Origin of the sequence: Streptomyces javensis (genome assembly GCF_039525925.1) — a bacterium.
In the GTDB taxonomy this organism is placed as follows: Bacteria; Actinomycetota; Actinomycetes; order Streptomycetales; family Streptomycetaceae; genus Streptomyces; species Streptomyces asiaticus.
In genome coordinates, this window is the sequence record NZ_BAAAIF010000062.1 from 1 (window position 1) to 57,671 (window position 57,671).

General features: G+C 71.5%; 37 protein-coding genes and 1 pseudogene (1 of these 38 running past the window's edge). 14 read left to right on the forward strand and 24 right to left on the reverse strand.

The window, feature by feature from the left end; translation table 11 throughout:
• Positions 1–14,351 (forward strand): SDR family NAD(P)-dependent oxidoreductase (locus ABD329_RS36670; protein ID WP_425574427.1); only part of this gene is annotated, 14,351 nt, incomplete at its 5' end.
• Positions 14,352–14,392: 41 nt separating this feature from the next.
• Positions 14,393–15,586, forward strand: a complete 1,194-nt coding sequence (locus ABD329_RS36675; protein ID WP_198278323.1) for a cytochrome P450 — start codon at positions 14,393–14,395, stop codon at positions 15,584–15,586.
• Between the two features lie 146 nt (positions 15,587–15,732).
• On the opposite strand, the gene ABD329_RS36680 is transcribed toward ABD329_RS36675, so the two are convergent.
• The 6 genes from ABD329_RS36680 to ABD329_RS36705 form a co-directional block, all read right to left on the reverse strand.
• Positions 15,733–16,164: a hypothetical protein gene (locus ABD329_RS36680; RefSeq protein WP_198278324.1), complete on the reverse strand. Its 432-nt coding sequence runs from the start codon at positions 16,162–16,164 to the stop codon at positions 15,733–15,735.
• Between the two features lie 77 nt (positions 16,165–16,241).
• Complete coding sequence (locus ABD329_RS36685; RefSeq protein WP_309142779.1) at positions 16,242–16,970, reverse strand: DUF1775 domain-containing protein; 729 nt, start codon at positions 16,968–16,970, stop codon at positions 16,242–16,244.
• Positions 16,971–17,154: 184 nt separating this feature from the next.
• Positions 17,155–17,664, reverse strand: coding sequence for a pyridoxamine 5'-phosphate oxidase family protein (locus ABD329_RS36690; RefSeq protein ID WP_198278325.1), 510 nt, complete (start codon positions 17,662–17,664; stop codon positions 17,155–17,157).
• Positions 17,665–17,711: 47 nt separating this feature from the next.
• Complete coding sequence (locus ABD329_RS36695; protein WP_198278326.1) at positions 17,712–19,196, reverse strand: MFS transporter; 1,485 nt, start codon at positions 19,194–19,196, stop codon at positions 17,712–17,714.
• A gap of 119 nt (positions 19,197–19,315) precedes the next feature.
• A complete protein-coding gene (locus ABD329_RS36700) occupies positions 19,316–19,804 on the reverse strand; it encodes a MarR family winged helix-turn-helix transcriptional regulator (RefSeq protein ID WP_198278327.1) in 489 nt (162 codons plus the stop codon).
• Between the two features lie 69 nt (positions 19,805–19,873).
• Positions 19,874–20,728, reverse strand: a complete 855-nt coding sequence (locus ABD329_RS36705; RefSeq protein ID WP_198278328.1) for a LysR family transcriptional regulator — start codon at positions 20,726–20,728, stop codon at positions 19,874–19,876.
• Between the two features lie 68 nt (positions 20,729–20,796).
• Between ABD329_RS36705 and ABD329_RS36710 the strand changes: the two genes are divergently transcribed.
• A complete protein-coding gene (locus ABD329_RS36710) occupies positions 20,797–21,780 on the forward strand; it encodes an EamA family transporter (protein ID WP_198278329.1) in 984 nt (327 codons plus the stop codon).
• Between the two features lie 75 nt (positions 21,781–21,855).
• Here ABD329_RS36710 and ABD329_RS36715 read toward each other — a convergent pair whose 3' ends face one another.
• The 6 genes from ABD329_RS36715 to ABD329_RS36740 form a co-directional block, all read right to left on the reverse strand.
• Positions 21,856–22,626 carry a nucleotidyltransferase domain-containing protein gene (locus ABD329_RS36715; protein WP_425574428.1) on the reverse strand — a complete coding sequence of 257 codons (771 nt, stop codon included), beginning with the start codon at positions 22,624–22,626 and terminating at the stop codon, positions 21,856–21,858.
• A 188-nt stretch (positions 22,627–22,814) separates the two neighbouring features.
• Positions 22,815–23,897 carry an SDR family oxidoreductase gene (locus ABD329_RS36720; protein ID WP_246618588.1) on the reverse strand — a complete coding sequence of 361 codons (1,083 nt, stop codon included), beginning with the start codon at positions 23,895–23,897 and terminating at the stop codon, positions 22,815–22,817.
• A gap of 32 nt (positions 23,898–23,929) precedes the next feature.
• Complete coding sequence (locus ABD329_RS36725; RefSeq protein WP_198278177.1) at positions 23,930–24,382, reverse strand: MerR family DNA-binding transcriptional regulator; 453 nt, start codon at positions 24,380–24,382, stop codon at positions 23,930–23,932.
• A 33-nt stretch (positions 24,383–24,415) separates the two neighbouring features.
• A complete protein-coding gene (locus tag ABD329_RS36730) occupies positions 24,416–25,909 on the reverse strand; it encodes an MFS transporter (RefSeq protein ID WP_198278176.1) in 1,494 nt (497 codons plus the stop codon).
• On the reverse strand, positions 25,906–26,547 hold the full coding sequence (locus ABD329_RS36735; protein ID WP_246618587.1) for a TetR/AcrR family transcriptional regulator: 642 nt from the start codon (positions 26,545–26,547) through the stop codon (positions 25,906–25,908). Before ABD329_RS36735 ends, ABD329_RS36730 begins: the two co-directional genes overlap by 4 nt.
• Positions 26,548–26,653: 106 nt before the next feature.
• Entirely contained in the window at positions 26,654–27,739 is a 1,086-nt protein-coding gene (locus ABD329_RS36740) for a LysR substrate-binding domain-containing protein (RefSeq protein WP_198278175.1), read from the reverse strand.
• On the opposite strand from ABD329_RS36740, the gene ABD329_RS36745 reads away from it, so the two are divergent.
• Positions 27,723–28,223, forward strand: a complete 501-nt coding sequence (locus ABD329_RS36745) for a hypothetical protein (protein ID WP_198278174.1) — start codon at positions 27,723–27,725, stop codon at positions 28,221–28,223. The two genes, ABD329_RS36740 and ABD329_RS36745, sit on opposite strands and share 17 nt — an antisense overlap.
• Positions 28,220–29,731: an FAD-dependent oxidoreductase gene (locus ABD329_RS36750; RefSeq protein WP_198278173.1), complete on the forward strand. Its 1,512-nt coding sequence runs from the start codon at positions 28,220–28,222 to the stop codon at positions 29,729–29,731. The genes ABD329_RS36745 and ABD329_RS36750 overlap by 4 nt, the downstream gene beginning before the upstream one ends.
• A gap of 50 nt (positions 29,732–29,781) precedes the next feature.
• Here the strand turns inward: ABD329_RS36750 and ABD329_RS36755 are convergent, their stop codons facing one another.
• Together ABD329_RS36755 and ABD329_RS36760 are read right to left on the reverse strand one after the other, a co-directional pair.
• Positions 29,782–30,237 carry a DUF6010 family protein gene (locus ABD329_RS36755; protein WP_309142770.1) on the reverse strand — a complete coding sequence of 152 codons (456 nt, stop codon included), beginning with the start codon at positions 30,235–30,237 and terminating at the stop codon, positions 29,782–29,784.
• Between the two features lie 162 nt (positions 30,238–30,399).
• Positions 30,400–32,799 (reverse strand): beta-L-arabinofuranosidase domain-containing protein, encoded by a 2,400-nt coding sequence (locus tag ABD329_RS36760; protein ID WP_198278172.1) that lies wholly within the window; start codon positions 32,797–32,799, stop codon positions 30,400–30,402.
• A 138-nt stretch (positions 32,800–32,937) separates the two neighbouring features.
• On the opposite strand from ABD329_RS36760, the gene ABD329_RS36765 reads away from it, so the two are divergent.
• Together ABD329_RS36765 and ABD329_RS36770 are read left to right on the forward strand one after the other, a co-directional pair.
• The gene (locus ABD329_RS36765; protein ID WP_198278171.1) at positions 32,938–33,675 is read left to right on the forward strand and encodes a class I SAM-dependent methyltransferase; all 738 of its coding nucleotides are present in this window, start codon (positions 32,938–32,940) and stop codon (positions 33,673–33,675) included.
• 97 nt (positions 33,676–33,772) lie between these two features.
• Positions 33,773–34,627: a hypothetical protein gene (locus ABD329_RS36770; protein ID WP_198278170.1), complete on the forward strand. Its 855-nt coding sequence runs from the start codon at positions 33,773–33,775 to the stop codon at positions 34,625–34,627.
• Positions 34,628–34,669: 42 nt separating this feature from the next.
• On the opposite strand, the gene ABD329_RS36775 is transcribed toward ABD329_RS36770, so the two are convergent.
• Both ABD329_RS36775 and ABD329_RS36780 read right to left on the reverse strand, forming a co-directional pair.
• Positions 34,670–35,065 carry a hypothetical protein gene (locus tag ABD329_RS36775; RefSeq protein ID WP_198278169.1) on the reverse strand — a complete coding sequence of 132 codons (396 nt, stop codon included), beginning with the start codon at positions 35,063–35,065 and terminating at the stop codon, positions 34,670–34,672.
• Positions 35,066–35,175: 110 nt separating this feature from the next.
• Positions 35,176–36,999: a glycoside hydrolase family 43 protein gene (locus tag ABD329_RS36780; protein WP_198278168.1), complete on the reverse strand. Its 1,824-nt coding sequence runs from the start codon at positions 36,997–36,999 to the stop codon at positions 35,176–35,178.
• A gap of 196 nt (positions 37,000–37,195) precedes the next feature.
• Here ABD329_RS36780 and ABD329_RS36785 point away from each other — a divergent pair.
• Positions 37,196–38,251 (forward strand): annotated as a pseudogene (locus ABD329_RS36785) (pectate lyase family protein); the annotation flags it as partial.
• 25 nt (positions 38,252–38,276) lie between these two features.
• Here ABD329_RS36785 and ABD329_RS36790 read toward each other — a convergent pair.
• Complete coding sequence (locus ABD329_RS36790) at positions 38,277–39,479, reverse strand: FAD-dependent monooxygenase (protein ID WP_198280364.1); 1,203 nt, start codon at positions 39,477–39,479, stop codon at positions 38,277–38,279.
• A 153-nt stretch (positions 39,480–39,632) separates the two neighbouring features.
• On the opposite strand from ABD329_RS36790, the gene ABD329_RS36795 reads away from it, so the two are divergent.
• The gene (locus ABD329_RS36795) at positions 39,633–40,148 is read left to right on the forward strand and encodes a MarR family winged helix-turn-helix transcriptional regulator (protein WP_246618921.1); all 516 of its coding nucleotides are present in this window, start codon (positions 39,633–39,635) and stop codon (positions 40,146–40,148) included.
• 52 nt (positions 40,149–40,200) lie between these two features.
• Here the strand turns inward: ABD329_RS36795 and ABD329_RS36800 are convergent, their stop codons facing one another.
• From ABD329_RS36800 to ABD329_RS36820, 5 genes are all read right to left on the reverse strand, one after another.
• Positions 40,201–40,674: an SRPBCC domain-containing protein gene (locus tag ABD329_RS36800; protein ID WP_198280360.1), complete on the reverse strand. Its 474-nt coding sequence runs from the start codon at positions 40,672–40,674 to the stop codon at positions 40,201–40,203.
• Positions 40,675–40,839: 165 nt separating this feature from the next.
• On the reverse strand, positions 40,840–41,586 hold the full coding sequence (locus ABD329_RS36805) for a succinate dehydrogenase/fumarate reductase iron-sulfur subunit (RefSeq protein WP_086886482.1): 747 nt from the start codon (positions 41,584–41,586) through the stop codon (positions 40,840–40,842).
• Entirely contained in the window at positions 41,583–43,550 is a 1,968-nt protein-coding gene (locus ABD329_RS36810; RefSeq protein WP_198280359.1) for a fumarate reductase/succinate dehydrogenase flavoprotein subunit, read from the reverse strand. Before ABD329_RS36810 ends, ABD329_RS36805 begins: the two co-directional genes overlap by 4 nt.
• 2 nt (positions 43,551–43,552) lie before the next feature.
• Positions 43,553–44,281, reverse strand: a complete 729-nt coding sequence (locus tag ABD329_RS36815; protein ID WP_246618920.1) for a succinate dehydrogenase — start codon at positions 44,279–44,281, stop codon at positions 43,553–43,555.
• Positions 44,282–44,416: 135 nt separating this feature from the next.
• The gene (locus ABD329_RS36820; RefSeq protein WP_198280358.1) at positions 44,417–44,998 is read right to left on the reverse strand and encodes a TetR/AcrR family transcriptional regulator; all 582 of its coding nucleotides are present in this window, start codon (positions 44,996–44,998) and stop codon (positions 44,417–44,419) included.
• 226 nt (positions 44,999–45,224) lie between these two features.
• On the opposite strand from ABD329_RS36820, the gene ABD329_RS36825 reads away from it, so the two are divergent.
• The 3 genes from ABD329_RS36825 (at position 45,225) to ABD329_RS36835 (ending at position 51,237) form a co-directional block, all read left to right on the forward strand.
• Entirely contained in the window at positions 45,225–47,057 is a 1,833-nt protein-coding gene (locus tag ABD329_RS36825; RefSeq protein WP_344317497.1) for a flavin-containing monooxygenase, read from the forward strand.
• Between the two features lie 35 nt (positions 47,058–47,092).
• Positions 47,093–48,700 carry an NHL repeat-containing protein gene (locus tag ABD329_RS36830; RefSeq protein ID WP_198280672.1) on the forward strand — a complete coding sequence of 536 codons (1,608 nt, stop codon included), beginning with the start codon at positions 47,093–47,095 and terminating at the stop codon, positions 48,698–48,700.
• Positions 48,701–48,831: 131 nt separating this feature from the next.
• On the forward strand, positions 48,832–51,237 hold the full coding sequence (locus ABD329_RS36835) for an Orn/Lys/Arg family decarboxylase (RefSeq protein ID WP_198280671.1): 2,406 nt from the start codon (positions 48,832–48,834) through the stop codon (positions 51,235–51,237).
• A gap of 61 nt (positions 51,238–51,298) precedes the next feature.
• On the opposite strand, the gene ABD329_RS36840 is transcribed toward ABD329_RS36835, so the two are convergent.
• Positions 51,299–52,261: a zinc-dependent alcohol dehydrogenase gene (locus ABD329_RS36840; protein ID WP_198280670.1), complete on the reverse strand. Its 963-nt coding sequence runs from the start codon at positions 52,259–52,261 to the stop codon at positions 51,299–51,301.
• Between the two features lie 233 nt (positions 52,262–52,494).
• Between ABD329_RS36840 and ABD329_RS36845 the strand changes: the two genes are divergently transcribed.
• A complete protein-coding gene (locus ABD329_RS36845; protein WP_198282505.1) occupies positions 52,495–53,124 on the forward strand; it encodes a malonic semialdehyde reductase in 630 nt (209 codons plus the stop codon).
• A gap of 604 nt (positions 53,125–53,728) precedes the next feature.
• Complete coding sequence (locus ABD329_RS36850) at positions 53,729–56,620, forward strand: helix-turn-helix transcriptional regulator (RefSeq protein ID WP_344317498.1); 2,892 nt, start codon at positions 53,729–53,731, stop codon at positions 56,618–56,620.
• Between the two features lie 17 nt (positions 56,621–56,637).
• Here ABD329_RS36850 and mhpA read toward each other — a convergent pair whose 3' ends face one another.
• Positions 56,638–57,671 carry the 3' portion of a bifunctional 3-(3-hydroxy-phenyl)propionate/3-hydroxycinnamic acid hydroxylase MhpA gene (mhpA, locus tag ABD329_RS36855; protein ID WP_309142869.1) on the reverse strand. It continues 517 nt past the right edge of the window, so the window shows 1,034 of its 1,551 coding nt (coding positions 518–1,551); its start codon lies beyond the right edge, outside the window; its stop codon occupies positions 56,638–56,640.

Sequence of the window (57,671 nt, forward strand, 5' to 3'; positions counted from 1 at the left end):
CGGAGCCTGAGGCTGAAGGTGTGGTGTTGCCTGCTGTGCCGTGGGTGGTGTCGGGTGCGGGTGAGGCGGCGGTGCGGGCGCAGGTGGAGCGGCTGCGCGAGTTTGTTGCGGAGGATCCTGGGTTGGATCCGGTGGATGTGGGGTGGTCTTTGGCGACTACTCGTTCTGCGTTGTCGCATCGTGCGGTGGTGGTGATTGCGGATGGTGAGGAGTCGCTGGGGGCTTTGGAGGGTGCTCCGGTGCCGGGTGGGTTGGGTGTGTTGTTTGCTGGTCAGGGGTCGCAGCGGTTGGGGATGGGGCGTGGGTTGTATGAGGCGTATCCGGTGTTCGCTGCGGTGTGGGATGAGGTGTGTGCCCAGCTGGATCGGCATGTGGATAGGCCGGTGGGTGAGGTGGTGTGGGGTGATGATGCCGGGCTGGTTGGGGAGACGGCGTATACGCAGGCGGGGTTGTTCGCGCTGGAGGTGGCGCTGTATCGGCTGGTCACTTCGTGGGGTGTGAGGCCGGATTACCTGTTGGGTCATTCGATTGGTGAGTTGGCTGCGGCGTATGTGGCGGGTGTGTGGTCGTTGGAGGATGCGGCCCGGGTGGTGGCTGCTCGGGGTCGTTTGATGCAGGCGTTGCCGTCGGGTGGCGCGATGGTCGCGGTGGCGGCGCCGGAGGAGGAAGTCCGGGCGCTGCTGGGCGACGGGGTCGCGGTTGCGGCGGTGAATGGCCCTGAGTCGGTGGTGATCTCAGGTGATGCGGATGCGGTGTACGCCGTCGAGGAGACGTTCGCCATGGGTGGGGTGCGGACGCGGCGGTTGCGGGTGAGTCATGCGTTTCATTCGGCTCGTATGGACGACATGCTCGCGGAGTTCGGCGAGGTGCTGAACGGTGTTGAGTTCCGCGCCCCGGGCGTGCCCGTCGTATCGAACGTCTCCGGTGCGGTGGCGGGCGAGGAGTTGTGCTCGCCGGAGTACTGGGTGCGGCATGTGCGGGAGACGGTCCGATTCGCCGATGGGCTGAACACCCTGCGCGAGCTGGGGGTGGCTTCGTTCCTGGAGCTGGGGCCGGATGGCACGTTGACCGCACTGGTCGACGGCGATGGTGTGCCTGTCTTGCGCCGGGACCGTCCGGAGCCCCTGACCGTCATGGCTGCTCTGGGCGGGCTGTATGTGCGGGGTATCGAGATCGACTGGGATGCGGTGTTTCCGGGTGGTCGGCGGGTCGATCTCCCCACCTACGCGTTCCAACGGCAGCGGTTCTGGTTGGAGTCGGCCTCGGACCAGCCCACGACCAGCGCCGTTGACGCGGCGTTCTGGGACGCGGTCGAGCGTGGGGATGCGCGGGCGCTGGGCATTGACGAGGAACAGCCGTTGAGTGCCGTACTGCCTGCCCTCTCGTCCTGGCGGAGGGCGCGGCAGGAGCAGTCGGATATCGATGGCTGGCGTTACCGGCTCGGCTGGACACCGATCCCGGCGATGTCCGGGGAGGCGGGCCTGACCGGCACGTGGCTGGTGGTGGGCGAGGGCGGAGACGACGTTGTCGCCGTGCTGCGTGCTGCGGGGGCCGATGCGCGAGTTGTGACGACGGTGGAGCTGGGTGTGGGGCCGGTTGCGGGTGTGGTGTCGTTGTTGTCGGTTGAGGCGACGGTGGCGTTGCTGCAAGCTCTTGTGGCGGTTGAGGTTGGTGCGCCGTTGTGGTGTGTCACTCGTGGTGCGGTCTCGGTGGTTGACGGTGACGTGGTGGATCCTGAGCAGGCGGGTGTCTGGGGTCTGGGCCGGGTGATCGGTCTGGAGCATCCGGACCGTTGGGGTGGGCTGATCGATCTGCCTGTCGAACTGGACGATGGCACGGGAAAGGCGCTGGTCGGCATCCTCGCCGGGGGCACCGGTGAGGATCAGGTCGCCGTCCGTGTCACTGGCACGTGGGGTGCCCGGTTGACGCGGGCGACGCCGATCGGCGGTGCGGATGGTGGGGCATCGGCCGGGTGGCGTGGGTGTGGTACGGCGTTGGTCACTGGTGGTACGGGTGCGTTGGGCCGTCAGGTGGCGCGCTGGCTGGTGGACAGCGGTGTGGAGCGGGTCGTGCTGACGAGCCGCCGGGGTGCCGAGGCGCCCGGTGCCGCGGAGCTGGTGGCCGAGTTGGGGAGCCGCGTGCACATCGTGGCCTGCGATGTCGGCGATCGTGAGGCGCTCGCGGCTGTTATGGCGACGGTTCCGGATGTGCGCACCATCGTGCATGCGGCGGGTGTCCTTGACGACGGGGTGCTCGAGTCGCTGTCCCCTGAGCGGATCCGTGCCGTGATGCGGGCCAAGGCCGACGGCACCCGCCATCTGCACGAGTTGACCCGTGACCTCGACCTTGACGCCTTTGTGTTGTTCTCGTCGGCCGCCGGGACTATGGGCAATGCGGGTCAGGGGAGTTATGCGGCGGCCAATGCGGTTCTGGACGGGTTGGCGTGGCGGCGTCGGGCTGAGGGTCTGGTGGCCACGTCGGTGGCCTGGGGCGCCTGGGCCGAATCCGGTATGGCCGCAGAGGTGGCGCGGTCGCAGGGCATGGATCCGAGGTCGGCGCTGGCCGCTCTGGGGCAGGTGCTGGCCGCTGGCGAGACCACGGTGATGGTGGCCGACATCGACTGGGCGACCTTCGGGGCCCGGTTCACCGCCTCACGGCCGAGCCCGCTGCTCAGCGAGTTGCTCAGCGGGTTGCTCAGCGACGGAACCGTGCCGACCGAGGCGGCTGACGGCGAACCGGCCGACGCGTTCGCCACCCGCCTGGAGGCCATGGCCGAGCGGGAACGGGCGGCCACCGTACTGGACCTCGTCCGTACACATGTGGCCGCTGTCCTGGGACACACGGCATCCGAGGCGATCGACCCGGCCCGGCCCTTCCAGGAGATCGGTTTCGACTCGCTCACCGCGGTGGAGCTGCGGAACCGGCTCACCGCGGCCACCGGGGTGCGACTCCCGGCTTCCGTGATCTACGACTACCCGACCCCGGCCGCGCTCGCCGAGCATGTGTGCCGGGAGGCGCTGGGCCTGGGCGGACGGACACCGGCCCCGGTGGTGGCACGCCCGGTGGACGACGAACCGATCGCCATCATCGGGATGAGCTGCCGTTTCCCCGGCGGGGTGAGCTCGCCGGAGGACCTGTGGCGGCTGCTGGCCGAGGGCCGTGACGCCGTGTCGGAGTTCCCGGCGGACCGTGGCTGGAACCTGGCCGAGCTGTACGACCCGGATCCCGACCACCCCGGCTCCTCGTACGTCCGGGCGGGCGGATTTCTCGATGACGCGGCCGCGTTCGACCCCGGCTTCTTCGGGATCTCGCCGCGTGAGGCGCTCGCGATGGACCCGCAGCAGCGGCTGCTGCTGGAGGTCGCCTGGGAGGCGTTCGAGCGCGCCCATATGTCCCCCGCCACCCTCAAGGGCAGCCGGACCGGGGTGTTCGTCGGGACCAACGGCCAGGACTACGCCGCTCTGGCGAGCGGGGCCCCGCAGAGCGCGCAAGGGTATCTGGGCACGGGCAGCGCCGCCAGTGTCGCCTCGGGCCGGCTGGCGTACACCTTCGGCCTCGAGGGCCCGGCGGTCACCGTGGACACCGCCTGCTCGTCATCGCTGGTCGCGCTGCACCTCGCCGCACAGGCCCTGCGCTCCGGCGAATGCTCCTTGGCCCTGGCCGGCGGTGCGACCGTCATGGCCACTCCGGCGGCCTTCCTGGAATTCTCCCGTCAGCGTGCGTTGGCTGCCGATGGGCGCTGCAAGGCGTTCGCGGCGGCGGCGGACGGCACCGGCTGGGGTGAGGGCGTCGGCATGCTCCTGGTGGAGCGGCTCTCCGACGCGGAGCGCAACGGCCATCGAGTGCTGGCGGTGATGCGTGGCTCCGCCGTCAATCAGGACGGCGCGTCCAACGGGCTCACGGCGCCGAACGGCCCGTCGCAGCAGCGAGTGATCCGTCAGGCACTGGCGAACGCCCGGCTGTCCGCCACGGACATCGATGTGGTGGAGGCGCACGGCACCGGCACCAGCCTCGGCGACCCGATCGAGGCGCAGGCACTGCTCGCCACGTACGGTCAGGACCGGCCTGAGAACAAGCCACTGTGGCTCGGCTCGGTGAAGTCCAACATCGGGCACACCCAGGCGGCCGCCGGTGTGGCCGGTGTGATCAAGATGGTCATGGCCATGCGACACGGTGTACTGCCGCGGACCCTGCATGTCGACTCGCCCACGCCCCATGTGGACTGGGCGGCGGGCCGGGTCGCGTTGCTCGTCGAGGGGAGGGAGTGGCCGCGGACCGGCGCTCCTCGCCGGGCGGGTGTGTCCTCGTTCGGGGTCAGTGGCACCAACGCCCATGTGATCGTTGAGCAGGGGCCGGTGGTGGCCCGGCCCGACCAGGCGCGCGGGTCCGACCTCGAACCGGATCGGGAGTCGGCGCACGAGGCATCACTGCCCGTGCCGTGGGTGCTGTCAGGCGCGGGAGAGGCCGGGCTGAGGGCCCAGGTCGAGCGGCTGGCGTCGTTCATCGACGCCCATCCGGGCCTGGATCCCGCCGATGTCGGGTGGACGCTGGCGGCCGGCCGTTCGCGTCAGTCGCACCGCGCCGTAGTGGTGGGTGCGGACCTCGCGGAGCTACGACGTGGACTGGAGGGCGTCTCGACCGGTGGCGCCGCCCGGTCCGGCCGCAAGGTGGTGTTCGTCTTCCCCGGCCAGGGGTCGCAGTGGGCCGGAATGGCGTTGGAACTGCTGGAGCACTCACCGCTGTTCGCGGAGCGGATGCGTGAATGCGCCGATGCGCTCGCCCCGTTCGTCGAGTGGTCCTTGTGGGACGTGCTGGGCGATGAGGTGGCGCTCGGCCGGGTTGATGTGGTGCAGCCGGTGTTGTGGGCGGTGATGGTGTCGCTGGCCGAGCTCTGGCGTTCGTACGGTGTGGAGCCGTCGGCGGTGGTGGGCCACTCGCAGGGTGAGATCGCGGCGGCCTGTGTGGCGGGTGGTCTGTCGCTGGAGGACGGTGCCCGTGTGGTGGCCTTGCGGAGCAGGGCGCTGCTCGCCCTGTCGGGCCGGGGCGGGATGGTGTCGGTTCCGGTGCCCGCCGATCGGCTGCGGGGTCGTGCGGGGCTGTCGGTGGCGGCGGTGAACGGTCCGGCGTCGACGGTGGTGTCCGGTGCGGTTGAGGAGCTGGAGACGGTGCTGGCGGAGTTCCCGGAGGCCAAACGGATTCCGGTGGATTACGCCTCGCACTCCCCGCAGGTGGCCGAGATCCAGCGGGAGCTGGCGGACGCGCTGGCGCCGGTCCGGCCGCGCGGCGGACAGGTCGCGTTCCACTCGACGGTGACCGGACGGCTCACCGACACCAGTGAACTCGACGCCGACTACTGGTACCGCAACCTCCGGCACACGGTGGAATTCCAGAGCACCGTCGAAGCCCTGATGAACCAGGGCCACACCGTGTTCGTCGAGGTGAGCCCGCACCCCGTGCTGACCATCGGCATCCAGGACACCGCCGAGAACCCAAGTACCCCCGACATCACGGACGCCCCCGACGCCACAGGCACCCCCGACGTCACTGGTACTCCCGACGCCCCCGGCGTCACCGGCGCCGACATCGTCGTCACCGGATCGCTGCGCCGCGACGACGGTGGCCCCGCCCGCTTCCTCACCGCCCTCGGCGACCTCCACACCCGGGGCGTGGACGTGGACTGGCGCCCGGTTTTCGCCGGAGCCCGGACGGTGGACCTTCCCACCTACGCCTTCCAACGGGAACGCTTCTGGCTGAAGCCAGTGCGGGCGGTGACCCAGGCGTCCGGGCTGGGCCTCGGCGATATCGAGCACCCGCTGCTGGGCGCGGTACTGCCCCTGCCCGGGGACGAGGGCGGTGTGCTGACCGGACTGCTCTCCCTGGACGGCCAGCCCTGGCTGGCCCATCACATGGTGCGGGACACGGTGGTCTTCCCCGGCACGGGATTCGTCGAACTCGCCCTACAGGCCGGTCAGCGCTTCGGCCACTCGGTGGTGGAGGAGCTGACCCTGGAGACCCCGCTGGTGGTGCCGGACCAGGGCGGGGTCCAGGTACAGGTGGCCGTCTCGGCGGCGGACGAACGCGGCCGGAGGCCGATCACGGTGCACTCGTGCCGTGCCGGGGAGTGGGTGCTGCACGCCTCGGGCACCCTCGGCGCCACGGGAGCCCTCGACGTCACCGAGCCGCGCCCCGCCGAGGTGGCCCGGCCCCTGGAGGTCTGGCCGCCCGAGGGCGCGCGGAGCCTCGATGTCTCGGGGATGTACGAGGCGATGGCGGAGCGCGGCTACGGGTACGGTCCCGCCTTCCAAGGGCTACGCGCCGCGTGGACACGGGACGACGAGATCTACGCCGAAGTGGCTCTGGAGCCGGAGGCACAGGACGTGGCGGCACGGTGCGGTGTGCATCCGGCCCTGCTCGACGCCGCGCTGCACGGAGTGGGGCTCGGCCGCTTCCTCACCGACCCCGGCCGGGCGTATCTCCCGTTCTCCTGGAGCGGGGTGGCGCTGCACGCGGTCGGCGCCTCCGCCATCCGCGTGGTGCTCTCCCCGGCAGGTGCGGACGCGGTGTCGCTGGAGGTGACAGACCCGACGGGAGCGCCGGTGCTGTCGGTGGCGTCGCTCTCGTTGCGTCCGCTGTCCAGCGGGCGGATCGCGGACACCCGGGGGGTGGACCAGGACTCGCTGTACCGCGTGGACTGGGTCGAGATACCGCTGCCGACCGCCCCAACTGCCCCGGCCCCGGTCGAATACGACGCCCTCGCCCCCGACGCCCCCGATGGCCCCGACGCCCCCCACGCCCCCGACGACACCCCCGTACCCGACATGGTGGTGCTGCCGTGTGAGTCGGCCGGTGACCCGGTGTCCACCGTCGTGTGCCGGGCGCTGGCGGCGGTACGGCGATGGCTCGCCGACGAGCGCTATGCCCGGTCGCGGCTGGCCGTGCTGACGCGTGGCGCGATGGCGACCGCTCCCGGCGAGAGCGTCGAAGACCTCGGTGCGGCGGCGGTCTGGGGCCTGCTCCGCAGCGCACAGGCCGAGCATCCGGACCGCTTCGTCCTCGTCGACCACGACGGTCACCAGGATTCCCGTACGGTGCTCGCCGCCGCGCTGGCCGCCGCGGCGGACGGTGGCCATGCGCATCTCGCGCTGCGCCGTGGCCGTGTCCTGACGCCTCAGCTCGCTCCGCTCACCCCGTCCGCGACCGCCCTGTCCACCACCACACCGCCCGCCACTACCCCCGACCCGGAGGCCGGGGCGCCGTGGCGGATTGACGTCACCCGTCAGGGCACGCTGGAGAATCTGGCCGCCGTCCCCTGCCCGGAGGCCGCCGATGTCCTCGGCGCCGGACAGGTGCGGGTGGCGATGCACGCGGCCGGGGTGAACTTCCGGGACGTCGTCGTCGCCCTCGGCATGATCCCCGACCAGGACGTCATCGGCAGCGAGGGCGCCGGAGTGGTGCTCGACATCGGCCCCGGTGTGTCCGGCCTGGCGCCCGGTGACCGGGTGATGGGTCTGTTCTCCGGGGCGTTCGGCCCCGTGGCGGTGACCGATCACCGGCTGTTGGCGCGGCTGCCCGAAGGCTGGTCGTTCGCCTATGCCGCGGCCACGCCGGTGGTGTTCCTGACCGCCATGTACGGGCTGATGGACCTGGCCGGTCTGCGACCCGGTGAATCGGTGCTGGTGCACTCGGCCGCGGGCGGGGTGGGCATGGCCGCGACACAGGTGGCCCGCTGGCTCGGCGCCGAGGTGTACGCCACCGCGAGCCCCGGGAAGTGGGACGCGCTGCGCGCCGCAGGAGTGGCGGACGACCGTATCGCCTCGTCCCGCTCCCTGGAGTTCGCCGACCGCTTCGGCCGGGTGGACGTGGTGCTGAACTCGCTGGCGGGCGAGTACGTGGACGCCTCGCTCGGCCTGCTCGCCGACGGCGGCCGTTTCCTGGAGATGGGCAAGACCGACATCCGCGACGGTGAGCGCGTGGCCGCGGAGCACGGGGTGCGGTACCAGGCGTTCGACCTCATGGACGCGGGGCCGGACCGGGTCGGGGAACTGCTCCGGGAGCTGGTGTCGCTCTTCGAGCGAGGGATCTTCACCGCGCTGCCGACCCGCGCCTGGGACGTCCGGCAGGCGGGGGACGCGCTGCGCTTCCTCTCGCAGGCACGCCACATCGGCAAGCTGGTGCTGTCCATCCCGCAGCCGTTGCGGGAGGGGGACACCGTGCTCATCACCGGCGGCACCGGCACACTGGGCGGGCTGGTCGCCCGTCACCTGGTCGAACGGCACGGAGTACGGGATGTCGTCCTGGCCGGCCGGCGGGGGCCGGACGCCCCGGACGCGGCCGCACTCGCCGCCGCCCTGCGCGAATGCGGCGCCCGGGTGCGGGTGGTGGCCTGTGACGTGGCCGACCGGGACCAGCTGGCACGGCTGCTGGACACCGTCTCCGGCCTGCGGATGGTGGTGCACACCGCGGGTGTGCTCGACGACGGGGTGATCGAGTCGCTCACCCCGGAGCGGGTGCGCGAGGTCCTGAGGCCGAAGGTGGACGCCGCCTGGCATCTGCACGAGCTGACGGCCGGTCGTGAGCTGGCGGAATTCGTGGTGTTCTCCTCGGCCGCGGGTGTTCTGGGAAGCCCCGGGCAGGGCGCCTACGCGGCGGCGAACGCCTGGCTGGACGCGCTGATGGCGCATCGCCGGGCCGCCGGGCTGCCGGGCCTCTCCGTGGCCTGGGGGCTGTGGGCCGAGCGCAGCGGGATGACCGGCCATCTGTCGGACCGGGATCTCGCCCGGATGGCCAGGGCCGGTGCCACGCCCCTCGCCACCGAGCAGGGCCTCCGGCTCCTGGACAGCGCCAGGGCGGCCACCGAGGCGCTCGTGCTGGCCACCCCGCTGAACGCCGCGGCGCTGCGGGCACAGGCCGACGCCGGGGCGCTGCCCGCGCTCTTCCGCGGTCTGGTCCGTGCGCCGATCCGCCGCGCGACCGGCGCGGACCCGGTGGAGGACGAGTCGTCGCTGCGGGGCAGGATGGCCGCGATGCCGGTCGTCGAGCGCGAACAGCTGGTGCTGGACCTGGTCCGTACGCAGGTGGCGACCGTGCTGGGGCACGGCACCCCCGCCGCGGTCGACGCGGCGCGTACGTTCGCGGAGACCGGCTTCGACTCACTCACGGCCGTCGAGCTGCGCAACCGGCTGCGCACCGCCACCGGCGTCAGGCTGTCGGCCACCGCGATCTTCGACTATCCGACACCGGCGGTCCTGGCCGGTCATCTCCTCCGGGAGCTGGACGGCACCGTCGGCGAGGCAGTGACACGGCCCGCCGCCCCGGCCGCCGCCACCGACCGGGACCCGATCGTGATCGTCGGAATGGCCTGCCGCTATCCGGGCGGAGTGACGTCGCCCGAGGAGCTGTGGGAGCTGCTCGCCACCGGGCGCGACGCGGTCGCGGAGCTGCCGGACGACCGGGGCTGGGACCTGGACGGGCTGTACAGCGCCGATCCGGACAGCTCGGGCACCTCGTACGTGCGCGCCGGTGGCTTCGTGTACGCCGCGGGCGAGTTCGACGCCGACTTCTTCGGCATCGCGCCGCGCGAGGCGTTGGCGATGGATCCGCAGCAGCGGCTGCTGCTGGAAGTGGCCTGGGAGACGGTGGAGCGGGCCGGTATCCCGGCGGCGTCGCTGAAGGGGAGCCAGACCGGGGTGTTCGTCGGTGCCGCCGCACAGGGCTACGGAACGGGGGCCGGGCAGGCGGCGGAGGGATCCGAGGGCTACTTCCTGACCGGTGGCGCGGGCAGCGTGGTCTCCGGCCGGCTCTCGTACACCTTCGGTCTGGAGGGGCCGGCGGTCACCGTGGACACCGCCTGCTCGTCGTCGCTGGTCGCGCTGCACCTGGCGGCGCAGGCCCTGCGGTCCGGCGAGTGCTCGCTGGCACTGGCCGGCGGGGTGACGGTGATGGCCACCCCGGGCATCTTCGTGGAGTTCTCCCGTCAGCGCGGACTGGCCGCCGACGGTCGCTGCAAGGCGTTCGCCGATGCGGCGGACGGCACCGGCTGGGGCGAGGGCGTCGGCATGCTGCTGCTGGAGCGGCTGTCCGACGCCCGCCGCAACGGCCACCGGGTCCTGGCGGTCGTACGGGGCTCCGCCGTCAACCAGGACGGCGCCTCGAACGGCCTGACGGCGCCGAACGGGCCCTCGCAGCAGCGGGTGATCCGGGCCGCGCTGGCGAACGCCGGGCTGGCCGCGTCGGACGTGGACGCGGTGGAGGCACACGGCACCGGCACCAGCCTGGGCGACCCGATCGAGGCACAGGCGCTGCTGGCCACCTACGGGCAGCAGCGCGAACGGCCGCTGCTGCTGGGCTCGATCAAGTCGAACATCGGGCACACCCAGTCGGCCGCGGGAGTGGCCGGTGTGATCAAGATGGTGCTGGCCATGCGGCACGGCGAGCTGCCCCGGACCCTGCACGTGGACGAGCCGTCGACCCATGTGGACTGGTCGGCCGGTGCGGTGGAGCTGCTGACCGAGCCCGCAGAGTGGCCGGGGGCCTCCCGGCCCCGCCGGGCCGGGGTGTCCTCGTTCGGGGTGAGCGGGACCAACGCCCATGTGATCCTCGAACAGCCACCCGCGGGGGCGGAGCCCGGGCCCGTCCCGGAGCCGGCACCCGGGTCCGCCCCGGCGGTGGTGCCATGGGTGCTCTCCGGCCAGGGCGAGCGCGGACTGCGGGCGCAGGCCGCCCGGTTGCGGTCCTTCCTGGCCGCGCGCCCCGAGTCCGGCCCGGCCGATGTGGGCTGGTCGCTGGCCGCCACCCGTTCCGCGCTCTCGCACCGGGCCGCGGTGGTCGGCGCGGACCGGGCGGAGCTGCTGGACGGACTGGCCGCGCTGGCGGCCGGCGAGCCCGCGCCCGGCGTGGTCCTGGGCACCGGGGACCCGGGCCGGGTGGGCGTGCTGTTCGCGGGCCAGGGTACGCAACGGGTCGGCATGGGGCGTGAGTTGTACCAGGCGTTCCCGGTCTTCGCGGCGGCGTGGGACGAGGTGTGCGCCGCGCTCGACCCGCATCTGGACCGTCCGCTCGGCGAGGTGGTGACCGACGCCACCGGCGCGCTGGACGCCACCACGTACACACAGGCGGGCCTGTTCGCCCTCGAAGTGTCGCTGTTCCGGCTGGTGTCCTCCTGGGGGGTGCGGCCGGACCATCTGCTGGGCCACTCCATCGGCGAGCTGGCGGCCGCGCATGTGGCCGGTCTGTGGTCGCTGGAGGACGCCGCCAAGGTGGTGGCGGCCCGGGGCCGACTCATGGGCGCGCTGCCGCCGGGCGGGGCGATGGTGGCCCTGGCCGCGCCGGAGGACCAGGTACGCCCGTTCCTGACCGACCGGGTCGCCCTCGCGGCCGTGAACGGGCCGTCCTCGGTCGTGGTGTCCGGGGACGAGGACGCGGTGTGCGGGGTGGCCGAGGCGTTCGCCGCCCGCGGGGTGAAGACGCGGCGGCTGAGGGTCGGCCACGCCTTCCACTCGCCGCTGATGGACGGGATGCTCAGCGCGTTCGCCGAGGTACTCGACACGGTGGACTTCCGCACTCCGCGGATACCGGTGGTGTCGAACCTCTCCGGTGCGGTGGCGGGGGAGGAGCTGTGCTCCCCCGCCTACTGGGTGCGGCAGGTGCGGGAGACGGTGCGGTTCGCCGCCGGGCTGGAGCGGCTGCGGGAGCTCGGCACGGGCACCTTCCTCGAACTCGGGCCGGACGGCACCCTCACCGCCTTGGCCCAGGCCCAGATCACCGGGGCGGACGCCGAGTTCATCCCCACTCTGCGCGCAGACCGGCCCGAGCCGGTCACGGTCACCACCGCCCTCGCCCAGTTGCACAGCCACGGTGTGGAGCCGGACTGGTCCGCGGTCTTCCCCGGCGCCCGCCGGGCGGAGCTGCCGACCTACGCCTTCCAGCGCTCCCGCTTCTGGCTGGAGCCCTCCCGCACACCCGGCGACGCGGCCGACTTCGGGCTCGGCGGGCTGGACCATCCGCTGGTCGGTGCGAGGGTGCCGCTGCCCGACGCGGACGGCGTCCTGCTCACCGGCCGCGTCTCCGCCGACGCCCACTCGTGGCTGACCGGTCAGCGTGCGCTGGGTGTGCCCCTGTTCCCGGCGACGGGCTTCCTGGAACTGGTGCTCCAGGCTGGGCTCCAGTACGACTGCCGGACGGTGGACGAGCTCACCATCCATGAACCACTCGTCCTCCCCGAGCGGGGCGGGGTCGAGGTGCAGGTGTCCGTCCGTGGCGCCGACGAGTCCGGCCGCCGCCCGGTCACCGTGTACTGCCGCCGCGACCGGCGGTGGATCCGGCATGCCACGGCCGTCCTCGGCGCGGACCGGCCGCCCGCGCCGGAGCGGCGCCCCGAGCCCTGGCCGCCCACCGGCGCACGGCCTCTGGAGTCCGTTGGGACACCGGCGTGGCGCCGTGACGACGAGGTCTTCCTGGACCTCGAGCTGCCCGAGGTGGCCGGGACCGAGGCCGAACGCTGGACGCTGCATCCCGCCCTGCTCGAACAGGCGTTGCGCGGGGAGGCGCTGGCCGGGCTGGTCACCGCGGCCGAGGGGACCCATCTGCCGTTCTCCTGGGCGGGGATCACCCTGCACACGACGGGTGCCACGAGACTGCGGGCCACCCTCGCGCCCGTCGGCCCGGACACGGTCTCGCTCCACGTGGCCGACGCCGCCGGAACCCCCGTGCTGTCGGTGAGCTCGCTGGTGCTCCGCCCGGTGTCCGGACAGCGGCTGCGCCAGGCCAACGCGGCGCTGTTCCGGCCGGTGTGGGCGGCGTGCCGTACGCGGACCGAACCGGACACCGGCCCCGTCCGGTGGGGGCTCGTCGGCGACGCGGACGCCTGGAAACCGGACACGCTCGGCGCGCCGGTCGCGCCGTATCCGGACCTGTCGGCGATCGAGGACGTACCGGACGTCGTCCTCCTCCCGTGCGTATCCGAGGGCGGGACGGCGTCCGAGGTGGCCGTCCGCGTATCCGAGGCCGTGCGGACATGGCTGGCCGGGGAGCGGTTCGCCACCTCGCGTCTGGTGCTGGTGACCCGGGGCGCGCTTGCCACGGCGGCCGGTGAGGAGCTCGAGGACCTGGCCGCGGCCGCGGTGTGGTCGCTGGTCGAGCCCCTCCAGGCGGCCGCGGCGGGACGGCTGACACTCGTCGACAGCGATACGTGCGATCTGCGTATGCTGCCCGCCGCGGTGGCCGTGGGGGAGGACCGGGTCGCGGTCCGGGCGGGAGCGGTGCTGGTACCGGACCTGGTCACGCCCGCGGCCACCGAGCAGGACCCGCCCGCCTGGGACCGTGGGACGGTGCTGGTCACCGGTGGGTCGGCCATGGCCGTCTCCCGGCACCTGGTCGCCGAACACGGGGTGCGGGACCTGGTCCTGGCCGGGGACGGCGACATGGCCGAACTGGCGGCCCTCGGAGCCACGGTTCGGCTCGCCCCGTGTGATCCGGCGGACGGTCAGGCGCTGGCAGCGCTGCTGGAGGAGATTCCCGGACTGCGGAGCGTGGTGCACACCGCGGCCGACGCCCCGGAGCGGACCCGGGCCGGCGCGCTCTCGCCGGAATCCCTGCGGCCACAGCTGCGGTCGAGCCTGGCGGCGGCCTGGAACCTGCACCTGGCCACCCGGGGCCTGGAGTTGGACCGCTTTGTGCTGCTCACTTCCGCCGACGGGACACTGGGCCCCGCGTACGCCGACGCGCTGGCCGCGCACCGGCGGGCTCGGGGACTGCCCGCGGTGTCCGTCTCCACCGATCTGGGCCTCGCCCTGTTCGACGAGGCATGCGCCGGGCCCGGGGAGGCGGTCCGGGTCACCACCGCCACGCCGGCCCCCGCACGCACCGAAGCGGACCGGCGGCCGGTGGAACAACCCCCGGCGGCCGAGGCCTCCGCCGCCACGCTGCTGGAGCGGCTGGCCGGGCGGACGGAGGACGAGCAGGACGAGATCCTGCTGGAGCTGGTCCGTGGCCAGGTCGCCATGGTGCTCGGCCATCCCGACGCCACCATGGTCGACCCGGACCGAGGCTTCGTGGACATGGGCTTCGACTCGGTGGCGGCCGTGAAGCTCCGCAATCAGCTGGCCGGGGCCACCCGGCTCGACCTGCCCGCCAGCCTCACCTTCGACCACCCCACGGCCGTCGATCTCGCCCGCCATCTGCGCGCCGAAATGCTGCCCGACGACGCGGCGGCCGCCATTCTCGTGCTCGAAGAGCTCAACAAGCTCGACGATTCGATCCTCGTGCTCGACCCGGCAAGCGCGGCACGGGTGCGGATCTCGACCCTGCTCCAGGACCTGACCGCGAAATGGGTCGAGCGGACGGATCGTCCATGACCACACACGATCGCCATGATGCGCATACGAGGGAGTCAACAGTGAGCGAGACCTTGTCCCTTCCGGGAACCGTGAAGGCCGAACGGCGTTGTCCGTACGACCCGCCGGAGGCACACCGCCGACTGCGGGACGCGGGCGAACTGGGCAAACTGGAGCTGCCCGGCGGTCTGGTGATGTGGTTCCTGACCAAGCACGACGACATCAGGGCCATGCTGGCCGACTCCCGGTTCACTGGTGCGAGGGTGCCGTTCCCGGCGATGAGCCCGGAGATACCGGCGGGCTTCTTCTTCTCCATGGACCCGCCTGACCACACCCGTTACCGCCGCACGCTCACCGCCGAGTTCTCGGTGCGCGGTGCACGCGAACTGACCGGCCGGATCGAGCGGCTGGCCGACCGGCACCTCGATGCGATGGAGGCGGCGGGCACGAGCGCGGACCTCGTGGCGGCCTATGCCAATCCGGTGCCCGCCATGGTGATCTCGGACATTCTCGGTGTGCCGTACAGCTACCACCAGAAGTTCGACCACGAGGTGCGCACGCTCCGGGAGACCGGCGGCGACGACCAGGCCGTCGGCGCGATGGCGACCGCGTGGTGGGAAGAGATGCGCGGATTCGTGCGTGCCAAGCGGGCCGAGCCCGGGGACGACATGATCAGCAGGCTGCTGCACGATGAGGTCGAGGGTGGCGCGCTGACCGACGAGGAGGTGGTCGGCATTGCGATGACCATCATTTTCGCCGGTCATGAACCCGTGGAGAACCTGATCGGCCTCGGCATGCTGGCGCTGTTCCAGGACCGTGAGCAACTGACCCGGCTGCGGGAGAACCCCGACCTCATTGACGGCGCCGTGGAGGAGTTCCTTCGCTACTTCCCCGTCAACAACTTCGGCACCGTGCGCACCGCCACCGAGGATGCCGTGATCAATGGTCACCCCATCGCGAAGGGCGAGATCGTGGCCGGTCTGGTGTCCACCGCCAACCGGGACCCCGGGCGGTTCGACGACCCCGACCGCCTTGTCCTCGACCGGGCGCACACCTCCCACCTCGCGTTCGGGCACGGTGTGCACCAGTGTCTGGGCCAGCAGCTGGCGAGGGTGGAACTGAAGGTGCTCCTACAGCGGCTGCTCGTCAGGTTCCCCGCTCTGCGGCTGGCGGTGGCCCCGGAGGAGATCAAGTACCGGGAGAACACCTCGTTCTACGGTGTCCACGAGCTGCCGGTGACCTGGGCGGCTGAGTAGCCGAGGCCGAGGCCGGGGCCGGAAGGCACGGTGCGGGTGGTGGCCGCGGGGTCCGGCGCGAGCGGTGGCCGGATACCCGGCCGCCGGCTCTTCCGGCCCGGGTGACGACCTGGGATCTCTTCCGGCCCGGGTGACGGCCTGGGCCCTCAAGCGCCGAGCCGGCCGCCGGTCAGCCGGGCCAGCGGGCGGCGGCGACGAGCCGCGCGCCTGCGCAGGACGACCGCGGTGGTGGCGCCCGCCGCGGCGGCACCCGCACCGGCGACGGCTGCCAGAACCTTCCGCGCCTTGATCATCACCCAGGCCGAACCCGCCGCCGCGGCGGCCTTCTTGGGCGCCTCAGCGGCCACGGTACGACCGGTGGTCACGGCCTTCCCGGCGGCCACTTGAGCCTTGTCGGCGGCGACATGAGCGGTGTGCGCCGCGGTCGTCGCCGCACTGGCCGCGGCGGTCTTCGCCGTGGTCTCCGCCTTGCCCGCGGTGTCCTTGGCCTTTTCCGCGGTCTCCTTGGCCTTGGTGGCGGTGGCCTTCGCGTTCACGGTGGTGCTCTGGGCAGTGTGTGCGTTCTTCTTCTCGGTCATGTTGACCGCGTTACCACTCGACCCGACAGCAAACCCGCGTTCCGCTCGGCGCGGCGAGGACCCCGGTGGTCCTCGGATCATTCGGTGTCCGAGCCGCCCGAGGCGCGCCGCTGCTGGAACAGCACAAACCCTCCGGCCAGGGCGAACAGACAGACGCCGATGATGATGCCCACGGCGGGCCACGCGGATCCGCCGTCGGATGTAGCGGCCTTCGAAGGTTCCTTGCCGTCCGACCTCGTCACCTCCCTCTCCGGCTTCGGGGAGGCCGAGGGCGAGGCCGAGGCGTCGGGGGCGGCGCCGACGGCCGCGGCCTTGAGCTTCAGCAGCGGGGCGGGATTCTCCGGCTCCGGCTCTCCGTCGCGGGCCACCTCGATCCACCGCGACACCTTGCCGCCCTCGTAGGTGTCCACGGTCTTGAAGGCCAGCGATGTGGCATTGGGCAACTGCCGTACGGCGACACTGTGTTCGACGTTCTCGCCGGGTTTGAGCGCCGGGCCGCCGACCGAGTAGCCGTCATCGGTGGCCTTCAGCTTCCAGCCCTTGGGGGCCTGCTTCAGCTTCACATCGCCGGGGTCGATGCCCTTGGGCAACACGGTCCGGATCTCGGTGAAACCGGCCCCCTCGTCCTCCGCCTCCGACTCGAACGTCAGCGTGACGTTCTTCGCCAGGGCGCGGGGGTCGGAGGCGCTCACCTCGGTGTGGGCCAGGGCGGGGGCCGCCGCCGCGAGGACGAGCGCCGAGGCGGCGACGGCCAGGACGCCGATCCGCCGCGGCCTCGGACGGGACGGCAGACGATGTGCTTTCACGGTATCTCTCCTCGTCCAAGTGGCGGACACCCGAGCCCTCCTCACCGGTCACCCGGCGCGCTCACCAGGCGCGTTCACATTCCCCGGTACGTACGGCCCGGGCGCGATGTTCATCGTCGCCCAGACCGGAAGCCCGTTTGCCAGGCGCAGCGGTCCGTTCCGCGGGGAGCAAGGAGTTCCGGCGTCAGGTGGTGGGCATGTCGAGGGCCGTTCCGTACAGCCGGGACACCCGGATCCTGATCACGACCCGCCGGTCCGCCACCAACTGCTCCAGGAAGGCCGTCTCGTCGTGTGGATCGGTGAAACCGGGTGTCATGGACAGCAGTTCCCGCCCGACCGCGTCCCCGGGGACGGCAGTCACCTCCGACACCTCCGCTTCGCCCTCGGCGACCGCGAACGACCAGCCGTCCGGTGCGCCCACATGCACGGCGGCATGAGGGTCGCGGCGCAGCTGACGCACCTTGAGCCGGTCGACGGTCGAGGAGATGCGCAGCACGCGCTCCTCGGGGCTCCACTGGTGGATCACGGTCGACAGATGGGGGTGGCCGCCGCGCTTGACGGTGGCGAGCACACTGAACCGCTGGTCCCGCAGGGCCTTGGACAGCTCCTCCTCGGTGAGCACCCGGGGCGCGGGTCCGGCACCGGGCTTGGTCTCGGCGCCGTCCGCCGGGCTGTTGTTCTCGGTCGTCGTCATGCGGATGAACCTTTCGCTGGTGGGGGTGGTGACGGAGGAGGAGGGGATCAGGCGGTGGTGACCGGTGTGGCGGGTGGATTGGCGTTCCGCGGCATGGCGGGGGGCTTCCGCGCGGGTCCTCGCAGGACGGTGAACGCCACCGCGAAGGCCGCCACGATGAGCCCCGTTCCGACGGCGAAGGCCAGGTGGTAGCCGCCGGTCAGCGCCTCGGCCCGGCCCCTGCCCCGGGCGATCAGGGCGTCCGTGCGGGAGGCGGCCAGGGTGGACAGCACGGCGACGCCCAGCGCCATGCCGATCTGCTGGGTGGTGTTGAACAGCCCGGATACCAACCCGGCCTCGCCCTCCTTCGCACCGGACATTCCGAGGCTGGTCAGCGCCGGGAGCGCCAGCCCGAAACCGGCGGCGAGCAGCATCACCGGGAGGAGGTCGGGGAGGTACCGGGCGTGCACGGGGACGCGGATGAGCAGACCGAGCACGCCGGTCAGGAGGGCCAGCCCGGTCAGCAGCACCGCGCGGTCGCCGAAGCGGGCGCTGAGCCGCGCGGAGACACCGAGGGACACCGCGCCGATGGCGATGGCGGCCGGGAGCATGGCCAGACCGGTCCTGGTGGCGTCGTAGCCCAGCACATTGCGCAGATAGAGGGCGACGAGGATCTGGAACGAGAAGAGCGCGGCCACCATCAGGAGCTGGACCAGATTGGCCCCCGCCACCCCGCGCGACCGCAGGATCCGCAGGGGCATCAGCGGGGTGCGGGCGGTGGTCTGGCGGACCAGGAACAAGGCGATCAGGAGGAGCGAGACGGCGCCGAGGCCGAGTGTGTGGGCCGCCGTCCAGCCGTAGTCCGCCACCTTGACCACGGTGTAGATGCCCAGCATCAGCCCGGCCGTGACCAGCAGGGCGCCGAGGACATCGGCGCCGGCCGCGAGGCCCGGCCCGCGGTCGGCGGGCAGGACGGGTATGGCGACCGCGAGCGTCAGCAGTCCGATCGGCAGATTGATCAGGAAGATCCAGTGCCAGCTGAGAGCGTCGGTGAGGAGGCCGCCGAGCACCTGGCCGATCGACGCTCCGGCGGCGCCGGTGAAGCTGAACACGGCGATGGCCTTCGACCGTTCGGCGGGTTCGGTGAAGAGCGTGACGAGGATGCCCAGGCTGACCGCCGAGGCCATCGCGCTGCCGACCCCTTGGAGGAACCGGGCGGCGATCAGCACCGCGGGGGAGGTGGCCACGGCCGCGAGCAGCGAGGCCGCGGTGAACACCGCGGTACCGGTCAGGAACACCCGCTTGCGCCCGATGAGATCGCCGATGCGGCCCCCGAGCAGCAGCAGACCGCCGAACGCGATCAGGTAGGCGTTGACGACCCAGCTGAGCCCGGCGGGGGAGAACCGCAGATCGCTCTGGATGGCGGGCATGGCCACGGTCACGATGCTGCCGTCGAGGATCACCATCAGCATGCCGGTGGCGATGACCCCGAGGGCCAGCCGACGTGACGGGGGGACGCGGGGAGGCAACGGGTCAGGCGAGGTGGCGGACATGCGGACACTCCTGTCAGTAGGCGCGACAGGAGTGACCGTAGCAGATGGTTTTGTTGCAGACTATTTTTTTCGGCTCTACTTGGAGGTGCGGCGGGACGGGCCGCGCGGGTGTCTCCGTGCTACTTCTCGCGCTGTCTGGCCCTCCGGGCCGGGCGGGGGCTCTCGGCGGGCGTGGCCAGATGCCCCTCGGACAGCCGGGTCAACGCCCTTACCAGCGCGGTGCGTTGGGTCTCGGGGAGCGCCCCCAGTGCCTCGCGGTGGACGCGGTCCACGATCTCCTGGCTCCGCTCGGCGATCCGCGCGCCCTCCTCGGTGACCGCGATGATCCGGGCCCGGCGATCGTGGGTCGAGGCACGCCGCTCCGCGAGGCCCGCCTTCTCCAGGGCATCCACCGTCACCACCATCGTGGTCTTGTCCATGTCGCCGATCTCGGCGAGCTGTGCCTGGGTGCGCTCCTCCTCCAGGGCATGGACCAGTACGCAGTGCATCCGCGCCGTCAGCCCGATCCCGGCGAGCGCGGCCGACATCTGGGTGCGGAGGACGTGGCTGGTGTGGTCGAGGAGGAACGACAGGTCGGGTTCGGTCTTGGTGGGCGCCATGGCGGTCATATGGCCCAGGGTAACAATTCGATCCGTACTGGATTATCCGGAACAGTCCATATGGGGCCGGGTCAGGGGTCAGCCGTTGCGGTAGAGGGTGGTGAGCAGTTCGACCGCGGTCTGGGTGGCGGGGTGCGGGTCGTCCCGCCACCAGGCGAGGCGTACCGCGATCGGCTCGGCGTCGCGGACCGGCCGGTAGGCGATTCCGGGCCTCGGGTACTGGTTGGCGGTGGACTCCGCCGTCATGCCGACGCAGCGGCCCGCGGTGATCACGGTGAGCCAGTCGTCCACGTCGTGGGTCTCCTCCGTGGCGGGCCGGGAGTCGGGCGGCCACAGCTCCGCGGTGGTGGTGCCGGTCCTGCGGTCGACCAGCAGGGTGCGCCCGCTGAGGTCGGCCAGCCGGACCGAGCGGCGCCTGGCGAGCGGGTCGTCGGCGGCCACGGCGCACAGCCGCCGCTCCAGTCCGACGATGGCGGAGTCGAAGCGGCGCTCGTCGAGCGGTCTGCGCACCACGGCCAGGTCGCAGACGCCCTCCGTCAGCCCCGCGGTGGCGGAATTGACGCGGACGAGATGCAACTCCGTCTCGGGATACGCCTGGGCCCAGCGGCGCTGGAAGGCGGGGGTGTGACGGCCCAGCGCGGACCAGGCGTAGCCGATCCGCAGATGGGCGTGGCCCGATACGGCCTCCCGGATCAGCCCGTCCACCTCGGCCAGCACCCGCCGGGCGTGCGCCACCACGCGCAGCCCGGTGCCCGTCGGGGTCACCTCGCGGGAGGTCCGCCGCAACAGCTTTGTCCCCAGGGCGCGTTCGAGCGCGGCCAGGGTCCGGGATACGGCCGCCTGGGAGACGCCGAGCGCGATGGCGGCGTCGGTGAAGGTGCCCTCGTCGACGATCGCGACGAGGCAGCGCAGTTGCCGCAGCTCCACATCCATACGTACAGCGTATAGATGGAGCGCTGAACGCATTTTGTGCATGCATGGGCCGGGCGCACGATCGACGCATGCGACTCGCCCCCGCGTCACGCACCCCGTCCCCACGAGCGACGGAAACCGCACACCGCACCGCACCGACCCCTGCCGACTCCGACCTGGAGCAGGGCCTGGAGCAGGGCCCGGAGCAGGGCCCGGCCCTCGACCTTGATCAGCGGCCGACCGGACGGCGGTTCGCCGGTGTGGCCACGATGATCGGAAGCGGGCTGTCCAACCAGACCGGCGCCGCGATCGGATCCCAGGCATTCCCCGTCATCGGCCCGATCGGGGTCGTCGCCGTCCGGCAGTACGTGGCCGCGATCGTCCTGCTGGCCGTCGGCAGGCCCCGGCTGCGGAGCTTCACCTGGTGGCAGTGGCGGCCGGTGGTGGGGCTCGCCGTGGTGTTCGGCACCATGAATCTGTCCCTGTACAGCGCCATCGACCGCATCGGCCTCGGGCTGGCCGTGACCCTGGAGTTCCTCGGCCCGCTGTGCATCGCGCTCGCCGGCTCACGGCGCCGCGTGGACGCCTGCTGCGCGCTGGTCGCGGCGGCCGCCGTGGTGACCCTCATGCGCCCGCGTCCTTCGGCCGACTATCTGGGCATGGGGCTGGGGTTGCTGGCCGCCGTGTGCTGGGCGTCGTACATCCTGCTCAACCGCACCGTGGGGCGGCGGGTCCCCGGCGCCCAGGGGTCGGCGGCGGCCGCGGGGATCTCCGCGCTGATGTTCCTGCCGGTCGGGATCGCCGTGGCCGTCCACCAGCCGCCGACCGTGAGCGCCGTGGCGTACGCCATCATCGCGGGCGTCCTCTCCTCGGCCGTGCCGTACCTCGCGGACCTGTTCACGCTGCGCCGAGTGCCCGCCCAGGCGTTCGGGCTCTTCATGAGCGTCAACCCCGTCCTGGCCGCGCTGGTCGGTTGGGTCGGTCTGGGGCAGAGCCTGGGGTGGACGGAGTGGATCAGCGTGGGCGCCATCGTCGTGGCCAACGCGCTGAGCATCCTCACCCGGCGCGGCTGAAGGACCAGCGGGGGGACCCGGGGGTGGACCCGGAGGTGGGCCCGGGGGCGGAGCGCGCCGCCCCCGGGCCACCGCTCAGCCCGCGGCCTCGAACAGCGCCTCCGCGGTGGCGATCGCCTCGGCCAGGGCGGTGGGCTCCGGCCGCAGCCCCGCCACGATCGTGTCGATGGCACGCAGGTCCGCCCGCTGGAGGAGCCGTTTCTCGTTGGTGACCCACTCACCGCGCGCCGCCAGCACCGCGTGCGCCGTCTGGACGGCGGCGGTCGCCAGCGCCCCCGCGACCTCGGTGGCCTGGCCGCGTCCCACGTACGCGGCCGAGGCGTACCGCAGGGTCAGGGCCGCGCGCCCGCGCCACACCGGGGGCGCCGCCTCACGCAGCGCCCCGGGGTACTCGGGGCGGGGCAGGGTGCCCCGCAGCACCTGGTTGAGGGCGAGTTCGGCCACCACCAGATAGCTGGGGATGCCCGCGAGGTGGAACATCAGCGGTTCCCAGTGGAAGCGGCCCAGCCGTGATTCGGCGAGTTCGTGTTCCACCACCTCGAGGTCGCGGTAGTGGATGTCCACGCGCCGTCCGTCGACCGTCAGCCAGGCGCCCCCGTTGAAGACACCACCGCCCCACTCGCCGAGCTCGGAGACCTCGCCCTCCCAGCCCACGGCCCGCAGCGTGGCCGGGTCGAAGCCGCCCCGGTAGTACAGGGCCAGGTCCCAGTCGCTCTCCGGGGTGTGGGTGCCCTGCGCGCGCGAGCCCCCGAGGGTGACGGCGTGCACGGCGGGCAGGGCGGCGAGTCGCTCGGCGACATCGTCGAGGAACGTGTCGTCGGTCATGCGGAACATGTCGTCGGTCATACGGATCCGATCGGGTGAAGTGGATGACTGGTGCCGCGGGCACACCGAACACACGCCGGAGCACAGGCTCTAACGGCGGCGTCGGTACGGATCGGTGTGCCGGGTCATCACTCCATGACGCCGACCTTACCGCCCCCGTCAGAGGGCGGCGGCGGTCAGGGGCGGATCAGCCGGCGGTCAGGGGCGGATCAGTCCTTCACCAGGCCCAGGCGGAACAGGCTCTCCGCGGTGTCGAGGATGGTCGTCACCGGGTCGCGCGGGGTCCAGCCGAACACGGAACGCGCCTTCTCGGTGCGCAGGATCGGTACCCGCTCCATCACGCCGACCGCTTCCCGCGCTCGTTCGTCGTCGAACTCCCGCGTGGGCACCCGGGCGGCGCGCTCTCCGAGGTGCTCGGCCAGTACCCGGGCGATCCACAGGAAGCTGACGGTCCGGTCGCCGGCGGCGAGGAAGCGCTGTCCGGCCGCGGCGGGATGTGTCATGGCCCGGAGGTGGAGCTCGGCGACATCGCGTACGTCCACCATGCCGAAGTGCGCGCGGGGGACGGCCGACATCGCCCCCTCCAGCATCGCCCGGACGTGTTCCGTCGAGGCGGACAGCCGGGGGCCGAGTGCCGGACCGAAGATCCCGGTCGGGTTGATCACCGTCAGTTCGAGGCCGTCCCCCTCCTTCGCCACGAAGTCCCAGGCGGCCAGCTCCGCGATGGTCTTCGAGCGGATGTAGGGCGGGTTGTCGTCCTCGGGGTCGGTCCAGTCGCTCTCGTCGTACTCGTCACCGTCCTTGCGGCTGTATCCCACCGCGGCGAACGAGGACGTCATCACGACCCGCTTCACACCCTGGTCCCGTGCGGCCCTCAGCACACGAAGGGTGCCGTCCCGCGCGGGGACGATCAGCTCGTCGGCGTTGTCCGGCTGGACGGAGGGAAACGGTGACGCGACGTGGTGGACATGGGTGCACCCCGCCATCGCGTCGTCCCAGCCGTCGTCCGTGGTCAGGTCGGCGCTGACGATGTCGAGCCGCCCGCCGGGATCGACACCGGAGGCCGCGACGGCCGCCCGGACGCTCGCGGCGGCACTTGCCGTGGCGCCGGTGGCGGCGCTCGTGGCCGAGCCCTGTGAACGGACCGTGGTACGTACCCTGTGGCCGCTCCGCAGCAGGCCGCTGATCACATGGGTGCCGACATAGCCGCTGCCTCCTGTGACCAGGACGAGTTCGCCACTGACGGCGTCGGCCTCGGTGCCGGCGGCCATGGGAGTCGTCTTGCCTTCCATGGTTTTCTCGGGGTTCCTTTCCAGATGTGTGCTCACAGCGCGTCCATGACGCGCGTGACCTCGTCGATCACCCGGCGCTCCGCATCGGCGTCTCCGCGCTCCCGCGCGTCCCACATGTCCGCCTTGAGCCGCAGATAGCGCAGCCGGACCTCCATGAGCGCGATCTCCCGCTCCAGGCGGTCCGCATTGCGTTGGAAGAGGTCACGCAGGGGAGCCGCGCCCTGATCGCCTTCGTCGAGGTGGCCGAGGTAGGCGCGCATGTCCCGCATGCTCATGCCGGTGGACCTCAGGCACCCCAGCGACCTGATCATCTCCACCACGGAGGGGTGGTAGCGCCGGTGGCCACTGTCCCGGTCGCGGTCCACGGCGGGGATCAGGCCGATCTTCTCGTAGTAGCGCAGTGTCGGCTCCGAGAGGCCACTCAGCCTCGACACCTGCTGGATGGTCAACGGGGAGCCCCGGACCTCTGTTCTCGTCGCTGTCATAGGACGAGCATCCGATACTTGAAGCGCTTGAGGTCAAGCGCGCCGATCGGCCTTTGCGGGGACGGCGGACGCGGAAGTGGGCGCGCCCGGGTGCTTCCCGGCCGTGGCGACGGGGATGTCCCGCATGAGGAGCAGCGCCCCGAGGGCCAGGAGCCCGGCGGCGCCGCCGCTCCAGGCGACGGTGGAGCCGATGGCCGTTGCGGTGGGCGCGGCCGCGCCGGAGTGGCCGATCAGGGACTGGGCGCCGGCCAGGCCGACCGCGCCCCCGAGCTGCTTGGTGAGCGCGGAGCCCGCGGTGGCGGTGCCCATGTCCGCACGCGGGACGGCGCTCTGGGTGGCGATGGTGAGTCCGCCCATGGCCGGTCCGGCGCCGAGCCCGACGAGCAGCAGCAGAACGGACGTCAGCGTGAGAGGCGTGGTGGCCCGCAGGGCGACGAAGGCGGCGGTACCGCCGGTGAGCAGCCCCGCGCCGATCAGCAGGACCGGTTTGACGTGCCCGCTGCGCAGCACGGTGGCCGCGGTGAGCCGGTTGCCCAGGGTCATGCCGATGAGCAGGGGGAGCAGCAGCAGTCCGGAGGCGGTGGCCGAGTGGCCGCGGACGTGCTGGAAGTACAGCGGCAGGAAGATCCCCACCGGCACCGCGGCGACCTGGAAGAAGAATCCGGCGGTCAGCAGGGCGGTGTAGGTGCGGTGCCGGAACAGCCGCGGGGGCAGGACGGGGACGGCGGCCCGTCGCTCGACGGGTATGAGCGTGGCGAGCAGCCCCAGACCGCCGAGCAGACAGCCCAGCACGGCCGGGTCCGTCCACGAGGGCGCGTGTCCGGCGGTCGCGTTCCCCTTGAGGCTGAGGCCGGTCAGCGCGAGTGAGAGCCCCGCGGCGAGCAGGAGGATCCCCGCCACGTCGAGCCGGCCGGACGGCGGGGTGGCGGGCCGGAGGTCGGGCAGGGCCAGGGCGATGACGGTCCCTGCGGCCAGCCCGAGCGGGAGGTTGAGCCAGAACGCCCAGCGCCAGCCGGTGTGATCGGCGAGCAACCCGCCGAGGAGCGGGCCGCCGACCATGCCCAGGATCATCATGGCGGCCATCGCCGTCTGCATCCGGATCAGACCCTGGGGGCGGGACGGCGGGTGGAGGTCGCGGACCAGTGCCATGCCGAGGGTCAGCAGGGATCCGGCGCCCAGGCCCTGGAGCGCGCGGGAGAGGATCAGGGCGGGCATGGAGGCGGACAGACCGCAGGCGATGGAGCCGATCAGGAAGATGGCGAGCCCGCCGATCAGCAGTCGGCGGCGGCCGTGGAGGTCGGAGAAGCGGCCGTAGACCGGCACGCTGACCGAGGAGGTCAGCAGATAGGCGGTGACGAGCCAGACGTACCAGGAGTCCCCTCCGCCGATCTGCTCGACGATGCGGGGCAGCGCGGTGCCGACCACGGTGCCGTCCAGCATGGCCAGGAAGGCGCAGCCCAGCAGGGCGAGGGTGACCAGGGTCCGACGGCGTTGCGGGAGCGCTTCGTACGCGTCGGGTCCGGTCACCGGGCCTCTCCTGGCGCCACGAGCGCACCGTGCAGGAAGAGGTCCACGACTTCCTCGGTGGTCAGCGGGTCGGGGGCGCCCAGGCGCCCGGCCGACATCAGCGTCAGCTGGAAGGCGTCGGCGAGCCGTTCCGGGGCGAGTCGCAGGCGGTCCCGGTCGGGCTCGAACAGCGCGGCCAGCGCGGCGCGCGGCCGGACCAGGCTCGCCTCGCGGTCCGGGAGGCGCCCGTCCTTGCCGGGCTTGGGCGCCATGCGCTCCAGCCGCCCGGCCGCCGCGAGCGCCCCGGCGACCGCGCCGATGCGCGCCATGTGTCCGCGCACCACGTCGGCCGCCTCGGCGAGCCGGTCCGCAAGCGGCTGGTCCAGGTCGATCGACTCCAGATGGGCCACGGTGTCATCGGGCCGTAGGGCCTCCGCCATACAGGCCGCGAGCAGGGCGTCCTTGTCCTCGAAGACGCGGAAGATCGTGCCTTCCCCGATGCCCGCTGCCCGGGCGATCTTCGCCGTCGTCACGGTGGCGCCGTATTCGACGACGAGGGGGAGCGCGGCGGCGACGATCATCGCGCGGCGCTGATCGGGATCCATGGCCGGAGCACGGCGACGGGGCGGGGTGGCGGGGTTCTCTGCCTTCGCTGTCATACCGGTACCGTACGGAGTGAGTACTCACTCCGTCAACGGTGTGCGGCTGCGCGGCGCGCGGCCACAAGGGGAGCGGCGGTGAGGGCTTCGGCTTCGACGTGGTCGGTCAGCGCGCGGCGAGCAGGGCCCGGCGCAGGGCGCGGCCCGCTTCGGACGGGGGATGGTTGCGCGATGCGGCGAGGCCGAGACCGTGCAGCGGCGGTGGATCGGCGAGATCGACCTGGGTCAGGCCGGGCTGCGAGGTGATGGTCTCCTCGGCCGCGAAGGCGAGCCCGAGCCGCCGCCGGACCATGGTCAGGGCGGTCGTGGTGTCGACGACCTCCAGTGCCACGGTGCGCTGGACTCCGGCGGTGCCGAAGAGGCTGTCGACGATGGTGCGGTCGCCCCACCCCGTGGGGAAGTCGATGAAGCGGCGGTCGGCGAGGTCGGCGTAGGTCACGCCGTGGGCCTCGGCGAGGGGGTCGTCGGCGCGGCAGGCCAGCCCGAGGCGTATCCGCGACACATCATCGATGATCAGATCCGGGCCGAGGACGGCGGGGCCGTGCGGGGGCACCGGCAGCAGCATCAGGTCGAATCTGCCCTCGCGCAGGGCGGTGGCGTGTCCGGCCAGCGGACCGGTCGAGTGGCGCAGCCGCACCACCACGTCGGGATGCTCGGCCTGAAACGCGCCCAAGGCCCCGAGCAGGTCGAACGAGCCGGTGGACAGCACCATCCCGAGGGTGACCGTACCGCTGAGCCCCCCGGTGAGACGGCCCATGTCATCGCGCGCCCGCCGCGCCTCCGCGAGCAGGATCCGGGCCCGGGTCAGCAGGGTGCGCCCCGCGGTGGTCAGCTCCAGGCTGCGGTGCGAGCGGTCGAAGAGCGCGGTCTGGAACTCCTGCTCCAGCCGGGCCACGGCGGCGGAGGCCGCCGACTGGACGACGTGTTCCCGCTGGGCGCCGCGGGTGAAGCTGCGCTCCTCGGCCACCGCGACGAAGTACGCCAGCTGCCGGAGCTCCACCGTCATCTCCATCCGCGATGCCACACAGCACACATCATCGTTGGACACGATACCTCTGGGCCCGCCACCGTGGAGGGGGAAGCGGAACGCCCCGGCCGGACGGCCCGGTTCGGCGCCGCGCACCGCCAACTTGCCCCCGTGCCAGCGCACTTCACCATGGAAGGCATCCATCGTCATGAGCGTCTCAGCCATCCAGATCGGGCTCCACCCCGATGCCATCGACTACGAGGCGCCGGAGTTCGCCGCCTTCGCCGGTCTGAGCCGGGAGGCGTTGCGCGCCGCCAACGACGACAACCTCGCCCTGCTGCGCGACGCCGGATACGAGGCGGACGGCTGTCAGATCGACTTCGGGGAGACCGCCCTGGACACCATCCGCGCCATGCTCGGCCGCAAGCGCTACGACGCGGTCCTCATCGGCGCCGGGGTACGGCTCACCGCGGGCAACACACTGCTCTTCGAATCCATCGTCAACCTCGTCCACACCGCGCTGCCCCACGCGCGGCTCATCTTCAACCACTCCGCCGCGGCCACCCCCGACGACATCCGCCGCCACTACCCCGACCCGGCGTCCACCGTTCCCCTCGACATCCCCCGCGACCTCGAGGAGGCCGCGCAGAAGAACCCCGCCAACGCCGCCCGTCCCGAGGCCGCCCACGGCCCGCGGGAGACCCGATGACCGCCCCGGCCCGGCCCCACGACGAGGCGGACCCGGACCTCCACACCACGGATGTGCTCGTCGTCGGCGGCGGCCCGACCGGAATGACCCTGGCCGGGGATCTGGCCCGGGCCGGACGCGCGGTCACCGTGCTGGAACGCCGGCCGGCGGTCCACCCGTCCAGCCGTGCCTTCGTCACCATGCCCCGCACCCTGGAGCTCCTCGACAGCCGTGGTCTGGCCGACGACCTCCTGGCCGAGGCGAACACCACCGAAGCCGTCCACCTGTTCGCGGGCGCCACGCTCGACCTGACACAACTGCCCTCCCGCCACCGATACGGCATGATCACCCCGCAGACCAACGTGGACCGGGCGCTCGAACGCTACGCCCGCGACCAGGGCGCCCAGGTGCTGCGCGGCACCGAGGTCAGCGGCCTCGCACAGGACGCCGACGCGGTCACCGTCACCGCGCGCCCCAACGGCGGCGGACCCGCCTCCACATGGCGAGCCCGGTACGTCGTGGGGGCGGACGGGGCGCACAGCACCGTCCGCGACCTCCTCGGCGCCGACTTCCCCGGAAGCACGGTCCTGAGCTCCGTGGTGCTGGCCGATGTCCGCCTCGCCGACGGCCCCGCCGGGAACGGGCTCACCCTGGGCAACACCCCCGAGGTCTTCGGCTTCCTGGTGCCGTACGGGAAGGCGCGCCCCGGCTGGTACCGGTCGATGACCTGGGACCGCCGTCACCAACTGCCCGACAAGGCCGCCGTGGAGGAGGCGGAGGTGACCCGGGTACTGGCCGAGGCCATGGGGCGCGACGTCGGAGTCCGTGAGATCGGCTGGCACTCCCGGTTCCACTGCGATGAACGCCAGGTCCGCTCCTACCGGCACGACCGGGTCTTCCTCGCCGGGGACGCCGCCCACGTGCACTCCCCGATGGGCGGCCAGGGCATGAACACCGGCATCCAGGACGCGGCCAACCTCGCCTGGAAGCTCGACCTCGCCCTCGGCGGCGCCGACCCGGCCATCCTGGACACCTACCACCGGGAGCGCCACCCCGTCGGCCGCCGTGTCCTGCTCCAGAGCGGTGCCATGATGCGCGCCGTCACCCTCGGGCCGCGCCCGGCGCGGTGGCTGCGCGACCGCCTGGCCCCGGCCGTGCTGGGCCTCGGCCGGGTGCGCGACACCGTCGCCGGAAGCTTCACCGGTGTCACCCTGCGCTATCCGCGCGGACGGCGACAGCACGCACTGGTCGGCACCCGCGCCACCGAAGTCCCCCTCGCCGAGGGCAGGTTGACCGAACGACAACGGACCGGTGGCTTTCTGCTGGTCCGCGAGCAGGGCGCGTCGCGCGTCGACACCACGGTGGCCCAGGCCGAGCGCGTCGACTCCGGCCCCGCCCTGCTGGTCCGGCCCGACGGCTATATCGCCTGGGCCGGACCCGGTGTCCGTACGGACCGCCCCGACGGCTGGCACACCACATGGCGGACCTGGACCGGCCCGGCCGCCGGAGCGGTACGCGCCCGGCGCTGAACAGATGGGTGCGGAGAGGGCGCCGGGCGGGCGGCCCGGCGCCCACGCGCTCATCCGTTCCCCGCCGACCGCCCGGTGGACAGGGCGTCGGGCAGGGCAGCGGCGGCCCGCTCCTCGGGCCGTTCCCCGCGGAAGAACCGGAGCAGCGACGGGCCGCCCCGGAAACACCACAGCGCGATGACCGGGTCGCAGATCGCACAGCCCAACGAGGAGCCATGGGCGAACGGGACGATGGGGTTGCCCTTGATGTGATGCACGATGTCCCACGCGGTGTGCAGCAGCCAGCCGATGCCGATGAAGGTCCACGACTCCAGGCCACGGTAGGCCACATAGGTGGCGACCACGGTGAAGGCGAACTCCCAGCCGTCGAGACCGCCGCCGCTGAGGTAGGCCGCGCCCGCTCCGCCGACCATGATCGCGTTGAAGCGTCGGCGGTGCGGTTCGCGAATCAGGGACATCAGGAGCGCGTAGAGGAGTCCGATGAAGACCGGAGCGATGTATTGGATCATGCCGAAGAACTTCCTGCGGGTAACGGGACGCTGGCCGCCGGCACGGCGACGGTTCATCACGCTAGATCCGCCCCCGGCCGCCCCACAGGGCCATTCCCGACACGTTCCAACGGATAATCGCCGGGCCACGGCGTCCGCCCGGCCACGCTCAGGGTCCGATCACACCAGCCGCCACAGATGGTCATCGGTTCCGTTGTCCTCGTACTGCACCACCTGGGCGCTGTTGGCGGTGGACATGCCGTCGACCCCCAGCACCTTCTGGCTGTTCCTGTTGAGGACGCGGAACCATCCGTCGCCGTTGTCCACCTTCCGCCAGAGGTGATCCGCCGTGCCGTTGTCCTCGTACTGGACGACGATGGCGCTGTTCGCGGTGGACATCCGGTCGACGCCCAGCACCTTGCCGCTGTGGCCGTTGCGGATCAGGAACCAGCCGTCGCCCCGGTCGATCCACTGCCAGGCGTGGTCGCCCGTCGGTGTGTTGTCGAACTGCACCACGCGGGCGCTGTTGGCCGTGGACATCTCGTCGACGGCGAGCACCTTGCCGCTGTGCTTGTTGAGCAGGCGGCGGAAGGGCGGCTCCGGGGTCCACGCCCGGCCGTCCGGCGCCGCCGTCGGAAAGCAGGTGATACGCAGCCGGGCGGCACCCATGGGGATGAGGGTGACCGTCTCCGACGGCGTAGCGGCCCGGGCCGGGCTCTGTTGCAGCGGGGTGACCACATGCTCGTCGTCCGAGACCCACTCGGGGATGCGGCGCGCCTGGGCGGTCATGCGGACCGGGGTGCCCTCGTGGGTGAAGGGATTGGCGGCGAGCGGACCGTCGTCGCGGGTGAGCACGGGGAGGGCCCCGGGAGCGAGGCCGTAGTTCCACGGAGTGGTGGCGTGCACTTCGTACTCGGGGAAGGCGTCCGTGCCGGCGTAGCGCTCGAAGTCCTCGCCGATGCGCAGCGAGTACGTCAGCGGGCCGTGGTCGACGCTGACCGCGCCGTGCTGCGCCGACCAGGTCCGCAGGGCGGTGCGCTGCGGCAGGCGGATCGTCACCACATCGCCGTCCGTCCAGCTCCGGTCGACCTTGACGAAGGCCGGACCGCCGCGCGCGGCCACCGCCCGGCCGTTGACCTCGATCCGGGGGTTCTCGCACCAGCCGGGGACACGCAGATGGAGTGGGAAGGCCACCTTCTCGGGGGTGGACAGCGTGAGTGTGATGGTCTCGTCGAACGGATAGTCGGTGTCCTCGGTGACGGTGACCGTCGTACCGCCCGCCACCTTCGCGGTCACCTCACAGGCGGCGTACAGTGCGGCGGCGAGCCCCTTGTCGGGCGTGGCCAGCCACAGCTCCTCGCTGAAGTACGGCCAGCCCATGCCGTAGTTGTGCGGACAGCAGCGGTACTGGTCGACGCCCGGCTGGTACGACTGCATCGCGAAGCCGTTCTGGAACTGCCCCTGGGACTTCACCGCGTTGTTCAGATCGATGCTGTTCGCGCTGGTGATGTAGTGGGTGCCGGTGCCCTGGGGGTCGAGGGCGGCGGGCAGCATGTTGAACGCCAGGTCCTCGCAGCGGTTCGCCCACACCGGGTCGCCGGTGATCCGGGTCAGCAGCTCATGGCTGGCCATGAACTCGACGATGCCGCAGGTCTCGAAGCCCTGCCGGGGGTCTCCGAAACCCGGGCGGTAGTTCTCGTCCCCGGCGATGCCACCACCCGGGAACTGGCCGTATGCGCCGAGCACCGACGTATAGGCGCGGTAGGTCGCCTGTCTGAGCTCGGCGGCGCCGGTCAGCTGGGCGTACTGGGCGGGCTCGCGGAAGCCCTGGGCGATATTGACGTTGTGCGGGGTCGGGATGTCGTCGACCCAATTGGCGCCGTACGTGTGCATCTTCTGGACGAGGTCGAGGAGGAACGCCTCGCCGGTGCGGCGGTGGAGCCATATCGCGGTGTCGATTCCGTCGCCCCAGCGGTAGGAGACCCAGCTGGAGTCGAAGGCGCCCGGACCCTGTGCGTTCATGAAGCGCAGGAAGCGGGTGAGGAAGGGCACGACGCGCTGGTCGCCGGTGAACTCCTCATGGGTGCGCAGAGCCATCAGGAGGGGGAGGAACGGCCAGAAGTCGGGGCCGCCGTTGAGCTTTGTCCGCAGGGCGCGCGGCCCGAAGAAGCCGTCGCCCTGCTGGGTGGCGAGGATGGCGTCGATCCATCGGCGGGCGTTGGCGAGCGCCGTCCGGTCGCGCGTCGCCACCGCGAGAGGGACATAGCCACGCAGCCAGTAGGGCACCTCCTCCCAGCCGTCCCGGTCCGGATGGGTCCACCCGGTGGCGTCGATGTCGAGGAAGTGCGAGCGCTCCTCGTACCGGCCGCAGAGGCCGTGGAGTTGCAGGCGCAGCTGCTCGGCCAGCCAGCCGCGCGGGGTGATGCTCCCGGACGGGAGCCGGTCGAAGGCGTCGGACAGCGGGGCCCTTGGCCGCCGGGCCGGGGCCGCCACGGCGTCCGTGGTCAGGTGCCCGGCGAGCGCGGGGGCGCCGAGGGCGAGGGCGCTGGTGCGGAGGAAGCGACGTCGGTCGAGGGGCATCGTGCGGCTCCTGTCGGTGGGGTGCCGAGGAAGACGGGTGGTGCCTGACATCGTTGTCGCGCATCACAGCACGCCATCGGCGCGCTGTCCATAAGTTCGACGGGCCGTCCTGCCCGGATGGGCTCTATGCTGAGCGCGATGTCCGCACCTCAGGGCCAGGGCCCCACCTTCCGTGAACTCGTCGTCCAGGCGCTGTCCTCCGTCGAGCGCGGCTACGATCTGCTGGCCCCGAAGTTCGACCACACCGCGTACCGGACATCGGCCACGGTGCTGGACTCCGTGACCGGCGCCCTGCGCCCGCTCGGGCCCTTCGACAGCGGCCTCGACGTGTGCTGCGGAACCGGCGCGGGCATGGGCGTGCTGCGCCAGGTGTGCCGCGAGCGGATCACCGGCGTCGACTTCAGCGCGGGCATGCTGGCCGTGGGCCGGGAGCGTGCGCGGGCGGTGCCGGACGCCCCGCGCACGGACTGGGTGCGCGCCGACGCGCGCGCCCTCCCGTTCGGGCCGGTCTTCGACCTGGCGGTGAGCTTCGGGGCGTTCGGCCACTTCCTGCCGCGCGAGCGGCCCGGGCTCTTCGCCCAGGTCCACTCCGTGCTCCGCCCGGGCGGCCGGTTCGCCTTCCCGATCGTGGCACCGGCCCGCCCGGGGTCCCGGCCCTACTGGTCGCTCCTGGCGTTCGACACCGCGATGCGGGTGCGCAACACGGTGTGGCGGCCGTCCTTTGTGATGTACTACCGGACCTTTCGCCTCGGGGATGTGTGGAAGGAGCTGGTCGGGGCTGGGTTCGAGGTCGAGCTGCGAGCCCTGGAGGACCTCGGCCGCCGGGCGGACGGCAGCCCGCGCTGCCGGCTGGTGGTGGCCACCCGGCCGGTGTGAACGGGCCGCACGCCACGGCCGTCGTTCGGCGGCAACCGAAGCGGCCGCGGCGGCGACCTGAGGCTGACATCGTGTCAGCTACCCAAGGGAGTTCACAGTGCGCCCATTCCTCGCGCGCCTGGCCACCGTGCTGGCCGCCCTGGCCGCGCTGGTCGCCGCGCCCGGTGTCGCGACGGCCGCCCCGTCGCGGGTCGCCGACGACTGGAACCCGCCCGCGAACCTCGTACAGCCGCTGGGCGAGGTGTGGAACCACGTCGAGTCGACCTATCCGGACCTCTACGGCTTCCGCAACTACGGCTGGGACCAGGTCATGGCCAACAGGGGAAGCGTCAACTACTGCGTCCGCTGGGAGTCCGACGCCCCGGTCAGCGCCGCGCTGCGCGACCAGATCCACGCCGCGCTGAAGAAGCAGTTCGCCAAGTGGATGGCGGCCATGGTGGAGAACGGCAAGGGCCACAACGCCTGGCCGTACACCAGCGTCCCGGTCAACATCGTCGGCTGGGCGGTGAAGAACCGCTCGACGCTCCAGTGGACCGACAACTCGGTCGACATCTACGCCGGAAACCTCGACAGCGGCGGCGCCCCGCAGTGTTCCCCCGACTGCGGCCGCTTCTTCCACCAGGACGGCAATTACTCACGCTGTCCGGGCGGTGCGGCCCGCCACTACGACCAGTCGCTGTGGCTGACGAAGGGGTTCCAGGGCGGCGCCGGCGGGGACTGGGGCCAGCGCGTGGGACAGGAGTACTTCACCGGTGCGCTGAACCAGGAGAACATCCACATCTACCTGCATGAAGTCGGCCACACCTTCGGCCTCGACGACTTCTACGACTGGACCCCGACCGGTCAGTGCTGCTTCCTCATGAAGGCGGGCAGCGCCACACAGATCACGGAGTTCGACACGTGGATGCTCCGTGACTTCTGGCGCCACCTCAAGAACCGCTACGGCCTCTGAGCGCTTCCCCCCGCCCTTGGCGGGCAGGGGAAGTCGGCCCGCTCAGAAGTCGCATTCGCCGCGCCAGGTGAGGCTGGTGATGGTGGCGTGGCCACCGATGATCAACTTGTAGTCGCCGGGGCCGGGGTTGACGTGGAGGCACCTGTCGTACAGCCGTCCGTTGAGGACCCAGGTGGCCCGGATGTGATCGTGGCCCGGCTGACGGGTGCCGTTGTTGAAGATCGTGCTGCCGACGATGCTGGTCTGGTGGGACCCCCGCCGGTTGCCGGTCGTCTTGATCACGGCCGGACCGACGGTGCCCACGTTGCTGTCGAACACGCAGACGTTCCCCGAGGGGCAGCCGGGCGGACTGGGCTCGGCCGACGCGGTGGGCGCACCGGCGAGTACGGCGACGAGGGCCGCGGACATGGCCGCCGTGGCGGCGAGGCGCTGGTGCATGGTGTTCCTCCCGGCTTCCGCGGGGCGCCCTCCTGGGCGCCCCTTCCGGCAGACAGGGCACCACGCGGACAGGGCACCACAGTCCTCGGGGACTGGTCCCGAACCGCCCGTCATCGGCCATCTACGAGGGAATCGGACCCACTCGGACCCATCCGGAACCAGTCGAACTCCGCCACATCGCCCGGGCGCCCGGGAGCCACGCCGTCCGTGCCGTCGACCGCCACATCGCCCGTATGGCCAGCCGCCACGCCACCCGTGCCGTCCGTCGACGGACCGCTCGCGAAGAGCCCCAGCGTCGCCCCGATCCACTTGCCCGCCGTCGCCGGGAACGGCGCTCCGAGCGGCGTGAACCCCCGCCCGTCCACATCGGCCGCGAACTGGCACACCGCGCCCGGCCGCACACTCACCCGGAGCCGTACGGCCGAACGCCCCCTCCGCAGCGGCACCGGCGTGACGGCGTCCTCCTCGGTGGCGTCCCGAGCCGCGGTACGGCAGACGAGGACGGTCCGGTCGCCGTCGTGGCGCAGCCCCACCCAGGCGTAGGTCTCACCCAGGACCACCAGCCCGGCCCGGGACCCCGTCGTCGTGGTGGACAGGCTCATCGAGGTCGTCGCGGTGAACGACTCGGCGGGCAGCCGCTGGGCCAGCACATTGGGCAGCAGCCGGAGGTCATGGGCCACCGGGCTCGGCCGGCAGATCAGCGCGAGCCGGCTCGGGAAGCGGCGCAGCGACCACCATGCCGGATCGGCGTTCGCCTGCCACATCCACTGCTTCCCCAGCTCCGTCCCGGTGAAGTCGTCGCTGGTGGCCGGGGCGGTCACCTCGGTCCGCCCGTTCACCCGCGGCTTGGTGTGCACCAGCACCGGCGCGCCCCGGCCGCTGCCGTCGTCGGCGCCCATCACCGGCCAGCCGTCCGCGCGCCACCGCATCGGCTGGAGGTGCACCACCCGTCCGTAGGCCCCGCGGTCCTGGAAGTGCAGAAACCAGTCCTCGCCACCCTCGGTGGTCACCCACGCTCCCTGGTGCGGCCCGTTGACGGGGGTGTCGCCCTGGGCGAGCACGATGCGGTCCTCGTACGGGCCCCAGACCGAGCGGGAGCGGAAGGCCGACTGCCAGCCGTTGGTGACGCCTCCGGCCGGGGCGAGGATCCAGTACCAGCCGTCCCGCTTGTAGAGCTTCGGGCCCTCCAGCGTGGTGTAGCCGGGCAGGTCGTCGCCGTTGATCACGATCCGGCCCGCGTCCAGCAGTGCGGTCCCGTCCGGGCTCATCCGGTGCAGGGTCAGCCGGTTGTTGACGCCGCTGCGGCTCTTCGCCCACGCGTGGACCAGATACGCCTGCCCGTCGTCGTCCCACAGCGGGCACGGGTCGATCAGCCCCTTGCCCGGCTTGACCGGACGCGGTGTGCTCCACGGCCCTCGCGGGTCGGTGGCGGTCACCACGAAGATCCCGAAGTCGGGGTCGGGGTAGAAGATCCAGAACTTGCCGTCGTGATGGCGCAGGGCCGGGGCCCACACCCCTTCGCCGTGCCGGGGCTCGCTGAAGTGGTCCTTGGGCACCAGCTCGGTCAGGGCGTGTCCGATGACGGTCCAGTTGACCAGATCGACCGACCGCAGTACGGGCAGTCCGGGGACGCGGTTGAAGGTGGAGGCCACCAGATAGAAGTACGGGCCCACGCGGATCGCGTCGGGGTCGGACCAGTCGGCGTTGAGCACCGGGTTCTGATAGCGGCCGTCGCCCAGGTCGGCCACCCACGGCAGGTCCGCCCGGGTCGGCTCCGCCTCGCCGGGTGTCACCGTGCCACCTGCCCCAAGCGTCTCGTCGGGCCGTGGTGTTGCCGAAGCTGGGGTGGCGCCGCCGATGGCGCCGAGCACCGTCGATCCGGCGACCGCGCCGAGGCCGGTCCGTAACACCTGCCTGCGACCGTGTTCGCTCACTGTTCCCTCCGGGGCGACTCATGGGTGTGGTGCGTCCGTCGGTAAGCGCTTGCTGCCGGAGTCTGTCAGCGCGTCGTGGCGTGGGCAAGACGGGGTGGGAATCCGCCACAGGACGATCGGCCGCCCCGGCAACCTCCTGGTGTGCGGTGGCGACAGTCGCACGGCAGGAGTCGTCGAGCAGTGGGAGTGAGGGGCCATGGAAGCCGAACGTCGAGGGGTGGGGCGCGGCGGGCGCCGTGTGCTCGGGGTGGCCGTCGGGGCGCTGGCCTTGGCCGGTGCGGTCGCCCTGCCGGGGCAGGGGGCGTTCGCCGAGGGCGGGCGGGGACCGGCCGCCGCGTCCTGGAAAGCCGATGTCGCCGACGGTTTCGCGTCGGTCGACGCGCTGGGGCAGAACGGTACGTACGGGGGCCGGGACGGCCGTACGGTCACCGTGCGCACGCTGGCCGATCTCGAGAAGTACGCGACCGCGCCCGAGCCGTACGTCATCGTCGTGGCCGCGGCGATCACCATGGAGCCCAAGGGCAAGGAGATCAAGGTCGCCTCGGACAAGACGATCGTGGGCTCGGGCACGTCGGGCCAGATCGTGGGCGGTGGCTTCTTCCTGGGCCAGGGCGTGCACAACGTCATCATCAGGAACCTGACGATCCGCGACTCCTACGAGGGCACCTGGAACGACAAGGAGCACGACTGGGACGCCATCCAGATGGACGGCGCCCACCATGTGTGGATCGATCACAACGATCTGCGGCATATGGCCGACGGGCTGATCGACAGCCGTAAGGACACCACCTACCTCACGGTGTCCTGGAACCGGTTGCAGCAGAACAACAAGAGCTTCGGAATCGGCTGGACGGAGAACACCACGGCCGACATCACGATCCACCACAACTGGTTCCGCGAGAGCGAGCAGCGCAACCCGTCCGCCGACAACATCGCCCACGCGCATCTGTACAACAACTACCTTCAGGACGACCCCGGCACGGACATCGACTCCTCCTACGGCAACTACGCCCGGGGGAACACCAGGATGGTGCTGGAGAACAGCTACTTCCAGGGCTTCAGGAACCCCGTCATCAAGGACGGCACCGCCACCCTGGTCCAGCGCGGCAACGTCTTCGTGAACACCTCCGGCCGCAACGAGAGCGGCGGCACCGCGTTCGACCCGAAGGCGTACTACTCCTACTCCCTCGACCCCGCCGACCGGGTGCCGTCCATCGTGAGCTCCGGCTCGGGCCCCGGCTCGGCCATCGGCGCCGCCGGCTGACGCGGCGCCGTCCTCACGGGGCGTCGTGGCCGTCGTAGCCGGGGAGGGTCAGCGCCGAATGCGCCTCCCGGCCGGCGCTGTTGAGCACGGCGGAGGGCTCGCGCAGCGCCTTGTTGCGGTGGGCCAGGTCCTCGGCGGTGCGAGGGGACAAGCCGGCGCTTCCTTCGCCGGCGAGGGCCTGGTTCCTCTCCACGAACGACCGCAGGGTGCGCTCGTATCCCTCGAAGGCGTCGTCGTGGTGGGCGTGCGCGGCCAGTTCACCGGCGAGGACGTACGCGCCGACCAGCGCCAGACTCGAACCCTGGCCGGAGAAGAACGACGGCGCGTGGGCGGCGTCGCCGACCAGCGCGACCCGGCCCGTGGACCACCGTGGCATATGGATCTGGCTGACCACGTCGAAGAAGAGGTCGTCGCTGTCGTGCATGGCGGCGACCATGCGCGGGACCTCCCAGCCGTATCCGGAGAACACCCCGGCCACGAGGCCGCGCTGGGCGGCGGGGTCGCGGAAGGCGTCGAAGGGCGGCTCGGGACGCAGGAAGGTGAGGAAGGCGTGCACCCGGTCGTCGTCGCGGGGTGCGTAGAGGACGGCGGTCCGGCCCGGGACGTTCCAGGTGAGCCCCTCGTGCGCGAGCCCCAGATGGTTGGGCATGGTGAATCCGGCGAAGCAGTGGTCGAGGTAGCGGTGGTAGCCCTCCTCGGGGCCGAAGGCCAGGCTCCTGGTGAGCGAGTGGATGCCATCGGCGCCGATGACCAGGTCGAAGGTGCGCCGGGCGCCGCCGCGGAAGGTCACGTCCACTCCGCCGTCGTGGTCGTGGAGGGTGGCGATGGAGTCGTTGAAGAGGATCTCGACGTCGTCCCGGATGGCGCCGTAGAGGATCTCGGCCAGCTCTTCGCGCGGGATTTCGAGGTCATGGCCTTCCTCACCGCCGGAGATGGCCTCGGGCCGGATGGCCGCTATCGGATCGCCCTGCTCATCGAGGAAGGAGATCCGGCGGATGCCGACGTGGGCGTCCCGGAGCCGGGGGAGCACCCCCATCCGCCGGACGACCTCGACGGCGGTGCCGCGGATGTCGATGGGGTAGCCGCCACCGCGCAGTGCGGCCGCCTTCTCGACGAGGGTGACCGCGCAGCCGTACCGGCGGAGCCAGTAGGCCAGCGCGGGACCGGCGATGCTCGCGCCGGAGACCAGGACCGTACGCCCCGGCGTGATGTTCATGGCGCCCATGGGCGCTCCTCTCCGGCCCTCCCACGGGGAGGGCGCGATCGCATACCTAACTCAGGTATCCTTTTTCATGACGTGAGAAGCCCCGGAGGTTCGGGGTCGATGAGAAGACTATATACCTAACTTAGGTAGATGTGGGGGCCGGACATGACCGCCGAGGAACCGGAGGCCGGGCATCAGGGCGGCGGTGGTGCACACGACCTGCTGGCCATGCTGCCCCGTCTGACGCAGCTCAACGGCGCCGTGAACCGGGGCCGGGTGACCGAGCGCGCCATGGAGGCCGCCGGTGTGTCCGTGGACCGCCCCGCGATGTCGGTGCTGGTCGCCCTGCACGTGGCGGGCACCCCACTGCGCGTGGGGGAGATCGCCACGCGGATGCAGGTGGTCGGGCCCCATGTCACCCGGCAGATCAACGAGTTGGCGCGGCGGGGGCTGGTGCGCCGGGTCACCGATCCGGACGATCAGCGCGCCCGGCTCATCGAGCCGACCGCCGAGGGGGCCGCCGCGACCGACCGCTATATGCGGACCGTCCTCGGCTGGTTCAGCGACGCCCTGGCCGGCTGGAGCCCCGAGGACCGCGAGGTCTTCGGCCGCCTGCTCGGGCGCTTCATGGACGACCTCACCGCCCATCTGAACTCCTTCGACGACGATCAGACCGGCTGAGCGGACCCCCTTCGGCGCCCGGGACGGGGACCGGAGGGGGCCGCCGGATCGCTCAGCGCGGAGCTCGGCCCGTCTCGACCAGCTCGGCCAGCTTGTCCAGGGCCATGCGCTGCCCCAGCTCGTTGTCGGCGGCCGGTACGGCGTCGGGGACCCCCTCGTGCAGGAGGTGGACGTCGGTGCCGCCGCCCGCCGCGTCGGTGAGCGTGGTCGTCATCGTCATCGTGGAGCGCAGGGCGAGGTCCGCGGTCTCGAACTCGAGGACCTCGACCACCTGCTCATCCGGCACCAGCCGGGTGAAGCGGCCGTGGTAGGTGTCCGTACGGCCGCCCGACTTGCCGGCGCTCGCCGGGTCGTCGTAGACGAGGGAGATGCGGAAGGCGCCCCCTTCGCGGGGGTCGAACTCATGCACCCGGCTGGTCATGCCCTCGGGCACCCGCCAGGCCGCGACGGCGCTCGCGTCGAGGAGCGCGCGGTAGACGGCGGAGCGCGGGGCGTTCACCCGCCGGGAGAGTCGCGTGGTGTACATGCGCTCAACCTAGCGGCCCGGTGGCGGGAATGTGACCCGGTGACACCGGAGCCATCGAGCCGGATGTGCCGGCGGCGGCGGAGGTCTAGCGTCCGGAAAGACCTCCGCCGCCTGGACACCCCATCCACGGAGCGTTGTCGAGGGGTGCCGTCCTGGGGGAGTGGGTCAGCGCTTGACCTTGCGGGTCGCCCGCAGCCACTCCTTGTTCATCGCGGTGATGGAGAACAGCGGGATGCCCTTGGGGCAGGCCGTGGCGCACTCACCGGTGAGGGTGCAGCCGCCGAAGCCCTCGGCGTCCATCTGGGCCACCATGTCCAGCACCCGGGTCTCCCGCTCCGGAGATCCCTGGGGCAGCACATTGAGGTGGTTGACCTTGGCCGAGGTGAACAGCATCGCCGCGCCGTTGGGGCAGGCCGCCACGCAGGCGCCGCAGCCGATGCACTCGGCGTGCTCGAACGCGTAGTCCGCGTCCGCCTTGGGCACCGGAGTGGCGTGTGCCTCCGGTGCGGCCCCGGTCGGGGCGGTGATGTAGCCACCGGCCTGGATCACCCGGTCGAACGCGGAGCGGTCCACCACCAGGTCCTTGATGACCGGAAAGGCGGAGGCGCGCCACGGCTCGATGTCGATGGTGTCGCCGTCCTGGAAGGACCGCATATGGAGCTGGCAGGTGGTGGTGCGCTCCGGACCGTGGGCGTCACCGTTGATCACCAGGCTGCACGCACCGCAGATGCCCTCACGGCAGTCGTGGTCGAAGGCCACCGGCTCATCGCCCTTGACGATGAGCTCCTCGTTGAGGACGTCGAGCATTTCCAGGAAGGACATGTCCTGGGAGACGCCGTCGAGCTCGTAGGTGGCCATGGCACCGGGGGTGTCGGGGTTCTTCTGGCGCCAGACGCGCAGGGTGAGCTTCATGCGTAGCTCCGCTGAGTGGGGTGGACGTAGTCGAAGGTCAGCTGCTCCTTGTGGAGCACGGGGGCGGCGCCGGTGTCGGTGAACTCCCAGGCCGCGGCGTAGGAGAACTCCTCGTCCCGGCGGGCCGCCTCGCCGTCGGGGGTCTGGGACTCCTCGCGGAAGTGGCCGCCGCAGGACTCGGCCCGGTGCAGGGCGTCCAGGCACATCAGCTCGGCCAGCTCCAGATAGTCCACGATCCGGTTGGCCTTCTCCAGCGACTGGTTGAACTCCTCGCCGGTGCCCGGCACCTTGATCCGCCGCCAGAACTCCTCGCGGATCTGCGGGATGCGGTCCAGTGCCTTGCGCAGCCCCTCGTCGGTGCGGGCCATCCCGCAGAACTCCCAGACCAGCTCGCCGATCTCGCGGTGGAAGGAGTCGGGGGTGCGGTCGCCGTCCACGGCCAGCAGCCTGGCCAGCCGGTCCTCGGTCTCGCGCACGGCCTCGACGGCCGCCGGGTGCGAGGCGTCGACCTCGTCCTTGTGCGGGTTGCGGGCCAGATAGTCGTTGATGGTCGACGGCAGGACGAAGTAGCCGTCGGCCAGGCCCTGCATCAGCGCGGAGGCGCCGAGCCGGTTGGCACCGTGGTCGGAGAAGTTGGCCTCGCCGATCGCGAACAGCCCCGGCACGGTGGTCTGGAGGTCGTAGTCGACCCACAGCCCGCCCATCGTGTAGTGGATCGCGGGGTAGATGCGCATCGGGACCTCGTACGGGTTCTCCGCCGTGATCCGCTCGTACATGTCGAAGAGGTTGCCGTACTTCTCCTCGACCGCCTTGCGCCCCATCCGGGCGATGGCGTCGGCGAAGTCCAGATACACGCCCTGGCCACCGGGGCCGACGCCACGGCCCTCGTCGCAGACGTTCTTCGCGGCGCGGGAGGCGATGTCACGCGGCACCAGATTGCCGAACGACGGATAGATCCGCTCCAGGTAGTAGTCGCGCTCGTCCTCGGGGATCTCGGCCGCCGGACGGGTGTCGCCCTTCGCCTTGGGCACCCAGATCCGGCCGTCGTTGCGCAGCGACTCGCTCATCAGGGTCAGCTTCGACTGGTGGTCGCCGGAGCGCGGGATGCAGGTCGGGTGGATCTGGGTGAAACAGGGGTTGGCGAAGTACGCGCCGCGCCGGTGCGCCCGCCAGACGGCGGTCGCGTTGGAGTTCATGGCGTTCGTCGACAGATAGAAGACGTTGCCGTAGCCGCCGCTGGCCAGCACCACCGCGTCGGCGAAGTACGTGGAGATCCTGCCGGTCACCAGATCGCGGGCGACGATGCCGCGCGCCCGCCCGTCGACCACGATCAGGTCCAGCATCTCGGTGCGGGCGTGCATCTCCACGTTGCCCGCCGCGATCTGGCGGGACAGCGCCTGGTAGGCGCCGAGCAGCAGCTGCTGGCCCGTCTGGCCGCGGGCGTAGAAGGTGCGGGAGACCTGCACACCGCCGAAGGAGCGGGTGTCCAGCAGACCGCCGTACTCCCGGGCGAAGGGCACGCCCTGGGCCACACACTGGTCGATGATCTCCACCGAGATCTGGGCCAGGCGGTGGACATTGGACTCGCGGGCGCGGAAGTCGCCGCCCTTGACGGTGTCGAAGAACAGCCGATGGATCGAGTCGCCGTCGTTGCGGTAGTTCTTGGCCGCGTTGATCCCGCCCTGGGCGGCGATGGAGTGGGCCCGGCGCGGCGAGTCCTGGTAGCAGAACTGGACCACGTGGTAGCCCTGCTCGGCCAGGGTGGCGCCGGCGGCGCCACCGGCCAGCCCGGTGCCCACCACGATGATGGTGTGCTTGCGGCGGTTGGCGGGGTTGACCAGCTTGGCCTCGAAGCGGCGGGTGTCCCAGCGCTCGTTGACCGGCCCGGAGGGGGCCTGCTCGTCCTGGATCGGCTCGCCGACGGTGTACTCGGTGTAATCGCGGTACTCGCTGTACGAGGTCATGGTCAGCTCACCACTCCGGTCATGACACCGACGGGTATGGAGATGAACCCGGCGGTGAGAACGATGGCCAGGGCGTTGGCGATGGCCTTGAGGGCACGGTCACGGGTGTGGTTGCCCGCGCCGAGGGTCTGCGCGGCGCTCCAGAAGCCGTGCCGGACGTGCATGCCCATGGCCAGCATCGCCACGATGTAGATGACGTTCCCGTACCAGGTGGAGAAGGTGTCCACCACGTTCTGGTACGGATGGCCCTCCTGGAATCCGCCGGAGTGCGTGGTGCCGGTGGTGAGGTCCAGGATGTGCCAGACGATGAACAGGCCAAGGATCACCCCGCCCCAGCGCATGGTCCGGGTGGCATAGCTCATCCGTGGCTTGGTGTGGACGTACTTCTGCGGGCGGGCCTTGATGTCGCGCCGACTCAGCTGGTAGGCGGACACGGCGTGCAGGACCACCGAGGTCAGGAGAACGAGCCGGGCGATCCACAGGCCCCACTGGTGGTGCAGAACGGGGGCTCCCATGACACGCAGCCAGTGTCCGTAGGCGTTGAACTCCCCGGGGCCGAAGAAGATCTTCATGTTCCCGAGCAGGTGGGCGCAGAGGTAGCCGATCATGATCAGACCGGTCACGCCCATGACGATCTTCTTGCCGAGGGTCGATTGCCAGAAACCGAGCGCCATGGACGGCCGCCGCTCCGCCCGCGTCGGACGCTGCTCCGGCCGCGTTGTCAATGCCATGAACACGACGGTAGAGCGGGGCGGGTCAAAAGGGCCAAGATATGATTCTGATCATCTCGATAGACGATGCCTATCGAAGGCCGCTAAGATCCGGCCACGCTTGCCTTTGTCGCCCGCGCGGCCAGGGAAAACCGGTCAGCGGAAACCCTCGCGGGTGATGGCGAGCGCCTGCCGGAGGAGGTCCACGACGTCGCGCTCGCGCCGCTCGAGAGCCGTCTGTCCGACGACGCGGAAGGCGGCGAGGAGGGTCGCGGCGAGGACCTGGGCCCGCAGGGAGGTGTCCGGTCCGGCGGGGAGGCGCTCCTCGACGGCCACGGCGAGATCGCGTTCGGCGGCTGCGTAGGTGGCGACCAGCTCGGGCAGCAGCGCCGGGTGCAGGCGCAGGGTCCGGTAGCGCTCCTCCTGCTCCGGGTCGGCCGCGAACTCGGTGGAGTGCTGCTCGGCGGCGCCGATGACCGCCTTCATCAGGGATTCCCGCGCCGGGCGGGTGCGGATGAGTTCGACCAGCCGGACCGTGCGCGCCCGGTCGTGGTGCAGCAGCGCCTGCTCCTTGCTGGCGAAGTAGTTCGAGAAGGTGCGCCGGGAGACGGTGGCGGCGTCGGCGATGGCCTCCACCGTGAGGGTCTCGACGCCGTGTTCGGCGGCGAGGAGCACGGCGGCGTCGTGGAGTGACTGGCGGGTCGCCGCCTTCTTGCGCTCACGCAGACCGGTATTCATCGCCGCTGAGCATACGGGAGAAGGCCGATTCTTTCCCGTTGGGCAATCTTGCGCACTGGGAACGTTTCTGTGAGGCTGAGCCCGCGCCGCCGATCAGTCGCCGTCGCCGGACGGTCAGCCGCCCGACCGCTCGGCCGCCGGTCAATGCCACCCCGGATGGCATCCGAGCTCCGGACGGCATCCGAGCCCCGCACACCTTCCGACGCCAGAGGCCCGAGGACCCCCTATGCCCACCCCCCACCGCCCGCCCACCGCCGCCGCCACCACCTCCATGGACACCGAGGAGCTGGGATTCGACCCGGACGCCCTGCGGGCGAAGTACCGGGCCGAGCGCGACCGCCGGATCCGCCCCGACGGCAACAAGCAATACCGGCGCATGGACGGGGAGTTCGGCTCGTACGCCCAGGACCCGTATGTGGAGCCGGGGTTCACCCGGGAGCCGCTGCGCGACCGGGTCGAGGTGCTGATCATCGGGGGTGGCTTCGGCGGTCTGCTCGCCGGCGCGCGGCTGCGGCAGGCCGGTGTGCGGGAGATCCGGGTGATCGAGCAGGGCGGGGACTTCGGCGGGACCTGGTACTGGAACCGCTATCCGGGTGTCCAGTGCGACATCGAGTCCTACGTCTACATGCCCCTGCTCGAGGAGGTCGGCTACGTACCGCGGTGGCGCTACGCGCCCGGCGAGGAGATCAGACAGCACGCACGGGCGATCGGACGCCACTTCGACCTCTACCGCGATGTCCGCTTCCAGACCCAGGTGACCGAACTCCACTGGGACGACACCGAGTTGGCCTGGACCGTGCACACCGACCGGGACGACCGCATCCGGGCGCGCTATGTGGTCATCTCCAGCGGAACACTCAGCCGGGCCAAGCTCCCCGGCATCCCCGGGATCGAGACCTTCCAGGGGCATACGTTCCACACGAGCCGCTGGGACTACGACTACACCGGCGGCGACGCGAGCGGTGGTCTGCGCAAACTGGCCGACAAGCGCGTGGCCCTCATCGGCACCGGCGCGACCGCCATCCAGGCGGTGCCACATCTGGGGCGCGACGCCGAGCGGTTGTACGTGTTCCAGCGCACGCCGTCCTCCGTCGACGTACGCGGCAACCGCCCCACCGATGAGGGGTGGGCCGCGTCGCTCACACCCGGCTGGCAGCGGCGCCGCAGGGACAACTTCCTCGCCGTCGTCACCGGTGGCCGGGTGGACGAGGACCTGGTGGACGACGGCTGGACGAGCACCGCGCGGTTGCAGCAGAAGCTCATCCCGACCGACAGCTACGCGGACCTCCCGCCCGAGGAGCGCGAACGCCTCTACGAACTCGCCGACTTCCAGAAGATGAACGGGATCCGCGACCGGGTGGACTCCATCGTCGAGAACACGGCGACGGCCGAGGCCCTCAAGCCCTGGTACCGCTACATGTGCAAGCGCCCCACGTTCAGCGACACCTATCTGGACACCTTCAACCGGCCCAATGTCACGCTGGTGGACACCGCCGACCACGGGGGTGTCGAGCGCATCACCGAGAAGGCGGTCGTGGTCGGCGGGACCGAGTACGAGGTCGACTGCGTCATCTTCGCCACCGGCTTCGAGGTCGGCGTCTCCGGAGTCACCTCCGGACTCCTCCCGGTGCACGGCCGGGGCGGTGTCACCCTGACCGAAGCCTGGAGCGGCGGCCCGAAGACACTGCACGGCTTCTACAGCCACGGCTTCCCCAACCTCTTCCAGCTCGGCCCGCTACAGAACGCCAGCTCCGTCAACTATGTGCACATCCTCGATGAGCAGGCCATTCATGTCGCCGAGGTGCTCGCGGAGGCGCGCGAGCGCGGGGCCCGCTATGTCGAGCCGACCGCCGAGGCCGAGTCGGCGTGGCGCGCCACCATCCGGGAGAAGGCGGCGGACCTGTACGCCTTCCATGCCGAGTGCACCCCCGGCTACTACAACAACGAGGGCATGCCGAGGGAGCGCAGCCAGTCCTTCGGCGACGGGCCCATCGCCTTCCACGAACTGCTCAGGCGATGGCGCGCGGAGGGCGGCATGGACGACGTCCTGGTCCCCTGACACCGATGTGTGCGACTTACGTACGAGGAGCGACGATGAACCCCAGCCGGTTCGACGACACCGGCCGTACGCGGGCCACGAGCGACCGCCTGGAGGTGCGACGACTCACCCGGGCGAACCGGCTGTGGGGTTCCAACGGCGTCACCTTCGGCCCCGACGGGCGGCTGTACGTGGCGCAGTTCCTCGCCGGGCAGATCAGCGCCGTGGACCCGGCCTCGGGTGACATCGAGGTGGTGGTGCCGCTCGACGGCCCGGTGGAGGCCCCGGACGACCTGGCCTTCGGGGCGGACGGCTCGATGTACATCGCCGATCTGACCCCCGGCCGGGTGTGGCGGCGCGGCTCCGGGGGCGAGTACACGCTCGTCTCCGACCAGGTGTCGGTGCCCAACGGCATCACCTGCGTCGGCGACCGCCTCTTCGTCAACGAGATGAAGATGAACGGCCGTCTGATGGAGCTGTTCCCGGACGGCGGCGACCCGGCGGTGCTGACCGACGGCCTGGCCCTGGGCAACGCGATGCAACTCGGCCCGGACGGCTGTCTGTACTACCCGCAGATGATGCGGAACCAGGTCTGGCGGATCCCGCCGGATGGCGGGGTGCCCGAGCTGGTGGCCGAGGAGGTGGACGACCCGGTCGCGGTGCGGTTCGACCGGGGTGGCGTCCTCGTCGTCCTGTCCCGTGGCAGGGCCGGGCTGGTGACCCGTATCGATCTGGGCACCGGGGCCCGGTCGGTCGTCGCCACCGGTGTCGTGGGGCTGGACAACGCCGCGTTCGACCACGAGAACCGCATGTTCGTGTCCAGCTTCGCCAGTGGCGGGATCGCGGAGGTGCACACCGACGGCCGGACCCGGGTGGTGGTCCCGCAGGGGTTCGACGGGCCCTTCGGCATCACGGTCGACCTCGGTGGCACGGTGTACGCGGCTGACCACTTCCGGCTGGCGAGCCCCGATGCCACCGGCCATGACGGGCAGGAGCCCGGTGTCGTCACCCATGAGCTGATGTACGCCGTGCACAACGTCACCGCCGACGACGGGCTGTTGCACCTCACCTCACAACTCGGCGATGTACGCACCCACGACCCCGTGAGCATGACCATGCGGACGCGGGCGACCGGGCTGGACCAGCCCACCGGAATCGCCGTCGCACCGGACGGCGCCCTCGTGGTCGCCGAGACCGGTGCCGGTCGCATCCTGCGCATCGATGGGACCGACACGGTCGGTGTGCTCGCCGAGGGGCTCGACCACCCCCTGGACATCGCCTTCGACGGCCAAGGGCGCTGCTATGTCAGCGACGACCGGCGCGGTGCGGTGCTCCGGCTGGAGGGCGGCGAGGCGGTGGTCGTGGCGGACGGGCTCGGCGAACCACAGGGCTTGGCCGTGCGTGGCGACGAGTTGTTCACGGTGGAGGTCGCGCACCGGCGGCTGTGGGCGATCTCCCTCACCACGGGCGGGAGCAGGATCGACGCCGAGGATCTGGCGGTCGGCCTGCCGCCCGGGATCACCCGCACCGAACCCGAGCCGATCCCCGGAGTCCCCGGCCGCCCACGCCAGTTCGCCGGGCTCGCCGTCGCACCGGACGGGGCCCTCCTCGTCTCGGCCAACGGAGAGGGGAGTGTGCTGCGTCTGGACGCGCCTGCCGAGTGAGCCGCCCTGGCTCCAGGATCCCATCTGGGGCGAATTTCCCTCCTTCGTGTGGTCTTCCAGGTGCATGCCCCCATGTGCTGGTCTGTTCCTGAACACTGGACGGACAGGGGAGGCACGTCGAGGAGGGGGATATGGCGGGCGACACGGTGCTGTTCGCGGTGCGGGAGCACCCCGGGGACGACACGGTCGGAGCGGAGCAACTGCGGAGGATCCGCAAGGAGCTGGAAGCAGGCGGGTTCGCGGTGCGGTGGGCCGGCACCGGCGCCGACGCCCGGACGGTGTTGCGCACCGAGGCCGGTCTGGCGGCCGTGCTGGTGGACTGGGGGCTCGGCTCAGGCGGCGCACCGGGTGGCGCCGCCGTGCTGCGCCAGGCCGGCCGGCGGTTCCAGAATCTGCCGGTCTTCCTGATCGCGGCCGATGAGAGCCTTGAGGAACTGCCGCTGTGGGTGTCGGAGACCGTGGTCGGCTATGTGTGGCCCACGGAGGACACCGCCGCCTTCATCGCCGGGCGGATCTCCAGCGCCGCCCGCACCTACCGCGAGGCCGTTCTGCCGCCGTTCTTCAAGGCGCTGCGCCGCTTCGACGATACGCATGAGTACTCCTGGCACACCCCGGCCCACTCCGGAGGTGTCGCCTTTCTGAAGTCACCGGTGGGCCGCGCCTTCCACGACTACTTCGGGGAGCGGCTCTTCCGCAGCGATCTGTCGATCTCGGTCGAGGCGCTCGGTTCGCTGTTCGAGCACACGGGCCCGATCGGCGACGCGGAGCGGAACGCCGCGCGGGTCTTCGGCGCCGACCTCACCTACTTCGTCCTCCATGGCGACTCCACCTGTGACCGCCTGGTAGGCCACTTCAGCGTCACCCGGGACGAGATCGCCCTGGTGGACCGGAACTGCCACAAGTCCGTGCTGCACGGCCTGGTCGTCTCCGGCGCCCGGCCGGTCTACCTGATCCCCACCCGCAATGGCTACGGACTGTCCGGGCCGCTGCCTCCGGATGAGATCCAGGCGGGCACGGTGGCCGCGAGGATCGCGGAAAACCCGCTGACGCGGGGCGCGCTCTCCACCGAGGCGCAGTACGCGGTCTTCACCAACTCCACCTATGACGGGCTGTGTTACGACGCCGTGCAGACCGCCCGAGGCCTCGCGGCCAGCACGCCACGGGTCCACTTCGACGAGGCATGGTTCGCCTACGCCCGTTTCCACCCCCTCTATGTCGGGCGCTATGGAATGTCGGTGGGGCCCGACACCTTCCCCGGGCCGGACCGGCCCACCGTCTTCGCCACCCAGTCCACCCATAAGCTGCTGGCCGCGCTGTCGCAGAGCGCCATGGTGCACATCAGGCCCACGCCCCGGGCCCCGGTGGAGCACGAGCGGTTCAACGAGGCGTTCATGATGCACGGCACCACCTCGCCGCTGTATCCGATGATCGCCTCCCTGGATGTCGCCACCGCGATGATGGACGGGCCACAGGGCCACTGGCTGATCGACGAGGCGGTGGCCGAGGCGGTCCGGTTCCGTCAGTCGGTGGTGCGGATCGGGCGCCGTATCGAGGCCGCCGGGGACCGCCCCGCCTGGTTCTTCGGGATCTGGCAGCCGGAGACGGTGACCGATCCGGCCAGCGGTGAGCGGCTGCCCTTCGACGAGGCCCCGGCCGAGCTGCTGCGCACGGACCCCTCGTGCTGGGAGCTGGAGCCGGATGCCGAGTGGCACGGCTTCCCGGGGCTCAGCCGGGGCTACTGCATGCTCGATCCGCTCAAGGTCACCGTGACCTGTCCCGGGATCGACGCAAGCGGCCGGATGGCCGATTGGGGCATCCCCGCCCGGGTCCTCACCTCCTATCTGGCGACTCGGCAGGTGGTGGTCGAGAAGACGGACAGCTACACCACTCTGGTCCTGTTCTCCATGGGCATCACCAAGGGCAAATGGGGGACGCTGCTGGACGCGCTGATGGACTTCAAGGCCCGCTACGACGAGGACGCGCCGCTGGACCGCGTCCTGCCCGAACTGGTCGCCGCGTACCCCGGCCGCTACACCGGCCTGACCCTGCGTGAGCTGTGTCAGGAGATGCATGACCAGCTGCGCGAGGTGAGCCTGGTCCAGCTGCTGGACACCGCCTTCCAGGAGCTGCCGGAGCCGGTCGTCCCGCCACAGCTGTGCTACCAGCGACTCATCCGCGGCGGCACGGAGCGGGTGCGGCTTTCCGCGGCGGCGGGGCGGGTGGCCGCGGCCATGGTCACCGTCACTCCACCCGGTATCCCGGTGCTGATGCCCGGCGAGGGCATCGGCACGCCCGACGGGCCACTGCTGCGCTATCTGACCGCCTTGGAGACATTCGACCGGCGCTTCCCCGGATTCCGCAGCGAGACCCATGGCGTGACGCTCGACCCGGAAACCGGCGACTACCTGATCGAGTGTCTGTGCCGGGGCGAGGAGGTTCCCAGAGCGGCCCTGGGCGATGCGCGCGAACTCGCCGTCCCGGCTCCGGCCGCGGCTCCGACGACGGCTGCGACCGCGGCCCCGGCGGAGCGCCCCTGAATACGTCGGCCGCGCCCGCCGCCGGGTCGGCCGCCGCCGGGTCGCCCGCCGATCGGGCGCCTCAGGACAGGTCGACCCACACCTTTCCCGACGCGGTGTACGCCGCGGTGAATGCCTCCTGGACGTCGTCGAGAGGGTAACCGTCGCTGACCACCGCGCCGAGCCGGGGTGGGGTCGGGGACTCCAGGGCGCTGACAGTCCGTGCGAAGTCCACCGGATGGTCGTAGATCATGCTGCCGATGAGGGTGATCTGGCCCGCCACCAGATCGCGCGGCGAGATCCCGAGCGGGGCGGTGTCCATCCCGATCAGCACGGCGGTGCCGTGTTTGGCGAGCCGTCGTAGCCCCTCCTCGACGACACCGGGGGCGCCGGAGGTCTCGAAGAGACAGGGGAGCCCGTCCGCGTCCGGTGGCAGGGGCGTCGCGCCGAGGGAGCACGCGCGGTCGAGCCGGGCCTCGTTGGGTTCCTGGACGAACACCGTCACACCGTGGTCGACCAGCGCCTGGCACAGCAGCAGACCCTGGGAACCGGCCCCGATCACCAGACAGCTCTGCCCCGATGCGATGCCCGACCGCCGCATCGCCGCCCGTGCCACCGTCGCGGGTTCCACACAGACCAGGTCCTCGAGGGGCAGCTGTGCGGCGACCGGCCAGACGAACGTGGCCGGAGCGACCACGTAGTCACTCAGCAGACCCGGGACGGTCAGTCCCACGGCGGCCCGGCCCGCACAGGCCGACGTCCGCCCGGCGCGGCAGGGTTGGCACGTCAGACAGCAGTAGTCCGGTTCGATGACCACGTCCTGGCCGATGCGCAGCCCGCTGACCTCACGGCCCAGCTCGACGATCCGCCCCGTCCCCTCGTGGCCCAGGATCCAGGGCAGGCTCGGTGGCCGCCGGTGCCCCCTGTGCACCGCGAGATCGGAGCCGCACAGCCCCGTGCCCCGCATGCGGATCAGCACATCTCCCGGACCGCAGGACGGCTCCGGCACGGACACCACGGACAGCGCGCCGGGCTCGGTCAGCACGGCGGCCCTCAAGGGAACGCCTGCTTTCCTATGGGACGCGCCGTCGGCATCATGCCAAGAGCGTGCCACACATGATCCGCGCGGCGGTAGACCACACCACCCGCCCCACACCACCCGCCCACACCGCCGGCCCGCGCGACCGGCCCACCTGACCGAGTCCCCGGCCACCGCACACCTCGTACGCGTACGCTGTGGGCGCAATCGCTCTACCTGAGTAAGGAGTTGGAACGGCCATGTCGGACAGCACCCTGGCCCCCGATATCGATCAGGCCTTGTACGCACTCTCACCCGAGGGGCGGAAACTTCTCTTCACCGAGGCCAAGACGGCCTATGACTTCAGCGACAAGCCGGTGGGCGACGACCGTCTGCGCGCCATCTACGAACTCTTCAAATGGGCGCCGACGTCGGCGAATATCAATCCGCTGCGCATTCTGTACATACGCACCGAGGAAGGAAAGCAGCGGCTGCTGCCCGGGGTGGCGCAGCCCAATCAGGAGCAGACCGCCTCGGCCCCGGTCACCGCGGTGCTGGCCGCGGACACCCGTTACCCGGAGTATGTGCCGTTCCTCGCGCCGTCCAACCCGCAGTTACAGCAGATGCTGGAGGCCAACCAGGAACTGCGCGAGTCCCACATGGACTTCAACGCGGTACTCCAGGCGGGCTACTTCGTACTGGCCGTCCGCGCGTCGGGGCTGGCGGCCGGGCCGATGAAGGGATTCAACGCCGAGGCGGTGGACAAGGAGTTCTTCCCCGATGGCCGGTGGCGGTCGCTCCTGTTGGTCAACATCGGCTACCCGAGCCCCGAAGCCTTCCGGGACCGGCTTCCGCGCCCCTCGTACGAGCAGGCGGTACAGCTGGTCTGACACCAGCGGAGTGATGTGAGGCGCCCACCTCCATGGGATCAGGCCACCTCAGCCAGGGTGACCTGATCCCCCTTCGCGCCGGGCGGGGAAGCCGTCGCGCATGTCGGTCCCGCCCAGCGGCGGTACGCCGACCCCCGGTACGCGGAACCCATCAGGCACCGTCGACTTTCGGCCCCATCACCAACCCCCACCCCTCGCCCACACCGCCCGTACGGTGCCTTCCCACGGCGACGAGGGCCGCGTAGCATCGGCCGAAAAGCGCGGCGTGATCGTTTCGTGATATACAACTCACTCGCTTGACAGCGCGGTGCGCCGGGACCTACGCATAGGACCCGAGAGTGCCCCCTACCCGGTGCATGCCGCCCCCTACTCGGTGCATGTCAACAGCCACCACACGCTGTTCGCATGCTGTTGAAACACAAGACTCCGGCCGGCTCGCGTCTTTCCCTCATCCATTTCTCTCCCCTGGCGGTAGGCCACGGGCATCAAGGGTGGGCAACGCACCTGTGCCGCTGAGGAGTTCTGCCTGCTCGTCATGCGCTTTCGCGCGGGCACGCCCCTGAGCGGCCGCGCGGATGGAGGAATGTCAGAAAGCGGGATGCCTGTGAGCTTGTTGGAATGCCACGATTCCACGGTTGGCGCCGGTCGGTCGGCGATCGGTTTCCGTAAGGACCGGAAGGGCCAGGAGGACCGGGAAAACGAGGGGGACCGCGCGTCCGGCGGGGCGCTCCCCGATCTGGTCGAGCGCGATGACATCCTGGCCGGCCTGGGCCGGCTGCTCGCCGACGCCACGAGGGGCAAGGGGCAACTGGCCGTCGTGGACGGGCCGCTGGGAAGCGGCAAGAGCAGGCTGCTGCACGAGTTCCTCGAATCCCTCGAACCGGGCGGCGCCCGCGTGCTGCGGGCCACCGCCTCGCTCCGCGAGCACCTTCTGCCGTTCGGCGCGGTGACCCAGCTCTTCCACGGCATGACGATTCCGCCGCCCAGCCGGGACCGGGTGCGCGCCCTGCTCGCCTCGGCGGTCGAACACACGGTCACCGACGGGCGGTTAGCCGGGGGCGGCTGGGAGGCACAGGTCGTCGACGTCTTCCAGAAGCTCACCATGGAGCTGACCCATCTGGCCGAGACCACCCCCTTGGTGATCTGCGTCGACAACGCCCACTACCTGGACCCGCCCTCGCTGCACTTCCTCGCCGGCCTCGTCCCGTGGCTGCATTCCGCCCGCATCCTGGTGCTCCTCACCGATGACCACACCCTGCGGTGGCCGCGGTCGCCCCTGCTGGCCGGGCTGCTCTCGCAGAGCCCGAACGCCCACCGGATCGACGTGCGGCCGCTGAGCCGCAGCGGGGTCGACGCACTGGCCGTCCGACTGCTCGGCCCGCACACCGCCCCTCCCCGGCTCACCGCGGAGCTCCACCGCGTCAGCGGCGGCAACCCGCTGGCCGTGCAGGCGCTGATCATCGATCAGCAGGCGGGCGGTGCCTGCTATCCCGAGGGCTACGGACGGGCGCTGCTCGAGCTCGTGGCGCACTCCCGGCCGTCCATGCTGTCCGTGCTGCGCGCCCTCGCCGTGCTCGGCGGTGCGGCGCCGGTGGCGGACGTGGCCCGGCTGGCCAGGGTGGATGCCACGGTGACCGGCTGGGCCCTGCACGCCCTGGTCAGCGCCGGACTGCTCACCAAGGGCCAGGCGTTCCGCCATCCGGTGGCCGCCACCGCCGTGCTGGAAGACATGCCCGCGGACCGCCGGGCCGCCCTGCACCGGGCGGCCGCCGAGCTGCTGCACGAGGCCGGGGCGCCCGCGCTGACGGTGGCCGGGCAGCTGCTGAGCGCCGGGGATCCCGGTGCCGACTGCGCCACCGAGGTGCTGATCACGGCCTCGGACGAGGCGCTGGCGACCGGCGATGTGAGCACCGCGCTCAGCTGCTTGGACCTCGCCCAGCGCACCCGGGCCGACGACCCCACCGCGGCACGCATCCGCGCCCGGCTCAGCAGGCTGGAATGGCAGCTGAAACCGCAGGTCGCCGTCCGTCATCTCCGCCCCCAGCTACGCGACTTCACCGCCGGCCACCTGGACCGCCGGGAGATCTCCGAACTGGTGCTGGGCCTGGCCAAGGCCGGTGCGCTCGATGAGCTGACCGCCCTGCTGGACGCCCTGCGCACCCGCGCCCACCGGGGCGCCGGCTCCGGCACCGAGGACATCCGCCCCCTGACGAACTGGGCGGCGATGGCGTACCCCCTCCACACCGGGCTGCGGAAGCTCGCCCACTCGGTGGCCGCCGCCACCCCGGAGGCGACCCCCTGCCACGACCCATGGCTGCCCTCGGCGGTCACCCTGGCCGACGATCTGACCCGCGGACGCGACGACCAGCTGACACACCGCGCCGAACTGCTGCTGCGCACCTTCCACCTCGACCACGGCTCGCTGTGGAACGCCGAGTCCGGAGCGCTCGCCCTGCGCGCGCTGCTGTACGCGGGCCGCCCGGACGAGGTCGTGGCCTGGTGCGAGAAGCTCGAGACCGAGGCCGCCGCCCACCAGGCGCTCGCCTGGCAGGGGAAGTTCCTCGCCATCCGCGCCGAGGCCCATATGCGGCAGGGGCACCTGATCTCCGCGCACGACCTGGCGGCCCGCGCCATGGCCCTCGTACCGCCCCAGGGCTGGGGAGTCGGCCTGGCCGGGGTGCTGGGCTGCGCCATCCTGGCCGCCACCCGCTCCGGCAGGCTGGAGCAGGCCGAGAAGTATGTAGCACAGCCGATCCCCGAGCAGGCCCTGCACAGCCGCCACGGCGCGCACTATCTGCACGCCCGGGGCCACTACCGGCTGGCCACCCACCATCCCCAGGCCGCGCTCGCGGACTTCCTGGCCTGCGGCAGATTCGCCGAGACCTGGCAGCCGCCAGGCGCCGACGTGGTCCCGTGGCGCACCAGCGCGGCCGAGGCATGGCTGGCACAGGGCGACCAGGACCAGGCCAAACGACTGGTGCGGGAGCAGATGGCCCGGCTGCTGCCGGGCCCGTCCCGGGCCCGCGGGTTGTCACTGCGCACGCTGGCGGCGGTCAGCCGGGTCACCCGCCGCCCGCAACTCCTCACCGAGGCCGTCGACATGCTCAAGGACAGCGGCGACGACTACGAGCTGGCCCGTGCGCTGATCGACCTCAGCACCGCCTTCAAGGACACCGGCGACCAGCGCAACGCCCGCCGGGTGGCCCATCGCGCCTGGCACCTGGCGAAGCAGACCGGCGCCGAGCACCTGTGCCGGGAAGCCGCGCTCGACCCCATCGACCCCGAGGCCGCGATGTCCGCGGACCAGCGCCAGGACGGGCTGTCCGCGCTCACCACACAGGAGCGGAGGATCGCGCTACTGGCGGCCAAGGGCTACACCAACCGCGAGATCGCCGCCAAGCTCTACATCACCGCCAGCACGGTCGAGCAACACCTCACCCGGGTGTTCCGTAAAGTCAACGTCAAGCGGCGGCAGGATCTGCCGCACTTCCTCTAGCCTTCCTCTCATTCCGGTCACTTCAACAGCCCGGACCTGAACCCGCCGACCAACGCGGTGAGTTCACGGGAGGTGCGGGCCGCGCCGTAGATGTGGTGGTCCGGGCGCACCAGCAGGAACCGTGCCCGCGCCGCCCTCATCAGCGGCAGATACACGTCGTCCACGTCGATGGCGGCACCCGGTGCCGCCTCGGCGCCCTCCGCCACCATGTGCACCACACGCGTACCGAGCCCGGTGAGGAAGGTGAGCTCGGACTCCTCCAACGCCACGGCCGGATCCGCCGACCCCAGCAGCACCGGACCGGTGCCCACCACCTCGTCGAACAGCCCGGTCACGCCCTCGTGGCGCACCCGCCCCTGGGGCATCACCTCCCCGGCCGGTGGCACCGGCGCCGTACCGATGCCGGTGTACAGCAGCCCGGTCCGCAGCGGTGGACCCGCGACGCCGTGCTGCCCGCCCCGGCCGGTGTCGGCGCCGCCCGCGAGCAGCGAGGCGTCCCGGCTCGCGGCGGTGGCGGCGTCGGTCACACACAGCACTCTGCCCAGCCTTACCGCGGTGTCGATGGCCTCCCGCACATGGTCGACGCGCTCACGCGGATAGGTGTCCAGCAGCCCCTCACCGGCGGCGCCCCGCAGCACCAGATCCAGCTTCCAGGACAGATTGAGCACATCCCGGATGCCCGCGCACATGCCCTGGCCCGTGAACGGCGGCATCAGATGGGCGGCGTCCCCGGCCAGCAGCACCCGCCCCCGCCGCCACTCGTCCGCCCACGCGGCCTGGAAGCTGTAGACCGTGTGCCGGTGCAGGGTGGCGTTCTCCGGGGTGACATCGAAGCGCTCCAGCAGCCGCCAGGCCGTCTCCGCCCGGTTCAGCTCGGCCACGCTCTCCCCGGGCAGCCGCATGAACTCCCAGCGCCGGCGCCCCGGTCCACTGCCCACGGCCGTCGTCGGCCGGGCCGGATCGCAGTGCTGCACATTGAGCGGGGAGAACACCCGCGGCTCGTGGAGCACCACATCGCACAGCAGCCAGTCGAAGGAGAAGCCGAGATCCG

Bases quoted from the DNA above. Each gene is read 5' to 3' on its own strand.
- ABD329_RS36680 (WP_198278324.1), bottom strand. From the start codon at position 16,164: ATGACCGAGAAGAAGAACGCACACACTGCCCAGAGCACCACCGTGAAC.
- ABD329_RS36690 (WP_198278325.1), bottom strand. From the start codon at position 17,664: ATGACGACGACCGAGAACAACAGCCCGGCGGACGGCGCCGAGACCAAG.
- ABD329_RS36695 (WP_198278326.1), bottom strand. From the start codon at position 19,196: ATGTCCGCCACCTCGCCTGACCCGTTGCCTCCCCGCGTCCCCCCGTCA.
- ABD329_RS36700 (WP_198278327.1), bottom strand. From the start codon at position 19,804: ATGACCGCCATGGCGCCCACCAAGACCGAACCCGACCTGTCGTTCCTC.
- ABD329_RS36705 (WP_198278328.1), bottom strand. From the start codon at position 20,728: ATGGATGTGGAGCTGCGGCAACTGCGCTGCCTCGTCGCGATCGTCGAC.
- ABD329_RS36710 (WP_198278329.1), top strand. From the start codon at position 20,797: ATGCGACTCGCCCCCGCGTCACGCACCCCGTCCCCACGAGCGACGGAA.
- ABD329_RS36715 (WP_425574428.1), bottom strand. From the start codon at position 22,626: ATGACCGACGACATGTTCCGCATGACCGACGACACGTTCCTCGACGAT.
- ABD329_RS36720 (WP_246618588.1), bottom strand. From the start codon at position 23,897: ATGGAAGGCAAGACGACTCCCATGGCCGCCGGCACCGAGGCCGACGCC.
- ABD329_RS36725 (WP_198278177.1), bottom strand. From the start codon at position 24,382: ATGACAGCGACGAGAACAGAGGTCCGGGGCTCCCCGTTGACCATCCAG.
- ABD329_RS36735 (WP_246618587.1), bottom strand. From the start codon at position 26,547: ATGACAGCGAAGGCAGAGAACCCCGCCACCCCGCCCCGTCGCCGTGCT.
- ABD329_RS36745 (WP_198278174.1), top strand. From the start codon at position 27,723: ATGAGCGTCTCAGCCATCCAGATCGGGCTCCACCCCGATGCCATCGAC.
- ABD329_RS36740 (WP_198278175.1), bottom strand. From the start codon at position 27,739: ATGGCTGAGACGCTCATGACGATGGATGCCTTCCATGGTGAAGTGCGC.
- ABD329_RS36750 (WP_198278173.1), top strand. From the start codon at position 28,220: ATGACCGCCCCGGCCCGGCCCCACGACGAGGCGGACCCGGACCTCCAC.
- ABD329_RS36760 (WP_198278172.1), bottom strand. From the start codon at position 32,799: ATGCCCCTCGACCGACGTCGCTTCCTCCGCACCAGCGCCCTCGCCCTC.
- ABD329_RS36765 (WP_198278171.1), top strand. From the start codon at position 32,938: ATGTCCGCACCTCAGGGCCAGGGCCCCACCTTCCGTGAACTCGTCGTC.
- ABD329_RS36775 (WP_198278169.1), bottom strand. From the start codon at position 35,065: ATGCACCAGCGCCTCGCCGCCACGGCGGCCATGTCCGCGGCCCTCGTC.
- ABD329_RS36790 (WP_198280364.1), bottom strand. From the start codon at position 39,479: ATGAACATCACGCCGGGGCGTACGGTCCTGGTCTCCGGCGCGAGCATC.
- ABD329_RS36795 (WP_246618921.1), top strand. From the start codon at position 39,633: ATGACCGCCGAGGAACCGGAGGCCGGGCATCAGGGCGGCGGTGGTGCA.
- ABD329_RS36800 (WP_198280360.1), bottom strand. From the start codon at position 40,674: ATGTACACCACGCGACTCTCCCGGCGGGTGAACGCCCCGCGCTCCGCC.
- ABD329_RS36805 (WP_086886482.1), bottom strand. From the start codon at position 41,586: ATGAAGCTCACCCTGCGCGTCTGGCGCCAGAAGAACCCCGACACCCCC.
- ABD329_RS36810 (WP_198280359.1), bottom strand. From the start codon at position 43,550: ATGACCTCGTACAGCGAGTACCGCGATTACACCGAGTACACCGTCGGC.
- ABD329_RS36815 (WP_246618920.1), bottom strand. From the start codon at position 44,281: ATGGCATTGACAACGCGGCCGGAGCAGCGTCCGACGCGGGCGGAGCGG.
- ABD329_RS36820 (WP_198280358.1), bottom strand. From the start codon at position 44,998: ATGAATACCGGTCTGCGTGAGCGCAAGAAGGCGGCGACCCGCCAGTCA.
- ABD329_RS36825 (WP_344317497.1), top strand. From the start codon at position 45,225: ATGCCCACCCCCCACCGCCCGCCCACCGCCGCCGCCACCACCTCCATG.
- ABD329_RS36830 (WP_198280672.1), top strand. From the start codon at position 47,093: ATGAACCCCAGCCGGTTCGACGACACCGGCCGTACGCGGGCCACGAGC.
- ABD329_RS36835 (WP_198280671.1), top strand. From the start codon at position 48,832: ATGGCGGGCGACACGGTGCTGTTCGCGGTGCGGGAGCACCCCGGGGAC.
- ABD329_RS36845 (WP_198282505.1), top strand. From the start codon at position 52,495: ATGTCGGACAGCACCCTGGCCCCCGATATCGATCAGGCCTTGTACGCA.